The sequence below is a fragment of the Streptomyces sp. NPDC107521 genome, assembly GCF_055598485.1.
Map to the genome: position 1 here is coordinate 169808 of NZ_JBVKAT010000008.1, position 56184 is coordinate 225991.

At 70.1% G+C, this 56184-nt stretch carries 61 protein-coding genes and 3 pseudogenes (2 of these 64 only partly in view); 51 read left to right on the plus strand and 13 right to left on the minus strand.

The genetic code is table 11. From position 1 onward, the window contains the following. From ACZ7LB_RS14960 to ACZ7LB_RS15185, 46 genes and pseudogenes are all read left to right on the plus strand, one after another. Positions 1-1226, plus strand: the 3' end of a protein-coding gene (locus ACZ7LB_RS14960; protein WP_471468297.1) for a hypothetical protein. It extends 1696 nt beyond the left edge of the window; 1226 of the gene's 2922 nt are visible here — the last part of the coding sequence; its start codon lies beyond the left edge, outside the window; the stop codon is at positions 1224-1226. Continuing rightward, complete coding sequence (locus tag ACZ7LB_RS14965) at positions 1223-3304, plus strand: hypothetical protein (protein ID WP_471468299.1); 2082 nt, start codon at positions 1223-1225, stop codon at positions 3302-3304. The genes ACZ7LB_RS14960 and ACZ7LB_RS14965 overlap by 4 nt, the downstream gene beginning before the upstream one ends. Positions 3305-3918: 614 nt before the next feature. Further along, positions 3919-4653, plus strand: a complete 735-nt coding sequence (locus ACZ7LB_RS14970; RefSeq protein WP_471468301.1) for a hypothetical protein — start codon at positions 3919-3921, stop codon at positions 4651-4653. Positions 4654-4745: 92 nt separating this feature from the next. Beyond that, positions 4746-5147, plus strand: coding sequence for a hypothetical protein (locus ACZ7LB_RS14975; protein ID WP_471468303.1), 402 nt, complete (start codon positions 4746-4748; stop codon positions 5145-5147). Between the two features lie 178 nt (positions 5148-5325). Next, the gene (locus ACZ7LB_RS14980; protein ID WP_471468305.1) at positions 5326-5856 is read left to right on the plus strand and encodes a hypothetical protein; all 531 of its coding nucleotides are present in this window, start codon (positions 5326-5328) and stop codon (positions 5854-5856) included. Next, positions 5853-6518 carry an ATP-binding protein gene (locus ACZ7LB_RS14985; RefSeq protein WP_471468307.1) on the plus strand — a complete coding sequence of 222 codons (666 nt, stop codon included), beginning with the start codon at positions 5853-5855 and terminating at the stop codon, positions 6516-6518. Before ACZ7LB_RS14980 ends, ACZ7LB_RS14985 begins: the two co-directional genes overlap by 4 nt. 152 nt (positions 6519-6670) lie before the next feature. Further along, positions 6671-6976, plus strand: coding sequence for a hypothetical protein (locus tag ACZ7LB_RS14990; RefSeq protein WP_471468309.1), 306 nt, complete (start codon positions 6671-6673; stop codon positions 6974-6976). Beyond that, the gene (locus tag ACZ7LB_RS14995) at positions 6977-7264 is read left to right on the plus strand and encodes a hypothetical protein (protein ID WP_471468311.1); all 288 of its coding nucleotides are present in this window, start codon (positions 6977-6979) and stop codon (positions 7262-7264) included. Beyond that, positions 7261-7539: a hypothetical protein gene (locus tag ACZ7LB_RS15000; RefSeq protein WP_471468312.1), complete on the plus strand. Its 279-nt coding sequence runs from the start codon at positions 7261-7263 to the stop codon at positions 7537-7539. The genes ACZ7LB_RS14995 and ACZ7LB_RS15000 overlap by 4 nt, the downstream gene beginning before the upstream one ends. Beyond that, complete coding sequence (locus ACZ7LB_RS15005; RefSeq protein WP_471468313.1) at positions 7536-8765, plus strand: DnaB-like helicase C-terminal domain-containing protein; 1230 nt, start codon at positions 7536-7538, stop codon at positions 8763-8765. Before ACZ7LB_RS15000 ends, ACZ7LB_RS15005 begins: the two co-directional genes overlap by 4 nt. Continuing rightward, positions 8749-9717, plus strand: a complete 969-nt coding sequence (locus ACZ7LB_RS15010) for a toprim domain-containing protein (protein ID WP_471468314.1) — start codon at positions 8749-8751, stop codon at positions 9715-9717. Before ACZ7LB_RS15005 ends, ACZ7LB_RS15010 begins: the two co-directional genes overlap by 17 nt. Then, the gene (locus ACZ7LB_RS15015; protein WP_471468316.1) at positions 9699-11303 is read left to right on the plus strand and encodes a DEAD/DEAH box helicase; all 1605 of its coding nucleotides are present in this window, start codon (positions 9699-9701) and stop codon (positions 11301-11303) included. The genes ACZ7LB_RS15010 and ACZ7LB_RS15015 overlap by 19 nt, the downstream gene beginning before the upstream one ends. Positions 11304-11405: 102 nt before the next feature. Then, positions 11406-11876, plus strand: coding sequence for a hypothetical protein (locus ACZ7LB_RS15020; protein ID WP_471468318.1), 471 nt, complete (start codon positions 11406-11408; stop codon positions 11874-11876). Continuing rightward, positions 11873-12325 (plus strand): MerR family transcriptional regulator, encoded by a 453-nt coding sequence (locus tag ACZ7LB_RS15025; protein WP_471468320.1) that lies wholly within the window; start codon positions 11873-11875, stop codon positions 12323-12325. Before ACZ7LB_RS15020 ends, ACZ7LB_RS15025 begins: the two co-directional genes overlap by 4 nt. 3 nt (positions 12326-12328) lie before the next feature. Beyond that, positions 12329-13051, plus strand: coding sequence for a hypothetical protein (locus ACZ7LB_RS15030; RefSeq protein WP_471468322.1), 723 nt, complete (start codon positions 12329-12331; stop codon positions 13049-13051). Between the two features lie 87 nt (positions 13052-13138). Further along, positions 13139-15028: a DNA polymerase gene (locus tag ACZ7LB_RS15035; protein WP_471468324.1), complete on the plus strand. Its 1890-nt coding sequence runs from the start codon at positions 13139-13141 to the stop codon at positions 15026-15028. Positions 15029-15050: 22 nt separating this feature from the next. Next, on the plus strand, positions 15051-15416 hold the full coding sequence (locus ACZ7LB_RS15040; RefSeq protein WP_471468326.1) for a hypothetical protein: 366 nt from the start codon (positions 15051-15053) through the stop codon (positions 15414-15416). Positions 15417-15418: 2 nt separating this feature from the next. After that, a complete protein-coding gene (locus ACZ7LB_RS15045; protein WP_471468328.1) occupies positions 15419-15823 on the plus strand; it encodes a hypothetical protein in 405 nt (134 codons plus the stop codon). Positions 15824-16032: 209 nt separating this feature from the next. Then, a complete protein-coding gene (locus tag ACZ7LB_RS15050; protein WP_471468330.1) occupies positions 16033-17076 on the plus strand; it encodes a RecA family protein in 1044 nt (347 codons plus the stop codon). After that, complete coding sequence (locus ACZ7LB_RS15055) at positions 17076-17390, plus strand: hypothetical protein (RefSeq protein WP_471468332.1); 315 nt, start codon at positions 17076-17078, stop codon at positions 17388-17390. The genes ACZ7LB_RS15050 and ACZ7LB_RS15055 overlap by 1 nt, the downstream gene beginning before the upstream one ends. Beyond that, positions 17390-17755, plus strand: a complete 366-nt coding sequence (locus tag ACZ7LB_RS15060) for a WhiB family transcriptional regulator (protein ID WP_471468333.1) — start codon at positions 17390-17392, stop codon at positions 17753-17755. The genes ACZ7LB_RS15055 and ACZ7LB_RS15060 overlap by 1 nt, the downstream gene beginning before the upstream one ends. Then, on the plus strand, positions 17737-18648 hold the full coding sequence (locus ACZ7LB_RS15065) for a hypothetical protein (protein ID WP_471468335.1): 912 nt from the start codon (positions 17737-17739) through the stop codon (positions 18646-18648). The genes ACZ7LB_RS15060 and ACZ7LB_RS15065 overlap by 19 nt, the downstream gene beginning before the upstream one ends. After that, on the plus strand, positions 18645-19112 hold the full coding sequence (locus ACZ7LB_RS15070) for a hypothetical protein (protein WP_471468337.1): 468 nt from the start codon (positions 18645-18647) through the stop codon (positions 19110-19112). Before ACZ7LB_RS15065 ends, ACZ7LB_RS15070 begins: the two co-directional genes overlap by 4 nt. Beyond that, positions 19112-19690: a crossover junction endodeoxyribonuclease RuvC gene (locus tag ACZ7LB_RS15075; RefSeq protein ID WP_471468339.1), complete on the plus strand. Its 579-nt coding sequence runs from the start codon at positions 19112-19114 to the stop codon at positions 19688-19690. The genes ACZ7LB_RS15070 and ACZ7LB_RS15075 overlap by 1 nt, the downstream gene beginning before the upstream one ends. Positions 19691-19753: 63 nt before the next feature. Beyond that, positions 19754-20041 (plus strand): stage V sporulation protein S, encoded by a 288-nt coding sequence (locus ACZ7LB_RS15080; RefSeq protein ID WP_471468341.1) that lies wholly within the window; start codon positions 19754-19756, stop codon positions 20039-20041. 117 nt (positions 20042-20158) lie between these two features. Continuing rightward, positions 20159-20527 carry a hypothetical protein gene (locus ACZ7LB_RS15085; protein ID WP_471468343.1) on the plus strand — a complete coding sequence of 123 codons (369 nt, stop codon included), beginning with the start codon at positions 20159-20161 and terminating at the stop codon, positions 20525-20527. Positions 20528-20989: 462 nt separating this feature from the next. Further along, complete coding sequence (locus ACZ7LB_RS15090; protein WP_471468344.1) at positions 20990-21754, plus strand: hypothetical protein; 765 nt, start codon at positions 20990-20992, stop codon at positions 21752-21754. After that, positions 21751-22320, plus strand: a complete 570-nt coding sequence (locus ACZ7LB_RS15095) for a hypothetical protein (RefSeq protein WP_471468346.1) — start codon at positions 21751-21753, stop codon at positions 22318-22320. The genes ACZ7LB_RS15090 and ACZ7LB_RS15095 overlap by 4 nt, the downstream gene beginning before the upstream one ends. 3 nt (positions 22321-22323) lie before the next feature. Next, positions 22324-22620 (plus strand): hypothetical protein, encoded by a 297-nt coding sequence (locus ACZ7LB_RS15100; protein WP_471468347.1) that lies wholly within the window; start codon positions 22324-22326, stop codon positions 22618-22620. A gap of 1 nt (position 22621) precedes the next feature. Beyond that, a complete protein-coding gene (locus ACZ7LB_RS15105; RefSeq protein WP_471468349.1) occupies positions 22622-22873 on the plus strand; it encodes a hypothetical protein in 252 nt (83 codons plus the stop codon). 112 nt (positions 22874-22985) lie between these two features. Beyond that, on the plus strand, positions 22986-23234 hold the full coding sequence (locus ACZ7LB_RS15110) for a hypothetical protein (protein ID WP_471468350.1): 249 nt from the start codon (positions 22986-22988) through the stop codon (positions 23232-23234). Between the two features lie 127 nt (positions 23235-23361). Continuing rightward, on the plus strand, positions 23362-23640 hold the full coding sequence (locus ACZ7LB_RS15115) for a hypothetical protein (RefSeq protein ID WP_471468351.1): 279 nt from the start codon (positions 23362-23364) through the stop codon (positions 23638-23640). Positions 23641-23651: 11 nt separating this feature from the next. Continuing rightward, positions 23652-23810 carry a hypothetical protein gene (locus ACZ7LB_RS15120; RefSeq protein ID WP_471468353.1) on the plus strand — a complete coding sequence of 53 codons (159 nt, stop codon included), beginning with the start codon at positions 23652-23654 and terminating at the stop codon, positions 23808-23810. Beyond that, on the plus strand, positions 23779-24198 hold the full coding sequence (locus ACZ7LB_RS15125; protein WP_471468355.1) for a hypothetical protein: 420 nt from the start codon (positions 23779-23781) through the stop codon (positions 24196-24198). Before ACZ7LB_RS15120 ends, ACZ7LB_RS15125 begins: the two co-directional genes overlap by 32 nt. Continuing rightward, complete coding sequence (locus ACZ7LB_RS15130; RefSeq protein ID WP_471468357.1) at positions 24185-24334, plus strand: hypothetical protein; 150 nt, start codon at positions 24185-24187, stop codon at positions 24332-24334. Before ACZ7LB_RS15125 ends, ACZ7LB_RS15130 begins: the two co-directional genes overlap by 14 nt. Beyond that, entirely contained in the window at positions 24335-25558 is a 1224-nt protein-coding gene (locus ACZ7LB_RS15135) for a hypothetical protein (protein WP_471468358.1), read from the plus strand. A gap of 11 nt (positions 25559-25569) precedes the next feature. Beyond that, positions 25570-26211: pseudogene (locus ACZ7LB_RS15140) on the plus strand (N-acetylmuramoyl-L-alanine amidase); the annotation flags it as partial. Positions 26212-26309: 98 nt separating this feature from the next. Next, the gene (locus ACZ7LB_RS15145) at positions 26310-26591 is read left to right on the plus strand and encodes a hypothetical protein (RefSeq protein ID WP_471468360.1); all 282 of its coding nucleotides are present in this window, start codon (positions 26310-26312) and stop codon (positions 26589-26591) included. Positions 26592-26674: 83 nt separating this feature from the next. Further along, positions 26675-27334 (plus strand): aggregation-promoting factor C-terminal-like domain-containing protein, encoded by a 660-nt coding sequence (locus tag ACZ7LB_RS15150; RefSeq protein WP_471468362.1) that lies wholly within the window; start codon positions 26675-26677, stop codon positions 27332-27334. 174 nt (positions 27335-27508) lie between these two features. Continuing rightward, a complete protein-coding gene (locus ACZ7LB_RS15155; protein WP_471468364.1) occupies positions 27509-27859 on the plus strand; it encodes a hypothetical protein in 351 nt (116 codons plus the stop codon). Beyond that, positions 27856-28341, plus strand: coding sequence for an HNH endonuclease signature motif containing protein (locus ACZ7LB_RS15160; RefSeq protein ID WP_471468365.1), 486 nt, complete (start codon positions 27856-27858; stop codon positions 28339-28341). The genes ACZ7LB_RS15155 and ACZ7LB_RS15160 overlap by 4 nt, the downstream gene beginning before the upstream one ends. A 37-nt stretch (positions 28342-28378) precedes the next feature. After that, positions 28379-28651, plus strand: a complete 273-nt coding sequence (locus ACZ7LB_RS15165; RefSeq protein WP_471468367.1) for a hypothetical protein — start codon at positions 28379-28381, stop codon at positions 28649-28651. 7 nt (positions 28652-28658) lie between these two features. Continuing rightward, positions 28659-29129 carry a hypothetical protein gene (locus ACZ7LB_RS15170; RefSeq protein WP_471468369.1) on the plus strand — a complete coding sequence of 157 codons (471 nt, stop codon included), beginning with the start codon at positions 28659-28661 and terminating at the stop codon, positions 29127-29129. Next, positions 29126-29362: a hypothetical protein gene (locus tag ACZ7LB_RS15175; protein ID WP_471468371.1), complete on the plus strand. Its 237-nt coding sequence runs from the start codon at positions 29126-29128 to the stop codon at positions 29360-29362. Before ACZ7LB_RS15170 ends, ACZ7LB_RS15175 begins: the two co-directional genes overlap by 4 nt. A 4-nt stretch (positions 29363-29366) precedes the next feature. Further along, positions 29367-29552, plus strand: coding sequence for a hypothetical protein (locus ACZ7LB_RS15180; protein WP_471468372.1), 186 nt, complete (start codon positions 29367-29369; stop codon positions 29550-29552). Next, positions 29549-31057, plus strand: a complete 1509-nt coding sequence (locus tag ACZ7LB_RS15185; RefSeq protein WP_471468374.1) for a hypothetical protein — start codon at positions 29549-29551, stop codon at positions 31055-31057. Before ACZ7LB_RS15180 ends, ACZ7LB_RS15185 begins: the two co-directional genes overlap by 4 nt. Positions 31058-31326: 269 nt before the next feature. Here the strand turns inward: ACZ7LB_RS15185 and ACZ7LB_RS15190 are convergent, their stop codons facing one another. Beyond that, positions 31327-31719 carry a hypothetical protein gene (locus tag ACZ7LB_RS15190; RefSeq protein ID WP_471468375.1) on the minus strand — a complete coding sequence of 131 codons (393 nt, stop codon included), beginning with the start codon at positions 31717-31719 and terminating at the stop codon, positions 31327-31329. Positions 31720-31870: 151 nt separating this feature from the next. Beyond that, on the minus strand, positions 31871-32569 hold the full coding sequence (locus tag ACZ7LB_RS15195) for a hypothetical protein (protein WP_471468377.1): 699 nt from the start codon (positions 32567-32569) through the stop codon (positions 31871-31873). 489 nt (positions 32570-33058) lie between these two features. Here ACZ7LB_RS15195 and ACZ7LB_RS15200 point away from each other — a divergent pair. Next, positions 33059-34501: pseudogene (locus ACZ7LB_RS15200) on the plus strand (MFS transporter); the annotation flags it as partial. A gap of 368 nt (positions 34502-34869) precedes the next feature. On the opposite strand, the gene ACZ7LB_RS15205 reads toward ACZ7LB_RS15200, so the two are convergent. The 3 genes from ACZ7LB_RS15205 to ACZ7LB_RS15215 form a co-directional block, all read right to left on the minus strand. Further along, positions 34870-35796 carry an ADP-ribosylglycohydrolase family protein gene (locus ACZ7LB_RS15205; RefSeq protein ID WP_471468379.1) on the minus strand — a complete coding sequence of 309 codons (927 nt, stop codon included), beginning with the start codon at positions 35794-35796 and terminating at the stop codon, positions 34870-34872. A gap of 10 nt (positions 35797-35806) precedes the next feature. Next, positions 35807-36466, minus strand: coding sequence for a histidine phosphatase family protein (locus ACZ7LB_RS15210; protein ID WP_471468381.1), 660 nt, complete (start codon positions 36464-36466; stop codon positions 35807-35809). Positions 36467-36567: 101 nt separating this feature from the next. Next, positions 36568-37173, minus strand: coding sequence for a YdbC family protein (locus ACZ7LB_RS15215; RefSeq protein WP_471468383.1), 606 nt, complete (start codon positions 37171-37173; stop codon positions 36568-36570). A 155-nt stretch (positions 37174-37328) separates the two neighbouring features. On the opposite strand from ACZ7LB_RS15215, the gene ACZ7LB_RS15220 reads away from it, so the two are divergent. Together ACZ7LB_RS15220 and ACZ7LB_RS15225 are read left to right on the plus strand one after the other, a co-directional pair. Beyond that, positions 37329-37862, plus strand: a complete 534-nt coding sequence (locus ACZ7LB_RS15220; protein ID WP_471468385.1) for a TerD family protein — start codon at positions 37329-37331, stop codon at positions 37860-37862. Between the two features lie 231 nt (positions 37863-38093). Beyond that, positions 38094-39104 (plus strand): questin oxidase family protein, encoded by a 1011-nt coding sequence (locus tag ACZ7LB_RS15225; protein WP_471468387.1) that lies wholly within the window; start codon positions 38094-38096, stop codon positions 39102-39104. 169 nt (positions 39105-39273) lie between these two features. Here ACZ7LB_RS15225 and ACZ7LB_RS15230 read toward each other — a convergent pair whose 3' ends face one another. Beyond that, on the minus strand, positions 39274-42174 hold the full coding sequence (locus ACZ7LB_RS15230) for a vitamin B12-dependent ribonucleotide reductase (protein WP_471468389.1): 2901 nt from the start codon (positions 42172-42174) through the stop codon (positions 39274-39276). Between the two features lie 166 nt (positions 42175-42340). Then, complete coding sequence (gene nrdR / locus ACZ7LB_RS15235; protein WP_471468390.1) at positions 42341-42892, minus strand: transcriptional regulator NrdR; 552 nt, start codon at positions 42890-42892, stop codon at positions 42341-42343. A 742-nt stretch (positions 42893-43634) separates the two neighbouring features. On the opposite strand from nrdR, the gene lexA reads away from it, so the two are divergent. Further along, on the plus strand, positions 43635-44414 hold the full coding sequence (lexA, locus tag ACZ7LB_RS15240; RefSeq protein ID WP_161228624.1) for a transcriptional repressor LexA: 780 nt from the start codon (positions 43635-43637) through the stop codon (positions 44412-44414). A gap of 378 nt (positions 44415-44792) precedes the next feature. Here lexA and ACZ7LB_RS15245 read toward each other — a convergent pair whose 3' ends face one another. The 5 genes and pseudogenes from ACZ7LB_RS15245 to ACZ7LB_RS15265 all read right to left on the minus strand — a co-directional run bounded on the left by ACZ7LB_RS15245 (position 44793) and on the right by ACZ7LB_RS15265 (position 52856). After that, on the minus strand, positions 44793-46769 hold the full coding sequence (locus ACZ7LB_RS15245; protein WP_471468392.1) for an ATP-dependent DNA helicase: 1977 nt from the start codon (positions 46767-46769) through the stop codon (positions 44793-44795). Positions 46770-47766: 997 nt separating this feature from the next. Further along, a pseudogene (locus ACZ7LB_RS15250) lies at positions 47767-47877 on the minus strand (DUF1707 domain-containing protein); the annotation flags it as partial. Positions 47878-48000: 123 nt separating this feature from the next. After that, positions 48001-48762, minus strand: a complete 762-nt coding sequence (locus tag ACZ7LB_RS15255) for a GNAT family N-acetyltransferase (RefSeq protein ID WP_471468394.1) — start codon at positions 48760-48762, stop codon at positions 48001-48003. Positions 48763-48792: 30 nt separating this feature from the next. Continuing rightward, entirely contained in the window at positions 48793-50697 is a 1905-nt protein-coding gene (locus ACZ7LB_RS15260) for an IucA/IucC family protein (protein ID WP_471468483.1), read from the minus strand. Between the two features lie 779 nt (positions 50698-51476). Further along, positions 51477-52856, minus strand: a complete 1380-nt coding sequence (locus ACZ7LB_RS15265; RefSeq protein ID WP_471468396.1) for an aminotransferase class III-fold pyridoxal phosphate-dependent enzyme — start codon at positions 52854-52856, stop codon at positions 51477-51479. Positions 52857-54171: 1315 nt separating this feature from the next. Between ACZ7LB_RS15265 and ACZ7LB_RS15270 the strand changes: the two genes are divergently transcribed. After that, positions 54172-55404: a trypsin-like serine peptidase gene (locus ACZ7LB_RS15270; RefSeq protein ID WP_471468398.1), complete on the plus strand. Its 1233-nt coding sequence runs from the start codon at positions 54172-54174 to the stop codon at positions 55402-55404. 410 nt (positions 55405-55814) lie between these two features. Here the strand turns inward: ACZ7LB_RS15270 and hflX are convergent, their stop codons facing one another. After that, a protein-coding gene (gene hflX / locus ACZ7LB_RS15275) for a GTPase HflX (protein ID WP_471468400.1) crosses the window boundary here: on the minus strand, positions 55815-56184 show its 3' portion. The gene runs 1124 nt beyond the window's last position; 370 of the gene's 1494 nt are visible here — the last part of the coding sequence; its start codon lies off the right edge, out of view; the stop codon is at positions 55815-55817.

Below are 56184 nucleotides of genomic sequence, written 5' to 3' on the forward strand. Positions count from 1 at the left end.
TTTCCCCCCAGGGCGCCGCCGTGGGCACAGGCAGCCCCGGCACCGGCAACAGCCTGAACTACACCGCCTTGGGCGCCGCCGGCACCCGGGAAATCTTCCTCTCCGGCCCTGTCCGCACCAGCGCCTGGAGTCCGACGGAGACGTACTACCCGGGCCAGGCAGTGACCTGGAACCCCCTCGGCTGGGCCACGGCACCGGTGTACGTCGCCACCGCGCAGAGCATCGGCCGGCAACCCGACCTCAACCCCGACAAGTGGCGGTTCACTTCCTACAAGTCGAACACCTCGCCCGAGCCCAGCCGCATTCTGGCCGACTCCATCTTCACGCCGAGAGTCGCCTCCTGGTCCCCCACCCGCTCCTATAAAAAGGGCGACCGCATCTCCTGGCGCGGCCAGCTCTACGAAGCGGCCAGGCTTTCCCTGGGCATCTATCCGACGGGCTACAACACGGACAATCTCTGGTGGCGCTGGTGTGGCCGGAATATCCAGCGCTATACCTACTCGCTGTACCACAACCGCACGTCGACAGCGACGGGCGAGGACGTCCGCCTGTTCGTTCACTGGTATAACTCCAGCGGAAGTTACGGCGGCCTGGGGTACATTCAGTCCGACGCCCAGATGCTTTTCGACCGGTTCGAGACCACCCCCACCTACCCGCAGTCCACCGGCGGCGCCCCGACCGGCTGGACGGTACCGGCCGCCGGCACTCACGGCGTGCCTGTTCCCTGGGTCACGTCCTGGGGCACCTGGGCGAACGCCCGCGGCGTCGTGCGGCCCACGGCCTGGAACACGACCTCCACCCTTGAGCGGCAGGCTGGCCGGGTCCTGTTCTTCCAGCGCGACTGGGTCTACACCACACCCCCCACCGGGCAGCAGGGCGAGCAGGCATACGTCACCTTCATGTCGGCCCCGGACAACTCCCTGGCCACGATGGAGCATGGCCTGGTCTTCCGCTACAGCGCCTCCGCCTACTGGCTCGCCTCCCGCGACCGGCTGACCTACACCACCGTGACGGTCTCCGGCGGGACCGTCACCGCGGTCACCGTCGCCGTCGTCGCAACCTGGACCCCCGTCAGCTACGGCGAGCGCATGCGCGTACGCAATCGGGCCGGAGACATCCTCGTCGAGGCCCGCGCGTGGTCCGGCTGGCGAACCCTCGCCAACGTCTCCGACACCCGCAACAACGTGGCGCTGGGCTACGGCATGCTCGAAAGGGTCCGCACATGACCGTCGCCATCCCCGTCACCCTGGCCGGCACCTCGTCGAGCATGGGCGTCTTCAACCCCGCCTTGCGACTCATCACTCAGGTGGCCTTTGACGCTGGCCGGAGCGTCGGAAACGGAACCATCGCCCTGACCTACTCCGACGTGCCCGGCGGCCTCACCGATTTCGCCGTGGTGCCGTACGGGCCGTCCATCTACGTCGACCCGGCCTTCAGCTACCCCACCTCAGCCGTCATCCGCCTGGGGGGCACCGACCCGACGAACGCATGGCGCCGCCTCTCGCTCACGCTGGAAGCGCCGAACAAGACCTACTCCCCGGGCCCAGCAGGCGCGATCTACGGCGTCTACGACTACGCCCGCCTCGGCGTCACCTCCTCCGCCATGGCTGTCGGGGAGACGCAGCAGGTCGCCTACGTGCAGTTCGAGCGCACCCCGGCGGGGATCGACCCCGACACTAATCAGTTCGGCTCCAACCTCTTCGATCTGGAGCAGGCCAGCTATGAGGGCCCGTTGATGTTCTCGCCCGTCGGAGGCAGCGGCGAAGCGGACTACATGACTTACACCCGCACCGCCGAGTACACGTCGTGCGGGGCATTCTCCGGCAAACTCGTCTACCAAAGCCCGCCGCCCACCAACTCCTACCAGGCAGTGCATCAGTTCGGTACCCATGGGAATCTCATGGCCAAGCGGCAGACGTACGCAGACGTCAAGTACCGCACCTTCCTGCCGGGCGAGGGGACACCCGACAGTCCGAACGGAACCGGCGTCGTGGGGGGAACTCCGATCCCGGCCCCCGCCTCCCTGACCCTGCAACCCCTGCAAGCCGCGTTGGTCCGCGTCGAGCCAGGCGTCACCTACCAGGCTCAGGTCTCCGTCGCGTGCGAGGTCGCCGGCATGCAGTTCCGCTGCGCCGTCCTGCGCTACGACGCGAACTTCAACCTGATCGGCACCTTCGCGGCAGGCGACCCGGTCACCGCAAGCGGCGGGCACAAGTGGCAGCAGGCGAGCGCGACGCACACCATGGACGCCAACGCCGCGTGGGCTGCCGTCGTCCCACGCGTCACCTCGGGCGGCGCCGCGCGCGTGCAGTTCTACGTGGACGAGCACCGGCTGTGGGTGCCCAGTGCGCTCGCCAGCAGGAGCGCCGGCGCCTCCCCGGCGAGGGCATGGCAGACGCCGCGCCAGCTCATCGTCAAGCTCCGGGCGACGCGCGTGAACCTCGCCAAGAACCCGTCATTTCAGGCTTCGCTTTGGGGCTGGAATCAGGAGAAGGACGCCAGCGTGACGAGCGCACTGACTCTGGCCACCAATGGCGGCGTCGTGGGCAACGCGGCGCAGTACAGCATTACCAGCGTGCCGACGACCACGCTGATCAACGGCACGTCGCCTCGTACCGGGGTCATCTCCCAGACAGCGCAGCCGGCACTCGTCGACCGCCTCAAGCCGGACACCGTCTACACGGCCTCCGTCTACGTGCTGCCGATGGCCGGCGAAGTCCCGGTCACTTTGTGGGCCAACGACGGCACCAACATCATCCGCGGAACGAGCACGCCCATTCTCGATCCCACGGGGAACACCACCTGGACCCGGCTGGCGGTGACGTTCAAGACGTCCAGCACCTACGGCGGCTCCCTGCGGCTCTACCTTGGCTACGCGGCCGACGACGTGGCGAGTGTCTACGCCGCCGTTCAGCCGGGGACTAGCGACGCGGTCTGGTCGCTCCAGGACGACATGCCGGACTTCGAGCCGACTTGGTCCCAGACTCTGCCGTACACCGTTGGTGCCGTCGTGCAGTGGGACGGATTCCTGTGGCAGTCGCTGGTGAAAAACGGGCCCTACTCGAATATCGGTCCGCTGACGTTCCGCTACGACCACCTTCTGGTCGAGCAGGCAGACAAGCTCGCCCCCTACTTCGACGGCAACGAACCGAGCGCCGACTACATGTGGGAGGGCACTCCCGGGGGCTCCCGCTCGCATTATTACCGCGGAAAAAGGGTCAGTCAGTACCGTCTCGATCAGCTCATTCGACGGCAGATCGGCGTGGGCGCTTCCTACCGGATTGTGTACGCCAGCGCCCCGTGACCCGGGAATTGCCATGCTCTACTTGCTCGTTCTCGCACTTGCGACATTCTTCGTCTGGGAGTGCCTCGTACGGCCTCTCCTCGGCGCGCTGTGCTCGGCACTCCCCGTTCCGGACCCGGTCGCCGCGTACATCAAGGCACTCGCAGCGCTCGGCGTCGCGGTGGCTCTGGACCGCTGGGTGGACCGAGATCTTTTGACGGTAGTCGCGGCGGCCGGAGCCGCTGGCACCCTCCACATGCTGAGCCGTTCGAGTGAGCCCTCTCAGATCGCCACCGTAATGCGCGGCAGGTCCGGACGGGGGATGCCAATGCCCGGTCCGTGAGGTCAGACGGGCTGTCTCACCCTTGCGGAGCACTTTCCGCCAGGCGAGTGGCGCTTAAACAAAGTGCCCTGTCGCATCTATTTCCGATGGGTCAACCGAGGCACTATCGCTGACGCCCCACCAGATGAACTCATGTGAGGAAGATATGGCTTTGCGTACCGTCACGCTGGGGGTTCTGGGTGACGCCGAGGTCGCCGAAAACCTCGTCGTCGACACACTCAACACACACTTCTCTCTGGGCCCGGAGGACACCGAGGGCTACTTCGCACCATCCGACCGCTACAAGCTGCACGTGTTCATCCCGGCCGGCGAGAAGGCCACTTCCCAGGCAGTGCACGCCTTCTGGGAATGGGCTGTCCGGTGCGAGCTGGCGTACCAGGTGCTCTGGGACGAGACGGGCAACTTGCGCACGGACGACCTCTTGGGAAACGTCGTGAACCCCGAGGAGGACATCTTCATCAGCTCCGCCGCGGACCACGACATGGTGGAGCGGCTCGCCAAGGCAGAGAACCCGATGCTGCTCGTCCTCTCCCGCGAGGGCGAGTTCGACGAGACGACGGCCGCCGCGGCTGCTGCGGCGCTGCGCGAGGGCATCCCTGTCCACGATCTGTCCCGCATGCTGCTGGAGATCACCTGGCAGCACCTGCCCGGACACACACCGCCCGAGGAGCTGGCCCTGGAGGTCGAGGCTGATGGGCAGGTGGCACTCACCGCCGTCTCCGACGCTCCGGATCTCACGCTCACTGCCACCGAGGCCGCCGCTGTGAGCCAGGCCCTGGCGAACGCGGAGGGGTTCATCGACACCATCTTCGGATCGATGGTCAACTCCGCCGCTGAACTGCGGCAGAGCCTCGTCCGCGGCCGATCACTGCTGGCGCCGAGGCCGGAAGTCCCGGCGGACGCCGAGACGGGCGAGATCCCCAAGCGGACCCGCCTGGAGATTTTCGACGACCAGTCGGGCCAGTGGAAGCCGGCCGGCCGAGGCCGCCCCCCGAAGAACGCGCAGACCCGACGCGTTCCCGCCTAAACAGCAGGACCCCCGGCGGACATTGACCGGATTCCGCCGGGGGCCGTCGCTCTGGCTGCCACGCCAATCAACTAACTCCCCGGGAGATTAGCATGAGTCTCGAAATTCCGGCGGATGAGATTCTCGCAAGAGTTCCTGAGAGGGCTCGGCAGGCGTACACGAATCTCGTCACGCACAAGAGCAGCCGATACGACGAGGAAACCGGCTGGTCGTGCGCCTATCTCACGCAGCAGGACCTTGCGGATGAGATGAAGGTGTGCCTTCGGACCGCGACCCGTGCGGTAAGTGACCTGCGCGGGATTGGACTTGTGCGCGTACTCGCGTGGCCCGGAGCAAAGACGGAGACACAGATCCGCGTGGGCGACATTCCGGTGGCCAGCGTGTTCGGCCCCGTGCGTGTTGCGCAGGAGCGCATGCCGCACCACCAGCTCGTCGACTGCGCAATCCGGCTGCTCGTGAAGGAAAACCGACTCATGGAGGGGGACCTGACGTAGAGCGAGTAACTCCGCTGACGCAGTAGCTGACGCATCGAGCGTGCACATACACGCTCAAGCAGAAGCTCTAGCCCAAGCCATTGCTTGGTGAATAGAAACCTTCGGTTTCTATTAACTGCTCACGAACATCCGTTCGCGTGCAGTTTCTGGCCCGCCACACCGCCAGGGGAAACACGACATGGCTCGACACCGCATTGACCCAGACACCGAATTCGACGCCACGGCCTGCGCCCGGAAGCTTCTCCGGGGCACCTCAGAGCCTGCTCCGGCCCCTCAGACCGCATGGACCCCGCCCGAGCCTGCTCCGCGCCGCACCAGGCGTCCCCAGGGCCGCACGCACGGCCCCGACTCCATCCGCGGCCTGGTCGACTACTTCACCTCCGCCTGCCCGCCCCTGAGCTGGGCCGGACCGTTGGAGATCGGCAATCGGCAGGCCCTGATGGCGACCTTCAGCGAGTTGCGGCGCGCTGTCGGCCTGACCCCCGATGACTGCCGCTCCATGGTCGACCTGTACTTCAGGCAGCTCGACGGCAAAGCCCCCGAAAAGCCGTACGTCTGGGACTTCCGGTGGCGCCGCTACGGCCTCCTGAAAGACCTCCGTAAGACAGGCGCAGCGGTCGCGGAAACCGAATACGCGACCTGGAGCGAGAGCAGCGTCGCCGGCCGAGACGACGACCAAGCCTTCGCCGCCTCCTGGGAGAACTCGTGATCACCACTCGCATGGACCCCGAGCGTGCCCGCTGGGTCGGCACCGGCATTCCGCCCCGGCTTCGGGGGCTCACCCTGAACGACGTCGAGGAGATGGGCACCAGTCAGGCCCAGGCGCTGGCGAAGTCACGCTCCTACGTCGAGCAGTTCCGCGGTCAGCAGGACAAGAACTGGCGCGGTGTGCCGACCAACCCCAACATCTTCGGTCGCGGCCTGCTCTTCGCCGGTCCCCCGGGCACCGGCAAGACCACCATGGCCGCCGCGGTTCTGTGTGAGCTGCGCCGGCGTTGGGGGACCTCCGTCTACCACGCCCGCTTCCCCGCGCACGTCGACAGGAAAATCAAGGCGCTCAAGGCCAGCGGCGACGTCGGCCTTGAGGAGCTGTCCCGCTGGCAGTACGCAATCGAGCGCACCGAGTGGGCGGAAGCGGTCCTGCTGGACGACGTCGGCCAGGAGCACACCACCAGTTCCCAGTACGCCGAAGACCTGCTCAACGAGTTGCTACGGCAGCGGTTCGACCTGGGCCTGCCCACGCTCATCACCACCAACCTGCCCGGCGACGCCTGGGCGCAGCGTTACTCCAAGCCGCTGCGGTCCTTCGTGGATCAGTGCACCCGCCGGGCGATCCTTCTCGGCGAGTCCCTGCGGAAGGCCGACGCGTGATCGGGTACGCCGATCTGGACGCGGACGAGCCGATCCCCACCCGCGTGTACGTGGTGTGGGAGCACCTCATCGGAATCGCTGGCCCCCGCTATACGGAGAAACGTTTCAACCAGCGCGTTCGCCGTCGCTGGCGATCCGCTTCCGCGCTGGACTTGTTCGAGGAGACCAACGCGCAGGCGGTGGCCGAGCTGTGGCAACTGTGGTCGCGCGACACAGACATGGCTCTGGTCACCTACCTGCCCGAAGCGGTCGCTGGGGATCTCGCCCAACGCATCGAGGCCGAGGACATCCCCACTAGCCGCCTGGTGGTCACCGCCCCCAACCAGATGGCACGGCTGCTGGCCACGCTCAGCGGCGCCCGCCTCTTCCACGCCCTGCCGGGACACACCCTGCGCTACGGGCCCCGCGGCATCTACGTCCACCCCCACCACCCCGAGCTGATCAGCAAGGCGGCCTGAATGAACAAGCACGACTACCGCCCCGGAAAGGGCGAGGACCGGCGTCGGGAGGTCGTCCAGCTCATCCCCGACGCCACCAGCAAGACCGCGCGCCTGCGCTCGGAGATCGGAATTATCGGCTGCGATGAACTGCCCTTGGTCGGCTGGGCCGTCGTCGTCACGTTCCTCGCCGGCGAGCTGCCCCACATCACGGTCGAGCCGGTCGTGGAGGACGACTGCATGGGGCCCGTGCCGCTCGGTGACCTCGAAGCGGAACTCGGTCCTCTGACCCTGGTGGAAGTTCTGTGATCGACTACCGCATCCCGCCAGAGGACAACGGCCGCATCGTCGCGCAGTACATGCCCGACACCACCGGAAAGACTTGCCACGTCACCGCCGCAGCGGGCGAGTTGGAGACCGAGTATCTCCCTCTCGTCGGGTGGGCGACCGTCGTCCGTGTCCGTGAGGACGAGCCGCACCGGGTGACCTTCGAGCCGGTCGTGTACGACGTGCACCTCGGCGCCATCCCGCTCGGAGACCTGGAGCAAGAGGTCGGGCCGCTGACGCTGGTGGACATTTCGTGAGCAGCATCGAGGAGGAGGTGATCAGCTACATCGCGCTCACCGGGGACCTGGAGACGGTCACCACCGCACGGATCACGGCCGACCACTTTCTCGACCCCACCACACGCAGGGTCTTCACGGAAGTCCTGGCCTTCAAAGCCGACTTCGGGGAGCCGCCCACACCGGAGGTAATCCAGCGCGACCACCCCAACTTCGCCTTCCGCGAAGAGGGGTCCGGGCCGATCGACTACCTCATCCGGGAGCTGCACGAGGCCCGCCGGCGCACGATTTTGGACCTCGGTCTGGGCGCGGTCGCCGAGGCGTTGGACAGCAAGGGCAGCGAAGCCGCGCTTTCCTTGCTGCGGATGATGCTCGCGCACGCAACCACGGTGACCGCCACCTCCCGCGAGATCGACTACGCCTCCACGGGCGCCCAGCGTCTGGAGGTCTACCGGCAGGCCCGCGACAACCCCAACCAGATGCTCGGCATCCCGACCGGTTTCAGGTTCCTGGACAGGCTCACCTCGGGTGTCCAGCCGCAACAGATGGTGGTCCTCACCGGTCTGGCGAAATCGTGCAAGACCACGGTCATGCTCGGGATGACGCGGGCGGCGTACGACTACGGTGCCCGGCCGCTCCTGATCTCCTTCGAGATGCCGTACCAGGAGATCGCCCGGCGTCTGGACGGCTTCCTGGCCCGGGTCAACCCCCGCAAGCTCCAGACGGGCGAGTTGAGCGTGAAGGAGTGGAGGGCACTCGATAAGGCCCTTTCGGGGCCGCTCGGCGACCACCCGTACGTCGTGACGGAGGACCGGGCTGGCGCAATGACGCTGACCGGTATCCAGTCGAAAATCGACCAGCTTTCACCGAGCGTGCTGTTCGTCGATGGCGCATATTTCCTCTTCGACGAGATCTCCCGTGAGTCGCAGACGCCGATCGCGCTGACGAACATCTCCCGAGGACTGAAAAAACTCGCACTGAACAACGACTTGCCCGTCGTCGTCACCACGCAGTCCCTGAGTCACAAGGTCGGCGCCAAAGGGCTGACCGCGAACAGTCTCGGGTATACGAGCGCTTGGGTCCAGGACGCGGACCTGGTCGTCGGTATGGAAGCGACCGACGAAGACACCTACTACCGGATGAAAGTCCTTGCTTCCCGCAACGCTCCCCCGCAGGAAAACCTCATCTCTATTTCCTGGGACCCGCCGGTGTTCGAGGAGGAGGTCTCCGATGACCTCCCCTACTGACGTCTGGTCCCAGCTCTCCGCATTCTCGAACCCGGTGCCGACTGATGTGGCCGGCGCCATGCAGCATCTGGGAATCGAGGTTCTGCGGGAGTTGAGCGGCGAGGACTCAACGGAGTTTCTTGCTCGTTGTCCCGCTCACGCCGCCCTTACAGGGAAAGCGGATCGCCGGCCCTCGTTCTCGGTCAACTCGCGGAGCGGGCTCTTTCACTGCTTTTCGTGCGGGTACGCCGGAGCGTTTATCAACCTGGTCGAGGACGGGCTGGGGCTGGGGCGCATGGAGGCGTTCCAGTGGATTGCACGCCACGGCGTATACCGCACACGGGACGACGATGAGCAGCCAGAGCGTAAGACGCCGGAGGAGCGGATCACGGAGGCTTCGCTTGCGCTTTTCGAGCCGCCTCCCGCCGAGGCCCTCGATTCGCGAGGGCTGACCGCTGCGGCGTGCGAAGCGTTTGGTGTTCTGTGGCACTCGGAAAACCGGCACTGGATTCTTCCAATCCGCGACCCTGTCACAGGAGAACTGTGGGGGTGGCAGGAGAAGGGTAAAAGGTACTTCCGAAACTATCCGCAGGGAATCACCAAGTCGCGCACCCTTTTCGGTGACCTCACCTGGAAAGGGGAGAAAGCCCTCCTACTGGAATCCCCTCTGGACGCCACCCGCGCCCACGCCCTGGGCATAGAGGGCGCTTTCGCGGCATTCGGCGCCCACGTGTCCGAGGCGCAAATACGGCTTCTGAAGGCGCGTTGCGTGACTCTCGTGCTCGGCCTGGACAACGACACCGCCGGCCGCACCTCCCGCGATCGGCTGTACGCGCGCTGGCGCCCACGGGGGCTGGCGATGAAGTTCCTCGACTACCGCGGAATCACGGCCAAAGACCTGGGCGAAATGGACGACGCAGCGGCCCTGTCCGCCTATGCCGGTGCCCATTACCCATGGCGCAGGAGGCGCTGATGTTCACCGGAAAGCTGCACCCGTACCAGCATGACGGGGTCGACCGCATTCTGTCCGACCGCCGGCTCTTGGTCGCGTACTCCATGGGCACCGGGAAAACCGTCATGACCATCGCTGCGATCGAAGAGATGCTCGGCCGCGGGGACATCCGCCGTTGCGTCATCCTCGTGCCGTCGTCGCTGAAGTGGCAGTGGGCCCAGGCCATCGCCGCGTTCACGGACGCTCCCCGGCGCACCATCAAGGTCCGCAGCGCCCAGCTCACGGTGCCCGCCGAGAACGTGTGCGTCGTGGTCAACGGCACGCCGGCCAAGCGTCGGCAGCAGTGGGAGGCCGCCCAGCAGGCGGACTACGTCATCGCCTCCTACGGCGCCGTCCTGCACGACTGGAGGAGCTTGTGCGCGGTGTGGGCCGACGCGTTGATCCTGGATGAAGCGACGGCCATCAAGAATTTCGCCGCGCAGACCACCAAGCGCATCAAGAAGCTCATGCCGCCCGTGCGTATCGCGCTCACCGGAACGCCGGTGGAGAACCGGGCCGAGGAAGTCTTCTCCATCATGGAGTGGGTGAACGAAGAGGTTCTCGGACGCTGGGACTTGTTCGACAAGAGCTATATCAACCGGAACTTTTTCGGGGGCGTCACCTCCTACAGGAATCTCGATCTGCTGCACCGGAGCCTTTCCAGGGCGATGATCCGCAAATCACGGCTGGACCCGGAGGTCGCCAAGTACCTGCCGGCCGTATCGGAGACCACCCGCCTGGTCCAGCTCGACAAGACGACCCGGACCATCTACCGGGCGATCCTGGCCGACTTGCAGCAGGCGATGGACGAGCTTGCACAGGTCGGCCAGGAGCTGGACGTCGCCGCCTACTACGCCGGTGACCGTCCCGACATGGCCTCCGGCGCGCAGGGCAGGGTCATGGCCCGCGTCCAGGCCGCCCGGCTGCTGCTGGACCACCCGCAGCTCCTGATGGACTCCGCGGTGGCCTACTACGAGGGCTCGGGCGGTTCGCAGTACGCCGCGGATTTCGTGGCGACCCGCTACGACCTGCCCGAGCTGCACTTCAGCGCGAAGCTGGCTGTGCTGGAAGAGGTGGTGAGTGCCATGCTCGGCGAGCCCGGTACGAAAGCCGTCGTCTTCACCGACTACCGCAGAATGCTGCCCTACCTCGTCGACCGGCTGGAAGGTTACGGAGACCTGGTTGTCTTCCATGGGCAGCTCAACTCGGACGCCAAGGCCGCTGCTCTCGCGCGCTTCAAGACAGACCCCGCCTGCCGGCTGTTCATCTCCACCAATGCCGGCGGGTACGGGCTGGACTTGCCGGAGGCCCAGTACCTGGTTAATTACGACCTGCCTTACTCAAACGGGGTTCTGTCGCAGCGCAACACCCGTCATGTGCGCGCCAGCTCACGGTTCGACTGGGTTCATGTCGTGAATCTGGTCGTAGAGAGCACCATCGAGGAGCGTGTGCAGGCCACCTTGAGGATGCGTCAGAGCTTGTCTCAGGCCGTGGTCGACGGGCGGGGAGCCGGGTACCTGGACATCGACGTGGAGTCCTTGTCGGACCACATCGGAAATAACCTCTGAGAGCACTCGCCTGGCCGATTGGCGGTCCTATTTTCGTTTCGTAGGGTCGGCTGCACGGAGCTTTGGAGTAGCTCCTTCGCACCACCTCTACGGGAGCACTGCGTGCCTAAAGAAATCAATCCCACGGCTGCCCAGGAACCCCGGCGCATCCCTTTCGACCCCGTCATCCCCCTGTTCAGGGAGTGGGCCGTCCTCAAAGCCCAGGTGACCGAGGAGACGTCCCGGCTCAACAAGCTCCGGGACAAGGTGGTCGCCGCAGTCGAAGAGCGCGGCTACACCGATCACAAGGGTTCTCAGTTCCTCGACCTGCCTTTCCCTATCCCGGCTGGCGACCACGAGTACATCCGCATCAAGCGCGAACGGCGGGTGTCCGTGGTGGCGGACGAGGAAGCCGCCACGCTCATCCTCACAGCCAAGGGTGATGCGCTGTACCGCCGGGCTTTTCCTCCGGTGCCGACGCTGGACGCGGACGAACTGTACGTGCTCCTCCAGGAAGGGCACCTCACCGAGGAGGAGATGGACCGGATCTTCGTCCAGCGGGAATCGTTTGCGTTCCGGGGGATGACGTCGTGATTCACCCCCCGCGCCAGCCGCTCGACGTCTACCCCGGAACCGCCCGCCCCCTTGGGGCGCCGCATCCGGTGGTCAATCCCGGCCTCGGTGAGGCGGCCCGCTGGGACGAGAACCCGGTCTACAAGAAAATCCATGGCTACTACCGCGAATTTTTCGCGATCAGCCACCTGGCCGGAGCCCTGGGGCGGTCCACCAAAACCCTCTACAAGTGGGAGACCAACGGCCTTTTTCCTGCCGCCACTTGGATCTACAACAGCGAGAGCAGAAACGGCCGGCGCCGCCTCTACACGCGCAGGCAGATCGAAGGCGTGGTTCACATCGCCTTCGAAGAGGGCGTGCTGGCAGGCACAAGCCGCTTCATCTCGCACACGCAGTTCCCGGCCCGCTGTCAGGAGCTTTTCCGGCAGACGCGCGCCGTCATCCCCGAGCCCGTTCACGACTGGAGCTGACGCATGCCTGAGACCCGCACCTACGGCCGCCGCCGGGCCCTGCCCAACAAGGCCGAGGAATCCCCCGCCCACACGCCCGCCCGGCGCGAGCCGGTTTCCGGCCGCATCGTGAAGACCGGCGCCGGACCGGTCGGCCAAGCCGGCTGGGACGACGTCGACCGGGTCGCGTCCTCCACCGGCGGCGGTGACCTGTACCTCAAGGTGACCGAGAACCGCATGGTCATCAAGATCCTCGGGGAGGGCCCTTTCGACGTTTTCAGCAGTCATTGGATCGACGAGATCGAGGACGGTTCGAAGTCGATCCGCTGCTGGGGTACCCCGGCCTGCCCGCTCTGCTCTATCGGAGACAAGGCGAAGCGTTTCTCCGCCTGTTTCGATGTCGTCTCACTGGAGGACCCGGAGTACCCCACCCTCAAGGTCTGGGACGTCGGGATCAAGATCGCACGCCAGCTCAAGGACATCGCGACCGACGAAAAGAGGGGCCCCCTGAATCGCCCCGATCTGTACTTCACCATCCGCAAGGAGACCAAGAAGAAGAGCGTGGAGTACACGTTGGAGCGGGTCAAGGAAAGGGACCTGGACGAGGAGTACGGCGTCGCCCCGCTGTCCGACGACGCCCTGCACCAGTTCCAGGATGAATGCCACGAGTACGGGGACAAGGTCAAGGAACCTCTCGATGAGGAAGCCATGGAGGAAATCGTCCGACTGCTGATGGACGACGCCTGACAGCCGCACACCCCCGCAATCTGCCCGCGCCGGCGAGCCTCGTGGCCCACGCCGGCGCGGGCTTTCTCTTCTCCTCACCGGCTCGGGGTGCTCGTGCAGCTCATCACCGATATCCGCCATCTCGAAGAAGCCGTCGCCTACTTCCGGACTCAGGACGGCTTCGCGTTCGACGTCGAAACCACCGGCCAATACCGCGGAGTTCCCGCGGTCAACGAGGTCACCTGGATCTCGCTCGCCACCACCGGCAGCACCGTCGTCATCCCGATGGGACATCCGGTCGGGCACCGGCTGCTGCAAAAGGCGACCCGGCGAAAGAACAAACGCACCGGCGAGTGGGATCACACCCCAGCCCGGTGGGAGGACCCGCCCAAGCAACTGCGGCCCGGTGTCGTGTTCGACGCCCTGGAAGAGCTGCTGTTCTCCGAGCGGCTGAAGGTCGCCCACAACGCCCCGTTCGACTTGCTGAGCGTTGCGAAGTACTACAAGGGCAAGTACCCGCCACCGCCCTACGGGGACACCATCGTCGGCGCCTGGATGCTCAACGAGAACCGGGCTATCGGCCTGAAGTCGCTCGACAAGGAACGCTGGAATCTCGTCTACGACCTCGAAGAGGTCGGGAAATGCGTCGAGAAACACGGCTTCGGTACCGTCGCGGACTACTCCTACATGGACGCGGCCAGCACCTGGCTCCAATGGTTGGCCATCCGCCCCGGCATCACCGCGGAGGGCCTGGAGGACATGTGGGCCCTGGAGATGGATGTCCTGGCCTGCGTCCTGCACATGGGTGCGGGCGGGGTGCCCATCGACCTGGGCGCGCTGGAGCGGCTCCGCGCCGCGCTGCGTGCCCGGATGACCGAGTGCGAAGCAAACGTCTACCGCGCGGCCGGGCGCGTCTTCAACATCGGCAGTGCCCCGCAGAAGCGGGTCATCCTCTACGAGGAGCAGGGCCTGCGCCCCCGGAAGCGGACCCCCAAGGGCGCCCCGTCCACCGACGCCGAATCCCTGGAGCCCTACAAGGGACGCAACGCCGTGGTCGACTCGATCCTCGCCTACCAGGACGTCTCCAAGATCCTGTCGACCTACGTGGAGGGGTACCTCGGCGACCCGGACGAGGGAAAGCCGACCCAGATTTTCGGCGGCAGGATTTTTCCGATCCTGAAGCAATACGGCACCGTCACCGGGAGATTCAGCTCATCCAAGCCGAACGTCCAGAACTGGCCGCGCCCCGACACCGAGTGGGGCAAGGCCATCCGGGACCTGGTCGACCCGCTCGCAGGCTTCGTCCTCCTGGTCGCGGACTACGCCCAGATCGAGCAACGCATTCTCGCACATTTCGCGGGCAAAGGCGCGCTCTGGCAAGGCTTCTGGGACGGCGTGGACGCTCACACGGCCACTGCCGCAGCAGTATTCGGCGTGGCGCCCGAGGACGTCACCAAGCAGATGCGGCAGATCGCCAAAGCCATCGCGTTCGCTATCAATTACGGCGCAGGGCCGCAGAAAGTGGCCGACATGTCCCACACCACGCTGCGCCGCGCGAAGCAGATCCTGACCGAGCACGAGAAGCAGTTCCCCGAGGTCTACGCCTACAAGCGCACCCTGCTGCGCACCGTCCGCTCGCGTCGGCCGGAGCCGTACCTGCGCACCCTGCTGGGCCGAAAGCGCCGTCTTCCCGACCTGCTCTCGCGCGACAACGGCCGCCGCGGCAAGGCCGAACGCCAGGTGGTCAACTCTCACATTCAAGGCAGCAACGCTGACATGACCAAACTGGCCCTCACCCGGCTGCACAAGAACCTGCTGCCGGACATGCAGATCCTGCTCACAGTGCACGACGAGATCGCCGCGATGTGCCCCTTCGACCTGGCTGAGGAAGGGGCTGCAATCCTTCACGACGCGATGGCCGGCCCGGAGATGCAACTGCTTTCCGTCCCGGTGACCACGGACGTGAAAATCTGCAAGCGCTGGAGTGAAGCTAAATAATCATTCGCACTACTCTGGCTCTATGCCCACCCAGATCCCCGAAGCACCGGCCATTCTACGCGGAATGCTGCGCGACATTGTCGCCTGCCACGACTACGACAATGTGTGCCGAATGCTCGGCATGGTGCCGGCCAGTCCAGAGGTGGACCGCCAGGAACACATCCAATCGCACTTGCGGATCGAAGAACTCAACCGGGTGGCGGACGAGGTGTTCGGCCACGCGGACATCGCGGCCGACCTGCTCTACCAACTCATGCGCCTCAATCGCGAATGCGACCACGAGGAGGACGAGGCCGAAGCCGCGATGTTCACCGTCGTCAGCCGCACCGCCGCCGCCACCGTCATCACGCACCTACTCGAAAACGGCACTCTGGAAGTGAAGGGTTAGCGATGAGTTCCGACTTCTGGCTGAACAAGCTCCAGCAGTCCGGCGCAGCACCCGCACCGGGCACGCCGCAGGCAGGCTTCACCCCGCAGGGCGCGCCCTGGTGGTCGCACCCCACCTACCGCACCCCGGCCGCGCCCGCGCAGCCGCAGCAGCCCGCGCAGAGCCCCTACACCACGACCAAGGCTCAGTCGGCCAAGTCAACCGCGGTGTGCCCCTCGTGCGCCAGCGACAACTACTGGCGGCCGAGCCCGAACGTGCGGGAGATGTGCGCCGACTGCCAGTACCCGGTGCAGAACTCCACGCAGGGCGCGGCCATCGCCAACAACTCCAGCGCTCCGAGCCGCCAGAGCCTGTGCCAGCCGAAGGGCGCCGGGTACCAGCCCAATGTCATCGTCGGCCGACTGTGAGCCGCTTCCTCGGGGCGTGCGCGGTCATGGCCGCCTCCGCGGTTCTCGTGTTCCTGGCCATGTCCCACGGCCCGAATCCGGTGCAAGAGCCCGCGAGAAAGCCTGTCTGCCTCGGAACGGTCGATGAACCACCGGGCTGCCCGTAAATAGGAAAATGCCTCACTCTAATGGCGCTGTGCGGTAATTTTTGACTTTCATACGGTCTTCGTATGCCGCTCAGCAATGAGGCCCGCGCCGTCATGGCGCAGATCAATAAGAAGCATCCCGGCTCGGTCATCGTCGCCTCGACGATGCCGACGACTTCACGCTTCACGACCGGCTCTCTGTCCCTCGACGTCATGCTCGGGGGAGGCTGGCCCGCCAATCAGTGGAACGAAATCGTGGGCTCGGAAAGCTCGGGCAAGAGCACGATCGTCCACAAGACGATTGCGTCAAACCAGCGGCGCGACCCCGAATTCGCTACCTTCTGGGTCGCCGCAGAGCACTACGACACCGAGTGGGCAACCACTCTCGGCGTGGACGTCGACCGAGTAGCGGTCTATTCGACGAACGCGATGGAAGACGCCTACACCGCCCTGCTGCGCGCCGCAGAATCCCGCGCATTCGACGCCGTAGTCCTCGACTCGTACCCGGCCCTGGTCGCCGATGACGAGGCGGAGCGGGACATGGACCAGGCCACCATCTCGGCCGGCGCCCGCGTCACCGGCCGGTTCTTCCGAAAGGTGGGATCGGCCACCCGCCGCAGCCTCGTCGAGACCGAACGCCCCCTCCTGGCACTGATCATCAACCAGTGGCGCGATCAGATCGGCGCCTGGTCACCGTCCGGGATGACCCCCAAGACATCGCCCGGGGGCCGGGCCAAGAACTACGCCTACTACACGCGCTTGGAAGCGGCCCGCACGGAATGGATTGACGAGAAGCGCCCCGGCGGCGGCTCTGTCCGGGTGGGCCAGGTCATCAAGATGAAGACAATCAAGTCCAAGTCCGCGGCACCCCAGCAGGTGGCGAGTATCCGCTTCTTTTTCGCCGACTCCAACGGCGGTGCTCTCAAGGGGGATTACGACACCGCCGCGGAAATGGTCACCATGGGCGTCCTGTACGGCCTGATCACCCTCGAAGGCTCCTGGTACAAGTACGGCGGCCAGCAATGGCACGGTGAAAAAAAGCTCAACGCCGCCTTTCGTGAGGACGCCGACCTCCAGGAGCAGCTCACCGCTGACGTCATGGCAATCGTGCAGCCCGGTGCCGCCTGATGGACCGGCGTATCAAAGCCTCCCGGTCCCAGGAAAAGCGGCTCGCCCGGAAGATCGGTGGCAGCACGGTGGCAGGCTCCGGCAACGGATGGGCCGTGAAAAACGACGTCCGCAACGACAGATGGTCCCTCGAATGCAAAACCACTGCCAGCAGCAGGTTCACCGTTGCGCATGCTGCTTTGACCGCAGCCGAGAAGAACGCACTCCTGGACATGCGGCAAATGGCATTCGTCGTCGAAATGCACGGCCGGAACTGGGTCGTCATCTCGGAAGAGAACTTCCTGCGGTTCCTGGAACTGGAGGCAGAGGGCTGATGGGAATCCGTGCCGTCGTCACCGCCCCCGACTGGTCCCTCAAGCACCACCACGGCGAGGCGAAATGCCGCACCGCCGCCCTCGCCCCCACACGTAAAATGGATGTTTTCTTCTCCGCCGAGAACCTGGCCCTCAGCGTCTGCAACGGGACACAGGACGGGGTGATTTGCCCCCGCCGGGCCGAATGCCTGCACGTGGCCATGATGAACCGGGAGAACTACGGAGTTTGGGGCGGGATGACGCCCGAAGACCGTCTCGCCCTACGCATGCGCTACCCGGCAATGCCGGAGCGCTGGATATGGCTTCCGCCCACTGACAAAGTCACCCTCGAATCACAGGAGAAACAGTGGCCCCACGCGTCGTAAAGGGCGGCCCCGGACTCACCGAGTACCTCAACGCCACCAAGCTGAATGAGCCGCTTTTCGGCGACATCCAAAAGCACGTCCTGGAAAAGGCTGCCAAGCCCTCCGACCGCCGCCAGGACGTGCTCCACCCCAGCGAGATGGTGAAATCCGACTGGTGCCACCTCGCGGCTTTCCATCGGCTCCGCCGCGAAGTCGAGCCGGCCGAGAAGCGAAACACGACCTTCACCCGGGAGAACATCTTCGAGGAAGGCCACCGCACGCACTCGAAGTGGCAGCGCTGGCTCACCGAGATGGGCCGGCTCGCCGGTGACTGGAAGTGCTGGTACTGCGGCGCTTGCTTCTGGAATTTCACCACGCCGGCCGAGTGCCACCGGTGCAGCGCACCCCCTTCCTGCTTGGAGTACGCCGAAGTCCCCCTGCACGCAGACCCGGTGCGCATCGGCGGGAAGGCGGACGGCTACAGCCCCGAGGACACCTCGCTCATCGAGATCAAGACCCTCGGGCTCGGCAGCCTGCGCTACGAGCGCCCCGAATTCCTGGAGCGCTACATCGTCGACACTCCGCACGGCCGGCTGCCCGACATGACCCGGCTGTGGCGCGACTTCCGCCGGCCGCTGCCGACCGCAGTCCGCCAGGTGCAGCTCTACATGTACCTCGCCAACCACTTCGAGGATCTCCCGACCGAAAGGGCCATCTGCTTCTACGACTTCAAGGCCACGCAGGAAACGAAGTCCTTCACGGTCACCTACGACGAGAGTTTCTCCGAACCACTGATCGACGCAGCGAGCGCCATCACCGACTGTCTCCAGGCGGACACGCCTCCCTTCTGCAACATCAACGGCCGTTCCGGCTGCCGTTCCTGTCTCGAATTCACGGAGGACACCAAGAAATGAGCGCCGCCGACGACCTCTGGGGCAGGTTGGAAACCCTCGGCTTCGAGCGCGAGGACCGGCCCGACGGCTACCTGCCGCAGCTCCCCGCGGACATCACCTCCCTCGACGACCGCCAGCTCATGACCCTGTATGGCGGGTACGTGTCCTGGACCGCGTACACCGCGATGCGCCTGGTCGAGGCCCGGACCGACGTACGGGCGGCCAAGCAAAACCTCGACCACTCCACCGCCCGCGCAGCCCTCGCCGCGTCCACGGAGAAGACCGTGGCCGGCCGCAAGGCGGCAGCCGGCGCCGACCCCCAGGTACAGGAAGACGAGAAGCGCCACCTCGACGCCCTCGCCCTGGCCGAGGGCCTGGAGATGGTCCACAAGAACGCCGAGTCACGCGCCCAGTTCTGCTCCCGCGATCTCTCCCGCCGCCAGAGCGGCCAGGCCGACACGCGATACAGCAAGTGGGGGGCCTGATGCCCCGCATCTCTCTCGGCGTCGACCAGTCCTACAGCGGCTGCGCGGTCGTCAGCTACACCCCCTCCACCGGCACCGCCACTGAGAAGGTCTTCGACTTCAGCCCGAAGCTCGCCGGAGCCGGCATCAACCGGCTGTTCTTCGTCTACTACACCCTCCGCGACCACTTCTCAGGTCTCGCCCAGCTCGGCCAGGTCACCCACATCTGCTACGAGGGCTACGCCTACGGCGCGAAGTACAGGCGAGAGGAATTGGGCGAGTTGGGCGGCATGATGAAGCTCGCCCTCGTCGCCGCCTTCCCCCAGCACATCGAGCGCCGCGTGCACTCCGTCGCGCCGACCAGTGTGAAGAAGTTCGTCACCGGCAGCGGCCAGGCCACCAAGGACAAGATCATGATGGCGGTCTACATGCGCTGGCAGCACGAGTCGTCCAGCAACGACTCCGCCGACGCCTACGTTCTGGCCCGTATCGCGGACGCCCTCGCGACGCCCGAGCCGCCGGAGCTGAAGTTTCAGCAGGAAGTCCTCGCCACGATCCGCAATCCCCCGAAGCGAAGCCGATCCAGGGACGTCGCATAACAGACGGTAATTCCACCGACCTACGCTCCCTGCATCAGTACAAACGCAGGGAGCGTAATTTTCGTGCAGACTCAGAACACGCCAGTGCAGGAGAAGGAGTTCCGCGTCAAGTCCGTGACCCCGCCTCCGGAACTCGGCTCCGCCATTGCCCACGCCGTCAAGTCGGGCAGCCAGGTCGTCCTCAAGGCTGTCGGCGCTGGCGCTATCAACCAGGCGGTCAAGGCAATCCCCATCGCTCAGAGTTTCGTCTCCAGTTTCGGAACCAAGCTCACCGAGGAGATCACCTTCTTCCGCAGCAAGACACCGGAAGGTGAGATCCTCGGCATCGCGATCCGCGTCATGGGCACATGAAATACCGGCTTAAAATCCCGGAGACCTAAACTCCCCCCATCAGGCCAACCCAGTACTGACTCACACATCGCTCACGTTCTGACTTCCTGGGCCACGCACGCCGCGCGGAGGAAGAACATGTCCCACTGGACGCCCCCGAAGGGCAAGACGAACACCCGCCGCGGCCCGCTGTCCACGGGCCAGTTCCCCACCATGGGCGACGAGCTGCACCAGGCACGCTGGATTCGCCCCGAGGCCGGCCAGACCGCCAGCCGCCAGAGCCTGTCCAAGTCCGGCGACGGCGCCCCCGGCCGCAACACCCACCGCTCCCACCGCACCACGTCGGCCGCCGAGACCTTCGGCCCGACCGGTGTAGTCCAGGTCAAGCGCTCCCTGCACGGCCCCGGCTGCGCGTGCTGCGCCTCCACCGACCGTTACCGCGTGCCCAGTGCGTTCGGCAGCCAAGAGCAGTTCCGCACTGGCCAAGCGACCGGGAAGAAGGGCTGAGCCATGTGGCCCCTCCTCGCCGGAGTCGCCGCCCGCACGGGGCTGACAACGATCGCCCGGGGTGCTGCCACGAGCGCCACCCGCTCGGCAGTCACCTCCGCGGCATCGAGCGGCTCCATCAGCGCGGGCAGCGCCTCCGCCAGCTCGGGCAGCCGGCTGCTGTCCGCCGCCCAGTTCGCCACCAGCGGCATGCACGCAGCCTCACGCGACAAGCCCAGCCAGCCCGCCGCACCGTCGCCGGCGCCCGACCAGACGGGGTGGTTGCGCTCTTGAGCACGGCCGTCACCTCACCAAGCCTGCCCGCGCCCAGCTCACTGCGGACCACCGGGTCCTCCGACCGCGGGTCGCTGGCCCCGGCCCCGCCCACCACCACCCCCGGCTCCGATTCTTCCGTCGGCGTCAGCGTCCCCCGCCTCGCCGCCCTCTCCGAATTCCAGCACGGCATGACCTCTGGGAGGTGACATGGACCTCAACGGGCCGCAGTTCAGGCAGAACTCGTTCGACAGATTCGGTGACCGGCCCATGCGCGCCTACCGCGTCAGCCGACCCGCCACCCCCCGCAACGCAAGCTCCGCCCAGCCGGCCGTCTCCAGCGGCTGGACCCAGCCGGCGCTTCCCGACCCGCCCGCTGCCCCGTCCCAGCCGGCTGGTCCCGCCCGGCTGACGCCAGCCGCCCAGGCACGCGCGGACATCGCCGAGGCCCGCGCCCAGACCCGCACAGCGCGCGTGGCCACCGCCCGCGCCAACGCCACCGCGGCAACCCACCGTCAGAGCCTGGCCGAGGCTCGCGCAGCCCAGATGCAGCAGCGCCTTGCCCAGACCACCGCGCCACCCCGCGCCACCCCGTCCGGCCCCGTGCCCGACAACACCCCGCCCCCGCCGCCGGCAACCTCCTCCCGGCCCGTCCGGCAGGTGCGGATCAACCAGCTCAACTTCCGTGCCCAGGGACAGCGCTTCGGCCCACCCCCGGAGGCCGACGACACGCCCGCCCCGTCGGCTGTGCCGCCACGCCCCACCACACCTCCCAGGCCGACTGCACCGCCCTCCTCGACCGCAACCGGCCGCGGCTCGCGCATCACCCCCGGCACGGCCCGTGCCGGCCGGTACGCCGCCGTCGGCTCCTTCGTCGCCGCCAAGGCCCTCCAGTCCATGCAGCGGCCGGCCACCGATCCCAAGCGGTCCGGCACCCCCCTCTACAGGACGAACCAGGGGTGGATGAAGTCATGAGCTACCCCAACCGTGCCGGCGCCAACAGCAACCTGATGTACAACCCGCCCTACGCCCAGGCGCAGGCGGGATCGATGACGTACACCGGAGGCTCCGGTGGCTTCCTGATGAGCGGCGCCAGAGACATCCTTGACGCCCGCCGCATGATGGACACCGGCCACGTGCCCAGTGCCGAGTACCCCGACGGCTACCTGGGCACGATCGGCGCCGGTACGCGTCGGCAGGACAGGTTGCTGAACAACATCGGCAACCGCTCCACACAGAAGTCCTACGAGCGCGGCGTGCACAAGGGCGAGCGCATCGACCCCGCCGACTACTACTGGACCGAGGACGTTCACCCGGCCGCCGCCCTCCAGGCACAGGCCCGCGGCGTGCGCTGGACCCAGCGTGGCTCGATGATCGGCAGCCCTTTGGTCAACGACGGCCGCAGCGAGACGCTCGTCGCCACTCAGGCCCGCTTCGCCACCGCGCAGCGCGTGTACACCCAGGAGATCAACCCCTCCTTCACGGCCGTCAACGAGATGCGACGCGCACAGCTCATGCGCTTCAAGCCGACGTGGAGGTGATTAGTGGTGATGCAGCAGGACTCCATCTACGCCCGCCGTCCCTGGGCCTCCGCCCGAGAGCAGGAGGTCACCAACTACTTGCGTGAGTGGACGGACATCCCCCCGGATGCCGCCCGCCGCATAAAGCCGCCGGTCCCCAACATCGGCGCCACGCAACCACGGTTCGGCTACACCCAACACATACCCGGCATCAAGGACATCGCGCGCCTCGATGACCTCTACCCCGGCAGCCGGGTCGACTTCTCACAACGGCAGTCCGGCTACTCCGCGACGTCGTTTCCAGCGCTGGGAGTGATCTGAAATGCCCAAAGCCACCCGCACGACCGACCGCCGGCGCACCGGCCGCGGCGACAACATCACGAGCATCACGCACAGCAAGGCCAACCTCCAGGACCAGCGCACCGCAGGCAGGTACTCGCCCAAGCCGCCAACCACCACCTCCGAGTTCCAGACAGGCATCTCGGTCGGCAAGTCCATGAGCAAGGGCGTGCCCGCCGGCGGCTCGAAGAATCGGGCCGCGCCGGCAGTGCACAAGCTCGGGGAGCAGAAGTGAGCATGCGCGCCCTCTCCGAAACGGCGGCAGCCTTCGCCTACCGCCTCAAGGCCGTATTCGCCCGGCTGCACACCCGCCACCGCGCGAAGAACAACAAGGAGGTCCCCCCGGCATGAGCTACGCGCCCAACCGGCAGCTCGCCGGCGAACTCAACGAGGGCCTGACCGACGGCACCTACAAGAAGATCAACACCGATCGTGGGGGCGTCGTCGAGCCGACCACCTATGCCGTACGCCAGGATCTCAACGACCTCTGGTACGGGCTGCACGAAGCCCCGGTCAAGCGGCGCCCCGACGCGATGGCCGCGCGCACCCCCGGGTATGTGCCGAACCCTCCGGCGCATCTCTACTTCGGGATGTGAAGTGGGCCGCTACTACGCAGAGCTGTGCTACCCGCCGGCGTTCACGGAGAAGGGGCTCGGGCTGGGCCTGTCCACGTTCACGGCCGCCGCAGCCCTGCAAAAGGCGCTGGGCTCCACCCCGTTCTCGGTGGTCAGCGCCCAGACCTATACCGCCACCTACTGGATCGCCTTCGTGTACACCACGCTCGGGATCGTGTTGGGGGTGTTCTCGGCCGCCTACTCGCTGACGACGTCCAGCCTGCGCCTGATGGGCTACCTGTCCGCCTATCTCCTCGCGTTCGCCGCCGTCTCCCTGTTCAACTCTCCGGCGACCGTGTGGATGCAGCTCGCCAACGTCGTCTCCTTCATCGGCGTGTCCATCGCCGCCTTCTCCGCCTGGCTCCAACACCTGCGGGAGGGCCCATGACGATGTCTGACGTGGCTGCGCAGATCGTCTCCATACTCGTCAGCGCACTGGGCCTCGTCATTTTCCGACTGATTGCCAAATACCTGCCCGAGGACCCCGACCCGGTTCCTAGGCCGCGCAGAAAGCCAGCACCCCGTCATGACGATGAAAGCGATTCCGGCGCGAGCTGACGCCAAGCGCCTGACCCCCGTGCACCTGCTGGGCATCGCCCTGTCCGTCTACACGATCTCCCTCGCCCTGTACCGAGGTCTGAGCCCCGACAGCCCGATGTCCGTGGCCGCCACCGACGGCATCGCCCAGATCATCGCCATCGGCTTCGCCGTGGTCGGCGTCGTCGTCGGGCTGACCGCCATGGCCTACGTCATCCTGCACGACAGTCTCAAACCGATGGTCCATCTCGCGGCCTACATCCTCGCCTTTGCCACCCTCGCCCTCTTCCGCCCCGAGAGCACCGTGGTCGCCAACATCTGCGGCTGCGCACGCTACCTGGCCATTTCCGCGGTCGCCGCGAGCGCGTGGATGTACCAGCACCGGGAGACCTGCCGTGCACACCAGTGACCTCACCGCTCAGGTCGCCTCCATCGTCGTCGCCAGCGTCGGCATGGTCACCGCATGGCTCCTCACCCGCCGCTGCCCCAACCCCGCCCCGACCCTCCCGCCGGAGCCCGGCACCGACGCAGAAAGGCCGCGTTAAATGGCTGACGAGAAGTGGAACCTGAACACGACCAGTGCGCTCACCGCCGAGCCCGGCACCGCGGCCGGCCTGATGAACTCGCCGCGCACCGCCGACCAGCGGGTGACCGACCGGCCCGCCGACTACGGCAAGCAGCCCATCCCGCCCAAGCCCCTGTGGTTCACCGACTCCGCGGGCCACCCGCGCTCCAGCGCGATCGAGCCGTACAAGGTGCTGCTCTTCTGGCACTCCAACGTCGGCCAGCGCGACGCGGGCGGCACCGGCGACGTCTACACGGGGGTGCGCGGCCTTCAGTCGATCGGCGTCACCGGCCACAAGATCACTGTGGTGGGCAAGGGCGACTTCCACCACCCCGGCGGCGAGACTTCTGCCACGGTCACCGGCTACTGGGACCGCACAGATGCCGCCACCCCCGTCTGGAAGCCGCTCCAGGCCGGCATCACTTACACCTTCACGATCGCCGCCCACAACCAGAGCTACGACTACGGGCCGGACTCGGATTCGCTCACGCTGACCACCCCGCCCGTCGGCTGGGACCAGCAGCGCCTCACCACGCCGCCCCGCCCGCCTAACGACGTCGACTTCGCAGCCCCGCTCCCGGTCATCACCTCGGCACTCGGCGGCGGCATCCAGCTCCGCTGGACGAAGATCCCCTACGTCACCAAGTACGAGATCTTCGATAACACCAGCCAGGACACCACCGACGGCATGGACGCCGGCCGTATCGGGCTGGCCGAGTCCGACGTCAAGCTCGGCGAGGTAGCCCAGCCCGCCCAGGGCACCGCCCAGGTCACCTTCACCACCCCCAACTACTCGGTGCCCCGACGCCACTTCGCCCTCAAGGTCCGCGCCGTACGCACCGACACCAACGGCACCGCGGTCTCGGAGTTCTCCGTCCCGCTGCGCGGCATGATCCCGAGCGCCACCGCTGCCCCCGGCAAGCCCGGCACCCCGACCTTCACCACTGCCCCCACCAACACCGGCCAGCTCAAGATCACCATCGTGCCGCCGGCCATCAGCTCCGTGAACGGCCCTCCGGAGTGGTACGCGCTCTACGACGGCCCCCGCAAGGTCGCCACCCTCGACGCGCCGCTGGGCACTGCACCCCACGCAACGCTCCAGTACGCGGCTGGCCAGTCCTATAGCTTCACCGTCCTCGCGGGCTCCAGCGCGGGCGTCTCCGCGCCTTCCACCGCGCTCACCGGCACCGTCCCGACCACCTGAGAGGGCTGCTCATGGCCACTCCGCTCACCGCGAGCGCCTTCCTTAACGCTTTGCGCGCCGAGGGAATCGCCGTCGTCGAGGTCGATTCCTGGCGTACCCACAACCGGGCCGGTCACGGCGCGTGGGGCCCCACAAACGGCGTCATCATCCACCACACGGTCAGCTCCGGCACGACGAAGACCGTCGCCATGTGCCGCGACGGCTACTCGGGGCTTCCCGGCCCGCTGTGCCACGGTGTCATCGGCAAGGACGGCGTCGTGTACCTGGTCGGTTACGGCCGCTCCAATCACGCCGGCGGCGGCGACCCGCAGGTGCTGGACCAGGTCATCGCCGAAAGCTACACCAGCGCCCCGACCAAGCCGACCAAGGGCAACGCCGATGGTGTGGACGGGAATTCGCGGTTCTACGGCTTCGAATGCGAAAACCTTGGCGACGGAAAGGACCCCTGGCCCGGCCCGCAAGTCGAGGCAATCGTCCGCGCCGCCACCGCCGTGTGCCGCGCCCACACCTGGGGCGCCAAATCCGTCATCGGCCACTTGGAGTGGTCCGACGACAAGTCCGACCCCCGCGGCTTCACCATGGCCTCCATCCGTGACCGCGTCGCCGAGCGTCTCAAGCACCCGGCGAACTGGAACCCCACGCCGACCCCGCCCCCGGTGTCCACCATCGAGACGAGGGTGAGTGCCCTTGAAAAGCTCGTCGCGGCCCAGGAAAAGCGCCTCGCAGTTTTGGAAAGGAAAGCGGCCTAAGCATGACTGTCTACGACGTACTCGCGTCCCTATGGCGCACCGCGGTCCCGGTCATCGTCGGCTGTGTCGGCGCGATCCTCGCCCACGTCTACATCGACACCGACGACCAGGCCCTCGCGCAGTGGCTGGTCGCCGCCTTCGCCATCGTCTACCACGGTCTGTTCCGGCTGCTGGAGTCCAAGGTCAGCCCCGCGTTCGGCTGGTTCCTCGGCCTCGCCAAGCCTCCGGCCTACGCCAAGGACGCCCCCGCGGCCAATGCCGGGAATCAGCCTCCGACTACCTGAGCAATTTCCGGGCCCTCTAGGGTGACCGACGCCGGACTGCCTGCGGGAGAGCCGGGGTCCTGCCCCCGCTGAAAGGACACACGGTGTCCCGCCCGAACACCCCGCTCACCTGGCGCCAGACACGTATCGCCGCCGCCGCGGCCATCGCCACCCTCGTCATCACCGCCTGCTTCACCCCGCCGGCCGACGCTGGCCCCGAGCTGCCCGCCGCCCTGCCGGCCACCCCCAGCCCAGCCAGACTCCCGGCACACCATCAAAACCTCGCCGCCGCCCTGCGGACCCAGTCCGCAGCCCAGGCTGCCGCCCACCGCGAAGCCGTCGAGAAGACGCAGAAGGCCAAGCGCGAACGCCAGGCCAGAGAACGGGCCCGCGCCGAAGAGGCCGCCCGGCAGGCACAGCCGCGCGTCACCCGCCAGCAGCAGCGCCCGAAGGTCACCACCTTGAACTCCGGCACCCTCTCCGGAGCCCGCGGCTACGCCCGCGCCCGGCTCTCCTCCGCCCAGTACCAGTGCCTGAGCAGCGTGGTCACCCGGGAATCCGGCTGGAACCCCCAAGCCACCAACCCCTCATCCGGTGCGTACGGCCTCTTCCAGGCCCTCCCCGCCTCGAAGATGGCATCCGCCGGCAGTGACTGGCGCACCAACCCGCTCACCCAGATGCGGTGGGGGCTTTCCTATATGGAATCCAGGTACGGAAGCCCGTGCGGAGCCTGGAATTTCTGGCAGAAAAATGGGTGGTACTAGCGTCCCCACATGACGCGAATCCGCCTCCTTCTCTGCAAGGACTGCCGCACCACCGAAGTGCTTCCCGCCTATGAGGGCGACCCTCGCGGAGACACGGTCCTCGAATACGCCGCAGCCAAGCACCAGTACCCGAACGGGGAACGGCATTTCGGTCGTCTCTATCCACTCGACGGCGTGGACGAGGGCCGTTGGCATTCTGATTCCGCGGCCCGCGACGAAATCCTCAAGCGGGTCTGGCAGGAAGAGGGCGCCACCGGAATGGAGCCCTGGGTCTACCAGGCTGTCGACACCCTCAAGGCCGACGCCATGCAGTGCTGGCGCTCCCGGCACCGGCCCGAGACCTGCTCCGACTTCCATTCCCCGAAGAAGCTCATCACCCCGCCCACTGCGGGCGAGCGCAAGTCCGAGGGCCTGCCCAAGTGGGACAAGTCCAACCCTGGCGCCCAGCGCTACCTCTGCGACTACTGCCCCATCCGCAGCGTAAATGAGCAGAAGGTCCGGGCCGCCCGGGGGCAGTACGAGTGAGCCCCAACCGCCGGGCCACCGACCGCGACTGGAACCACCGGTTCTTTGACAAGGTCGACACGGGCACGGAATTCGACGACTGCCACCTGTGGACGGGTGCAAAGGACCAGTACGGGTACGGAAAATTTCGCCTGCCCAACGGCCGCACCAAGGGCACCCACGTCATCGCGTGGGAACTCGCCAACGAAAAAACTGTTCCCCCCGGCTGGCACGTCGACCACCTGTGCCGCATTCGCGCCTGCTGCAATCCGGACCATCTCGAACCCGTCCCCGGAACCGAAAACGTCGCCCGCGGCGAATCCTTCTCCGCCCGCAACGCACGCAAGACGCACTGCCCCAAGGGTCACGAATACAGCGAGGAAAACACCCGCTGGCACTCCGGCCGACGCGAGTGCATTACCTGCATCCGCGCCCGCGACAAGGAACGCCGCCGTGCCAAACGCGCCGCACAAGCCGACCAGCGCGACGGCGAGTTCGACTAAACGACCTACCACCACAAGCCTTGACTAGGAGCCGTTCATGCCCGCCGAAGACGCCCTGACTGTGCGCACCGCCTTTCTCGTCGTCCAGCACGACAACGGCGAGTGGGAGGCCGTTGCCGACATCGACAAGCCCGTCACCCCCGAACACCCCGCCAGCGTCCTGGAGATGAAGTTCGGCGCCTCCGAAGTCGTCTCCGACATCGAAGCCTCCAAGCAGGCCGCCATCACCGCCCACCAGCTCATGGCCATGACCGCGCAGATGCAGCAGGCCGTCCAGAACCAGTCCATCGCCGACCGGCTCAAGATCTGAGGCACCCGTGCTCAGCGCTGTGATGGTCGTCGAAGGCGTCCTGCGCACCCCCGGCACCGAGGCCCACCTGGACACCGGCTGGGGCCTATACCAGGCCCTCGCGAAGAACAGCCGGCTCTACCTTCTCTCCCACGCCTGGACCGAGGAGCAAAGCTCCCTCTGGCTCGCCAAGCGCCATCTGAACAGCCACCTGGACTTCCTCCACCAGACCGTCCCCGGACCCGCCGGCCGCCTCGAAGTCCTCAACCGCATCCGCTCCTGGCGCATCGGCCTCGTCCTCGAACCGGACCCCACCTGCGCCGCCGCCGAACTCGGCGACGGATGGAACACCGCGCTCATCACCCACGCGGCCTACACCCAGCCCCAATGGCGCCCCGACTACACCGGCACCCCACGCCCCTGGGACGACCTCACCCAGGCCGTCGAGCGCCAGACCGAACTCCGCCTCACCCCGCGCCCCGAGGAGCACCCCCAATGATTGTCCCCCCGGACGAGGGCCCCCGCCGCTTCAAGCTCATCCGCCGCGACGACGTCACCGGCGTCTCCGGCCAGGGCCAGGTCGCCGACGGCGTCCAGTGGCCCGACGGCACCTGTGCCCTTCGCTGGCGCACCGAGATCGCCAGCACCGCCGTGTACGACTCCGTCCTGCACGTCGAGCAGATCCACGGCCACGAAGGCGCCACCGTCATCGAATTCACCGACCCGCTCTAGCACCATGACCATGTCCCGCAAGCACTACCGCGCCTTCGCCCAACTCCTGCGCCAGGCCCGCGAGTACTACCCCGACGACGCCGACGGCATCGACTACGTCATGCGGAAACTGGCCAGCATCTGGGCCGAAGACAACCGCTCCTTCCGGCGCCAGCAGTTCTACGACGCAGCCACCCCGGAGAACACGTGATCTTCTACTTCGCCGGCACCGAGATCCCCTCGCACCGCACCCTGTGCGCCGCCGAGAACGTGCCGCACGTCGGCATGTCCTACATGGGCCTGCGTCGGCGGGTGAAGTTCGCCAAGCCCTGGACGATCGCCGAGCACTACACCCCCGACCAGTCCGTGTTCCTGGACAGTGGCTGCCACACCCTCAACCGCGAAGGCGTCGAAGTCACCCACGAAGAGACCCAGGGCATCGCCACCCACTACGACGAGTTCGTGGAACAAAACCTTGACCGCGTCCAGGCATACACCGAGTTCGACGCCCTGCCCATGGGCCGCGACTGGATCGAACAGCGCCGCCAACACCTCGACCCCGAAAAATCCATTGTCGTGTGGCACGAGGAATGGGGCATCGACGTCCTCAAGCAGATGGCCGACCAGTACCCCTACATCGCCGTCGGCCAGGCCACCTGCAACGACCGCGACATCATCCCCCTGCTGCGCTCCATCTCCCGCACCATCAAGCTCCACGGCATGGGCTTCTCCAGCCCGCCGCTCATGCTCTCCGCGGACTGGTACTCCGTCTCTTCCACCACCTGGCTCTCCGCCGCGCAGCACGGCGAGACCTTCGTGTGGACAGGCCACGAGATGAAGCGCTACCCCACCCGCTACAAGACCCAGGCCCGCAAACGCCACCGCACCCTCATCACCGGCGCCGGCTTCGACATCGACAAGATCGAGGCCGACGACGCCACCGAGAACCTGCGCCTGTCCTTGTGGTCCTGGCAGCAGCAAATCGCGCATATCACGCAGCGCCACGGAATCGGAGTAACTCCCATCCACGAAAAGGCCACACCCCGGAACGGGGAAAAACACTTGGCCTCAGTTACGGCGATCCACCCCGAAACACAGATCGAGGGGGCAACTCAGCCCGCCTCCGAACGAGTGAAGAAGCTCCTCCCCGGCATCGCCACCGAGGAGTTCACGCATTACTACACCGATCCCGAATCCGGGGACCGCAAGACCCGCACCGAACACCGCATCAACGCCGTCGACCCCAACGTCCGGGTCTGCGACGGCTGCTTCCTTGCCAAGAAATGCCCCGAGTACCAGCCCGGGGAGTCGTGCGTCTACGAGATGCCAATCAAGGTCAAAACCAAAGAGCAGTACATCGCGCTGCTCGACTCAATGATCACCATGCAGGCCATGAGAGTCTTCTCAATGCGCATGTCAGAGGAGGTAGAGGGCGGTTACGCGGACCCCAACCTCTCGGGCGAGATGGATCGACTCGCCAAGTACGTCAAGCTGAAGGCGGACATCGAGGAGGCCGGCTTCACGTTCTCAATGAAGGTGGCCAGCCGCGGCGAAGGGCGGGGGAACGAGGTCGGCATCATCAGCCGCCTCTTCGGATCACACTCCGATGGGCCCCCCGCCCTCTCACCGGCCGGGACAGTGTCAGCCGAGAGCGCGCTGTCCCAGATGGGCATCATGGACGCCGAGATCGTTGAGGAGCCTACGCCGAAGGAGTAACCCCCTCCCAGCACCCCACGCAGGAAGACACGTTGTCTCAGCCCCGCCGGTGCATCCCCCGCCGGCGCTTCCCCCGCCGACGTCGCTCGTCCATCCCGATCAGCCAGTGACACCCGAATAACACGAACAGATCGACCGCCACCAATGTGACGATCGTCGACGTGTCGCTGCCGAACAGCCACCCCAAGATCTCAACCACAACGTCTCTCCAGACATGACGAAGCCCCCGCTTCCCGAGTGGAGCGGGGGCAGACGATGGCCAGCAGTCCTTACCGGTCCCTATTCCTGGGGCATCCCTCGTGCTCCCAGAAGCAGGCATGGAATGCGAAGAATGTGGCCCCTGTGTCCGGGGTGGCCAGTGCCAGCACCGCGTAGGCCGTGACTAGTTCGCTCAGCACGCCACTCGGCTTCCACCCCTTCTTCCGCTGGCCAGCTTGGTACTGGAAGACGTCCCCCTTCGCCGCGATCGTCTTCCCGGCCTTCTCCGCGAGCGAGACCAGCTCCGCCGCACCCGTGCCGCTCAGTTCCGAGAACCTCAGCGGCACCAAACCGACCAGGGCGTGGCCCAGGCTCTCCACGAACTCGTTGTCGTCCCACCGCGGGTCAGGCAGGCACGTCGCGTACCCGAACCTTCCGTGCGGCTTCCTCTTTGCGTCGGTCATGCCGACTCCTCTCCTGCTTCCGGGCATGAAAATGGGCCCGGCTCACCAAGAGCGGGCCCAACTACGTGCGGGTTGATGGCCTATCTCAGACCACCGACAAACCCCTTAAAATACGAAAGCCCCGCCGAAGCGGGGCCGATGGCGTTGGCACTCAGTCGCGGTTCGTGGACGCAAACCAGTGTTCGGGTGTCAGAGTCCTATTCTTCTCTCCCCACGAGGGCGACCAGTCGGAGACCGTGATGCCGTAATCGGTCTTCATCACGTCGGCCGCCCACCTCTTGGCTTCCATGCCATCCGCCCAGCCGATTTCCGAGTTGTAGGCGAGAAGCTGGGTGTTGGGTCCCTCCCCGTTCCGCAGAAGCCAGACGTTGTCCTCATACGTGATGACCGAGCGGCACTCGGCTGACATGCTCTCCAGGAACGGCTTCCGACATGACGAACAGAGAATGCCCGCGCTATGGTGCGAGCGCTCGCACTTAGGGCACTCCTCGGCCAACTCGGCGAAGAAATGGCCAGCCTCGTCGAGCAATGTCGATGCGGCCTGCACACAGCTCCGTTCGCCGTAGAGGTCACCTCGGTTGGCGTAGTGAACAGCCCTCCGCATCGTCAGTTCGGCAGCCACAAGTAGCTGTTCCGCCTCCAGGCCCAGAGGCTTGCGGCACGTCTCAACCTCGATCTCGTAGACGACGCCATTTACCTCGTTCAGCGCATGCTCCAGGCTCGCACTGTCGACTGCGCCCGGGGCCGGCACCACCGCCGTGTTGCTCTGCACCCAGCTCATCAGGTGGGCCAGAATGGCACGGCGATACCCCTGCTCCATGGCTACGGCGACGCCGCTCTCCTCACTCACGGGTAGCGTCCCCCGTTACGGCATCTGCACATGAAGTCCCACTCACACCCACGCTCCTTTTCGTTCGGTGGCGCACATCCTAGGCGCCACCACGGACAAGGCCCCCGCTTCCGATGAAGCAGGGGCCACGGATCTTCCAGCGACTCGAACGTGCTGAGGGCAGGGTTCCTTCTCCGACATAGTCGACGCATCCAGTCACCCACTTCAACCCGGTCAATTCACCGGACGAGAAGGCGCCTCAGTGTTCCTGGCGACGGGCCTCGACCGCCGCCCGGTCCTCGTCGCACGGGGGCGACAGCCGCGAAGGGCTGCACTCGCTCGATGGGGTCGCTCGATTGGCAGCGTAGGCCCTCTCGTTGCCCCCACCTTGCTGTTCAGGCAGCGGGACGGCCTGTAGCTGAGGCCACCGAGACCGGTCCCCAGGGAGACCGTTTTGGCTGGTCAGAGCCGTTGTACTGAATTCGGAACCTGATGATTCGTGATCTTGGAGTACCTGACGCGACGATTGTGAACATCGCTCTCCCGCACATTCAAGACGCGCTGGCGTTCAGCACCACCGACCTCACCTGGGTGGTCAGCGCCTACACCCTCACCTTCGGCGGTCTGCTGCTGCTCGGCGGCCGGGCAGGGGACATCCTCGGGCGGCGCCGGGTCTTCATGACCGGCATCCTGCTCTTCACCGCCGCCTCGCTGCTCGGCGGCTTCGCCCAGGAGCCCTGGCAGCTGCTCGCGGCCCGCGTGCTCCAGGGCGCCGGCGGCGCGATAGCCTCGCCCACCTCACTGGCGCTGATCACCACCACCTTCGCCGAGGGACCCGAGCGCAACCGGGCCTTCGGCGTCTTCGCGGCCGTCTCGGCGGGCGGCGGCGCGATCGGCCTGCTGGCGGGCGGCATGCTCACCGAGTGGCTCGACTGGCGGTGGGTGCTCTTCGTCAACGTGCCGATCGGCCTGCTGATCGCCGCGCTCGCGCCGCTCTACATCAGCGAGTCCCCGCGCCACTCCGGGCGCTTCGACATCGCCGGTGCCGTGACCTCGACGGGCGGGATGGCGCTGCTCGTCTACGGGTTCATCCGGGCCGCCGACGAGGGCTGGCGGGACTCCCTGACCATCGGGTCGTTCGCCGCCGCCCTGGTCCTGCTGGCCGCCTTCGTGTTCATCGAGTCGCGGGCCAGGGAACCGATCACGCCGCTGCGCATGTTCGCCGACCGCAACCGCTCCGGCACCTACGTGATCATGCTGAGCCTGGCCGCGGCGATGTTCGGGATGTTCTTCTACATCGTGCTGTTCGTCCAGAACGTGCTCGGTTACACGCCCATCCAGGCCGGTCTGGCCTTCCTGCCGGTCACCGTGGTGATCGCGCTGGGGGCGGGGCTGTCGCAGCGGTTCCTGCCGGTGTTCGGCCCCAAGCCGTTCATGGTGGCCGGCTCGGCGCTCGCGGCGGTGGGCCTCGGCTGGCAGACCCTCCTCGACTCCGACAGCTCCTACGTCGGCGGGGTGCTCGGGCCGATGCTGGTCTTCGGCTTCGGCATGGGCCTGAACTTCGTGACGCTGACGCTCACGGCGGTCTCCGGGGTCGCCCCGCACGAGGCGGGCGCGGCGTCCGGCCTGCTCAACGCGATGCAGCAGGTGGGCGGCTCGATCGGGCTGGCCATCCTGACCACCGTGTTCGGCACGGCGAGCAAGGACGAGGCGAAGAAGCAGCTCCCTGACCTCCTGGCGAACGGTTCGGCGGAGCAGAAGGCCGAGCTGGCGCGGACCCACCAACTGCCCGCGCCGTGGGGGCACGAGGTGCTGGCCCACGGCATCTCGGCGGCCTTCGTCCCGGCGGCGGCCATGGCCGTGCTCGCCCTCGCCACCGCCGCGCTGGTGATCCGGGTCCGCAGGAGCGACCTGGAGGCCCTGTCCGGCTCGGCCGGCCCGGGGATGGGCTGACGGCACCGCCGTACGGGGGTCGGAGGTGCCGTCGGGAGACCGGCCGGGCGCCGACGGGGGCGACCGCGCCCGTCGGCGCCCGGCCGTGCGGGGCCCAGGGGCACGGGTGCCCAGGCGCCCGCCCAGGGTCATGGGGGCACGGGTGCACGGGGGCGGGGCCCTGTGCACGGGGCGCGGGCCGGGCGTGCGGGCGGGGCCGGGCGTGCGGGCACGGGCCCGGGTGTGCGGGCACGGGTGCGCCAGGATGCGGGTGCGCGGTGCGCGGCACGGGTGTGCGGGCCACGGGGGCCGGTGCGGGGGCGCGGTTCGCGGAGCACGCGGCCCGGGGTACCCGCCGGGGACCGGGCCTCCGTGCCGGACCCGGGCGGTCAGTCCGTCCGGGCCGAGGCCGCCGGCCAGTCCGGCAGCGCCTCCGTCCGCTCCGTCCACAGGTCCGGCGGCGCGCCCGCCCGGCCCGCCGCGAGCACCCCGCCCACGATGGCGCAGGTCGTGTCCACATCACCGCCGACCGCGGCGGTGGTCCAGAACGCCTCCTCGTAGTCACCGAGGGAGCGCGCCGCGGACCAGAGGGCGAACGGCACCGTGTCGTGCGCCGTCGTACGCCGCCCGCAGCCCAGGACGGCCGCGACGGTGACCGCGTCGCCGTAGTCGAGCATGTCCCGGGCCCGCCGCAGCCCCGCGCCGACCGCGCTGCGCCCGGGCACCAGGGCGATCACCCCGTCCAGCAGGGCGTGCGCCCCGGGCGGGCCCGCGGGGTCCGCGGCCAGCGCCGCCGCGGCGGCCACCGCCATGGCGCCGACCACCGCCTCCCGGTGCTGGTGCGTGGGGTACGCCGAGATCTCGGCCTGGTGGGTCGCCTGCTCCGGATCGTCCGCGTACCAGGCGCCCAGGGGCGCGATGCGCATCGCCGCGCCGTTGCCCCAGGAGCCCTGCCCGTTGAAGAGACCGGCGGCCAGCGCGCTCCAGTCACCGCCCTCCCGGACCCGGCCCAGCAGCCGGTCCACGGCGGGGCCGTAGCCGCGCGCGGAGTCGTGGCGCCGGGCGAAGGAGCGGGCCAGCGCGTCCTGGTCGACCCGGTGATGGGCGGCCAGCACGGCGACCACGGAGCACGCCATCTCGGTGTCGTCGGTCCACCGCCAGGGGCCGGGCGGCAGCTCGCGGCGCTCCAGCAGCGGGTAGTTCGCGGGCAGGGCGAACCGCGCCCCCAGCGCGTCTCCCACCGACAGCCCGCGCAGACTGCCCAGGGCGCGGACCAGGCGCCCGCCGGAAGAAGAATCAGACGCGTCGGATGTCATCGCCCCGCCTCTATCCAGTGATCCCGTACGGCTCCGGCTCCCGCCAGCGCTCGAAGGGCCGGTCCAGCGTGTACTTGCCGTTCTCCCCGAGAACGAGCATCCGCGTCTCGCCGTTCCCCGGGTTGACCAGCGACTCGAACTCCGCGACCGTCCAGTGGAACCAGCGCATGCAGAACAGCCGCATGGCCAGGCCGTGGGTGACGAGCAGCACGTTCGGCGGGTGGTCGGGCGCCTCGAAGCTGCGGAAGAGGCTCTCCAGGAAGTTGCCGACCCGGTCGTAGACGTCCGCGCCGGACTCGCCCTGGGCGAAGCGGTAGTAGAAGTGGCCGTAGGTGTCGCGGAAGGTCTTCTGGCTGCGCACGTCGTCGCGCTCCTGCCAGTTGCCCCAGTCCTGCTCGCGCAGCCGGGGCTCCTCCCGGACGCGTATCAGCGCCGGGTCGAGCCCGAACGCCTGGAGCGTCTGGTGGGTGCGGCGGTACGGGGAGACGTAGACGCTGACGCGCTCGCCGCCGAAGACCTCCCTGAGCCGCTTCCCCGTCTGCTCCGCCTGGGCCCGGCCCTGCTCGGTGAGGGCCAGCGCGTGGTCGGGTACGCGCTCGTACACGCTGTCATCGACATTGCCCGTCGACTCGCCGTGCCGGACAAGAACGATGCGTCGTGGTCGTGCCATGCCAGAACCCTAGATCGTGCGCGGCGGAACCGGGCATTCGCGGGGCCCCCTACGGCACAGGTCACACCACCGGACCGGACCGGGCGCGGCCGCGGCGCCGGTCAGACCGTCCAGGACGGTTCGAGTTCCACGACGTCCCCGGTCAGGGCGGCGAGGTCGGAGTGGGTCTGGGCGCGCAGGGCCAGCCGCTCCACCCGCTCGATGCGGTACTTCCCGTGCTCCGCGGCCGACCGCCACATCGACAGCACCAGGTACTCGCTGCCGGGGCCCTCGCCGAACATGCCCCGGAGCATGCCGGGAGATCCGGCCATGGCCGGGTTCCAGACCTTCTCCTGCATCAGCGCGAAGTGCTCGGCCCGGTCCTCGTGGACCCGGCAGAGCGCCACCCTGACGAGGTCGGCGTCGGTGAACCGGGGCTCGAAACCGGTCTTCACGTCGAAGCGGTGGTCGAAGAGGCGGACCTGGGCGTCCTTGAAGGTGCCCGACTGGGCCGCGGCCAGCCGGTCGTGGGAACGGGCCATGAAGGAGTCGTAGAAGGCACGGCTCTCCCAGAACGCGAAGACGTGCGCCACGTCCGGCCGCAGCCGGCTCCAGCCGCCGCCCTGCCCCCGGAAACCCGGCTCCCCCGGAAGCCCCGCCCACTTCCGCTGCCCCCGCTCGAAACCGCGGCGGTCCACCACGGTGCAGCGAATCCACTTGACCAGCACCGCGCCATGGTAAGGCCAGGGGGCGCGACACCGGCCACGTCCGGCGCGGCCGCTCTCCCCCGATCCCTCGCACCCACGTGGCAGGATGGACAAATTGCCGTCGCCGTCCGGCAGTTGGGCCGCAGGCGGGACGGGATACCGGGAAGGGGAAGCCTGTGAACGGCCTCAGCAAGGGGAACGGCACGATCGAGGTCGCGCTGCGGTGGAATCCGAGTCCGGCGGGGGAGCCGCCGACCGATCTGGACCTGATCGCCGGGACGTACACGGCGGACGCCCCCCGCGGCGACGCCGCCTACGTGGTGCACTTCGACAGCCGCTCCCCCGACGGGACGATCTTCCTCAACCGCGACAGCACCGACGGCCGGGGCTTCGGCTTCGACGAGGTGATGACGCTGGACCTGGAGCGGCTGGACCCCCGGTACACGCGCGTGGTGGTCGGCGTGGTCATCCAGCAGTCGGCGGGGCGGCGGACCTTCTCCGGGGTCTCCGGCCCCGGGCTGCGCATCCGCGAGCGGTACACCGACCTGGCCACGGAGGACTTCGCCGGGGTGCCGGAGGCGACGGCGGCGGTGGTCGGGGAGTTCGTCCGGGACGGCGCGGGCGCCTGGCAGTTCCGCGCGGGCGTGCACGGCTCCGCCGACGACCCGGCCGGCTTCACCCGCGCCATGGGCGGCCTCGGCCGCCCCTGACCCGGGGCCGGGGCCGGAGTCCCGCGCACGCGGCGGAGTCCCCGCACAGGGGTAAGGGGCGCTCTCCTGGTGGGCGCCCCTTACCCCTGCGGCTTACCCCTGCGGCGGACCGGGCGCGCCCGGTCCCGGGCCGAGGACCCGGCCCGCACCCGCACCGGTCCGGAGACCTAGGCCCCGCCTACGTCCGCAGCCCGTTACGCCGACGCGGCCGTGCTGCCTACTGTCACATCCATGGATACGACAGGGACTCTGGACGAGGCACTCGAGCGACTGCACACCTCCGGACCCGAGCGGCTCGGGCGGCTCACCAACCACGCGCCGATGGCCGTCGAGGCCCTCGCCGCCCGCGGACGGGCACGCTCGGTGCACCGCTGGCTCGACCTGTACGCGGACCGGCTGGAGGACTTCCCGTCCCGCCTGGTCCCGGTCACCGAGGACGACTGGCGGTCCGCGCTCGGCGATCCGCGCCGCGCGGCCGACTGGATCGACCACTTCACGCGCGAGATCGCCGAGCGCCCCTGGAACGACGTGCTCGCCCAGTGGTGGCCCCGGCTGCTGCCCGGCATCTACGGCGGCTCGGCGCATCCGGTGATCCGGGTGGGGCACGCCGTGCGCACCCTGCGGTCCGGCGGGACGACCGCGCCCCGCCTGGCGGAACTCGCCCACGGCCTCGGCTACTGGGCCGCGCGCCACCGGCCCGTCGCCCCTCCCGTCCCGCTGCCCGGCGCCGACGGCGCGGCCGGGGCCCTTGACGCGGTGCCGCCGATCGGCCTGCGGGAGGGCGGCTTCCCCGACCGGCTCGACCGCGTCACGGCCCTGCCGGTGTGGGCGGCCTCGGTGACGGACCCGGACGACGCGTACGGCCGCCTCACCGAACTGGTGCGGGCCGCCACCCACCGCTACGTCACCCACGGCCACGGCGACGCGACGATGCTGGTCCACGCCGCCACCGCGCCCAACGCCGTCCTGCGCACCCTGCCCGCGCTCCCCCGCGCCCTGTGGGTGCCGAGCCTGCGGGCGGCCTGGACGGCGTCCGCCGCGGTGACCGCGATGTACGCGCCGGACGCCCCGGCCGAGTACGTCCCGCCGGGCACCCTCACCCCCGACGAGGTGGTCGACCTGGCGCTGGCCCACGGGGACGAGCACGTCATCAAGCTGACGGACACCGCCCTCGACGTCGGCGACGGGACGGCCCTGGCGGCGGCCCTGCGCTGCATCGAGATGAGCGTCCCCCTGGAGTGACCCCCGCCCACGCCCGCACCGCGTGACGCGGTCGCGGCGCACGGGCCGCTGCGGAAGGAAAAAAGGGGGAGGGGCGCCGGCCCACGGCCGGCGCCCCTCCCCTCTCCCGTCGCACCCCTCGGCCCCGCCCGCCCGACGTGTGCCGTCGGACGGGCGGGGCCGACCGGTGTCAGCTGCAGCCGCTGGTGGAGCCGCAGCCCTCGCAGATGTAGCAGGAACCGGCGCGCTGCATCTTGGTGCCGCAGGAGAAGCAGAGCGGGGCGTCCGCCTGGATGCCGAGCTGCATCTCCACCAGTTCGGCGCTGGTGTGCGCCTGCTGCGGGACGGGGACCGCCGCCGCGGCCTCGGCCCTCGGCGTCACGACGGCCTTCAGCTCCTGGGTGCGCGGCGCGGACTGGGCGAGGCCCTCCACGTCGACGTCCTCGTCCTCCAGGGACTGCTCGTAGGAGCCCGTCTCCAGGTGGCGCTGGCGCTCCTCGGCGGAGTGGATGCCGAGGGCGGAGCGGGTCTCGAAGGGCAGGAAGTCCAGCGCCAGGCGGCGGAAGATGTAGTCGACGATCGACTGCGCCATCCGCACGTCCGGGTCGTCCGTCATGCCGGCCGGCTCGAAGCGCATGTTGGTGAACTTGGAGACGTACGTCTCCAGCGGCACCCCGTACTGGAGGCCCACGGAGACGGCGATGGAGAAGGCGTCCATCATGCCCGCGAGGGTGGAGCCCTGCTTGGACATCTTCAGGAAGACCTCGCCGAGACCGTCGTCCGGGTAGGTGTTGGCGGTCATGTAGCCCTCGGCGCCACCGACGGTGAAGGAGGTGGTGATGCCGGGGCGGCCCTTGGGCAGGCGCTTGCGGACGGGGCGGTACTCGACGACCTTCTCGACCGCGGACCGGATCGTGCCCTCGGCCTTCTCGGTGATCTCGGCCTTCTCCTTCTCCTTGGTCTTCGCGGAGAGGGGCTGGCCGACCTTGCAGTTGTCGCGGTAGATCGCGAGGGCCTTGACGCCGAGCTTCCAGGCCTCGTAGTAGATCTCCTCGACCTCCTCGACGGTCGCCGACTCCGGCATGTTGACCGTCTTGGAGATGGCGCCGGAGATCCACGGCTGGATCGCGGCCATCATGCGGACGTGGCCCATCGGGGAGATGGTCCGCTCGCCCATGGCGCAGTCGAAGACCTCGTAGTGCTCCTGCTTGAGGCCGGGGGCGTCGATCACGTTGCCGTGCTCGGCGATGTGGGCGACGACCGCCTCGATCTGCTCCTCCTGGTAGCCCAGGCGGCGCAGGGCCTGCGGAACGGTGCCGTTGACGATCTGCATCGAACCGCCGCCGACCAGCTTCTTGAACTTGACCAGGGCGAGGTCGGGCTCGACGCCGGTGGTGTCGCAGGACATCGCCAGGCCGATGGTGCCGGTCGGGGCGAGCACGGACGCCTGGGAGTTGCGGAAGCCGTTCTTCTCACCGACGCGCTGCACGTCCTGCCAGGCCTCGGTGGCGGCGGCCCACACCGGGGTGTCCAGGTCGTCCATGCGCACGGCGGTGGCGTTGGCGTCGGCGTGCTGCTTCATGACGCGCTTGTGGGCGTCGGCGTTGCGGGCGTAGCCGTCGTACGGGCCGACGACGGCGGCCAGCTCGGCGGAGCGGCGGTAGGCGGTGCCGGTCATCAGGGAGGTGATGGCACCGGCGAGGGAGCGGCCGCCGTCCGAGTCGTAGGCGTGGCCGGTGGCCATCAGCAGGGCGCCGAGGTTGGCGTAGCCGATGCCGAGCTGGCGGAAGGCGCGGGTGTTCTCGCCGATCTTCTCGGTGGGGAAGTCGGCGAAGCAGATCGAGATGTCCATCGCGGTGATGACCAGCTCGACGACCTTCTGGAAGCGCTCGGTCTCGAAGGACTGCTTGCCCTGGCCGTCGTCCTTGAGGAACTTCATCAGGTTCAGCGAGGCCAGGTTGCAGGACGTGTTGTCCAGGTGCATGTACTCGCTGCACGGGTTGGAGCCGTTGATCCGGCCGGACTCCGGGCAGGTGTGCCAGTGGTTGATCGTGTCGTCGTACTGGATGCCCGGGTCGGCGCAGGCCCAGGCGGCCTCGGCCATCTTGCGGAAGAGGGACTTGGCGCGGATCTTCTCGATGACCTCGCCGGTCATCCGGGCGCGCAGCCCGAACTCGCCGTCCTCCTCGACGGCCTTCATGAACTCGCCGTTCACCCGGACCGAGTTGTTGGCGTTCTGGTACTGGACGGACGTGATGTCGTCGCCGCCCAGGTCCATGTCGAAGCCCGCGTCGCGCAGGGCGCGGATCTTCTCCTCCTCCTTGACCTTGGTCTCGATGAAGCCCTCCACGTCGGGGTGGTCGACGTCGAGGATGACCATCTTGGCGGCGCGGCGGGTCGCTCCGCCGGACTTGATGGTGCCGGCCGAGGCGTCGGCGCCGCGCATGAAGGAGACCGGGCCGGAGGCGTTGCCGCCGGAGGAGAGCAGTTCCTTGGAGGAGCGGATGCGGGAGAGGTTCAGGCCGGCGCCGGAGCCGCCCTTGAAGATCATCCCCTCTTCCTTGTACCACTCCAGGATCGACTCCATGGAGTCGTCCACGGAGAGGATGAAGCAGGCGGAGACCTGCTGCGGCTGGGGCGTGCCGACGTTGAACCAGACCGGGCTGTTGAAGCTGAAGATCTGGTGCAGGAGGGCGTAGGCCAGCTCGTGCTCGAAGATCTCGGCGTCGGCCGGGGAGGCGAAGTAGCGGTGCTCCTCGCCCGCCCTCCGGTACGTCTTCACGATGCGGTCGATGAGCTGCCGCAGGCTCACCTCGCGCTGCGGGGTCCCGACGGCACCCCGGAAGTACTTGCTGGTGACGATGTTGACCGCGTTCACCGACCAGAAGTCGGGGAACTCGACGCCGCGCTGCTCGAAGTTGACCGAACCGTCGCGCCAGTTGGTCATGACGACGTCACGACGCTCCCAGGCCACCTCGTCGTAGGGGTGGACACCGGGAGTGGTGTGGACGCGTTCGACGCGGAGCCCCTTGCCCGCCTTGGTGCCCTTGGCGCGGGAACTCCGTGCCGGACCGCTCGCCGTCTCTGTCATGCCGCCTCCCTGTACGGGCGAAAACGCCCTGAAGTGCCGCGATTGTTCCGTGGCACGGTGTTTCTGTCTCTTGTCGCGGGCGTCTCTGCCTCCGCCCGCGACAGGTCCTGCTCGCCGCCGCCGTCCGTCCGGCCCCCGGGACACGCGTCCCGGTCCGGTCCGACGGTCAGTCCGCGGCGCCCGCGGGCCCGGGGAGCGCTGCCGTCCCCGTCCCCCCGCGGTCGTCGTCCCGGTCCTCCGCCGCGGCTCCGCCGCCGGCCCCGCCCGGGTGTCCCGTCGCCTCCCGCAGCTCCGTGACCGCGGCCTCGAAGTCGTCCAGCGACTCGAAGGCCCGGTAGACGGAGGCGAAGCGCAGATAGGCCACGAGGTCCAGCTCCTGGAGCGGGCCCAGTATGGCCAGGCCCACGTCGTGCGTGGTCAGCTCGGCACTGCCGGTGGCCCGCACGGCCTCCTCGACCCGCTGGCCGAGCTGCGCGAGCGCGTCCTCGGTGACGGGCCGCCCCTGGCACGCCTTGCGGACGCCGTTGATGACCTTGGTCCGACTGAACGGCTCGGTGACCCCGGACCGCTTGACCACCATGAGCGAGCACGTCTCCACGGTCGTGAAACGACGGGAGCAGTCGGGGCACTGGCGGCGCCTGCGGATCGACATGCCGTCGTCGGTCGTACGACTGTCGACGACGCGGCTGTCGGGATGCCTGCAGAAGGGGCAGTACATGGATTCCCAACCCTCCTCACAGCAGACTCAACGGCCCCGCGGGACCCTCCGGCCCCTCGAAGCAGCCCCCAGCATAGGCGATCGAAACGGAGCCGGAGACCGCGGCCACCACAACCTATGGGCTGCTGGTGCCATCCAACCACTACATGTGGGGATTGGCTCCTCCACCCACGCCCCGCACGCGTGTCGTCGCCGCGCGTGGCCGCCGGATCCGGCACGGGAGCCGCGCACCGCGCTCCCGCCCCGCGGCGCCGGGCCCGCACAGGGTCGCACAGGGCCGCGGACGACACGCCGCGCGCACCCCGCCACCCCCGCCGGGAGGCCCGCGCGCCGCTAGCGTGGGCCGCGCACGACCGGGCCGGCACGGGGCCCGACGGGCGGCGCGAGGACGAACGCGAGGGGCCGCGGGGAGCGCCCGGGGCAGTGCGCGCCGGACACCTCCGGACCGCCTCCGGACCGCCCGCGTCCCGCCGGGTGCGCCGCCCGGTTCCCCGGGAGGGCACCCGCCCTCCGTCGAACGGGAGGGCGAATGGCAGACTGGGGCGACCGCCCGCGTGGGCGCGTCCCGGCGGTGAACAGTACCGCAATGGGGCCTTTTGCCCGTCAGGCAAAGTGACAGCCATACACCCGGACGTGCACTTCAGGCGGCTGATCCGCGAATTTTCACTCGAACGTGTGTTTGGCGCAACCTTTCGAAAGCAACTACCGTTGTGCTGCAGGGAGACCATCGAGAGGGGCCGACGTGACCACCACCGCCGACAGTGCCACCATCACTGCCCAGGACCGCCCCCAGGGCCGACCTGAGCCGGTGCACGCGAGGAACGAGAGCGCGCATCCGGACGGGCACAAGCGCTCCCTGCCCGGGCGACCTCCCGGCATCCGGGCGGACAGCACCGGTCTCACCGACCGCCAGCGCCGGGTGATCGAGGTCATCCGGGACTCCGTGCAGCGGCGCGGCTACCCGCCGTCGATGCGGGAGATCGGCCAGGCCGTCGGCCTGTCGAGCACCTCGTCCGTCGCCCACCAGCTCATGGCCCTGGAGCGCAAGGGCTTCCTGCGCCGCGACCCGCACCGGCCGCGCGCCTACGAGGTTCGGGGCTCCGACCAGGCCGCGTCCGTGCAGCCCACCGACACCGCCGGCAAGCCCGCCGCCTCCTACGTCCCCCTGGTCGGGCGCATCGCCGCCGGTGGCCCCATCCTCGCCGAGGAGTCGGTCGAGGACGTCTTCCCCCTCCCCCGGCAGCTCGTGGGTGACGGCGAGCTGTTCGTGCTCAAGGTCGTCGGCGACTCGATGATCGAGGCCGCCATCTGCGACGGCGACTGGGTCACGGTCCGCCGCCAGCCCGTCGCGGAGAACGGCGACATCGTGGCCGCCATGCTCGACGGCGAGGCCACGGTCAAGCGCTTCAAGCGCGAGGACGGCCATGTCTGGCTCCTCCCCCACAACGCGGCCTACGAGCCCATCCCCGGTGACGACGCGACCATCCTCGGCAAGGTGGTGGCCGTACTGCGCCGCGTCTGACCCCCAGCGGGCGGGTCCGTACGCCAGGCCCGCCGCCCGACCGGGCCCCGGAACCTCTGCGCCGGTTCCGGGGTCCCGTGCTGTCCGGGGAGGAAGGCGGGCCCGTCCGGGACACGGTGGGTCCCCAGGGGATCGGCCGCTCCCGCCCGCACGCGGAGGGTCCCCGCGGGCGACCGGGTGCGTCCGGGCGCGCCACACCGGGCGACCTCACCACGGCCCGTGGCCCGCCGAGCCCGTCGCGCGGATGCCGCCGACGACCCGAGGGCACTCCGCCGCCGCCCGACCGCGCTCCGGCGGGCCCGGCGGCGCTCCGGCGGGCTCGGCCGGCTCCTCACCCGGCCCGGCCGCCCCTCCGTGCGGTGCGTCGTCTTCGTGTGGTCAGTCGTCCTCCGCCCGGCGGGCGACGGCGTCGATCGCGGTCAGCGACCTGCGGACCTGCTGCGGGTCCGTGGTGTACCAGAAGTCCGGCAGCGACGCCTTGAGGAAGCTCCCGTACCGGGCCGTGGCGAGCCTCTGGTCGAGCACGGCGACGACGCCCCGGTCGTCCGAGGCGCGCACCAGGCGGCCGGCGCCCTGCGCCATCAGCAGGGCGGCGTGCGTGGCGGCGACCGCCATGAACCCGTTGCCCCCGGCCTCCTCGACGGCCTTTTGGCGGGCGCTCATCACCGGGTCGTCGGGGCGCGGGAACGGGATCTTGTCCATCACGACGAGCTGGCAGCTCGGGCCGGGCACATCGACGCCCTGCCACAGCGACAGCGTCCCGAAGAGGCAGGTCCGGGGGTCGGCCGCGAAGTTCTTGATCAGCTCGCCCAGGGTCTCCTCGCCCTGGAGCAGGATCGGGAAGTCGGGCATCCGCGTGCGCAGCTCCTCGGCGGCCGACTGGGCCGCCCGCATCGAGGAGAACAGCCCCAGGGTCCGCCCGCCCGCCGCCTGGATCAGCTCCGTCAGCTCGTCGAGCATGTCGGTCCGGTCGCCGTCCCGCGCGGGGCGCGCGAGGTGCCGGGCCACGTAGAGGATGCCCTGCTTGGGGTAGTCGAAGGGGGAGCCCACGTCGACACCCTTCCACTGCGGGACGTCGTCGCCCCGGGTGCCCTCGGGGGCGAGGCCCAGGGAGGCGCCCACCCCGTTGAAGTCGCCGCCCAGCTTCAGCGTCGCGGAGGTGAGGACGACCGACCGGTCGGCGAACAGCTTCTCCCGCAGCAGGCCCGCGACGGACATCGGCGCCACCCTCAGCGAGGCGCCGAACCGGTCGTGCCGCTCGTACCAGACGACGTCCCACTCGGAGCCGTTGGTGATCCGCTCCGCCACCTCGTGGACGGACTCGACGGAGGCGAGCGCCTGCTTGCGGACCGCGTCCTCGTCCTGCACGGACTTGTCGCGGGTGGCGCCGATGGCGGAGACGACCGTGCGGCAGGCGTCGCGCAGCGCCATCAGGGCGTAGCCCAAGTCCTCCGGGACCTCCTCCAGGCGCCCGGGCAGGGCCAGCTCCATCAGCCGCTCGAAGCCCTCGGCGGCCGTCTGGAGCTGGTCGGCGGCCTTCTCGTTGACCAGCTTGGCGGCCCGGCGCACCGCCCGGTTGACCTGGCCGGGGGTCAGCTCGCCGGTGGCCACCCCGGTGACCCGGGAGACGAGTTCATGGGCCTCGTCGACGATCAGCACCTCGTGCTGCGGCAGCACCGGGGCGCCCTCGATGGCGTCGATGGCGAGCAGCGCGTGGTTGGTGACGACGACCTCGGAGAGCTTGGCCCGCTCCCGGGCGTTCTCGGCGAAGCACTCGGCCCCGTAGGCGCACTTCGAGGCGCCCAGGCATTCCCTGGAGGAGACCGACACCTGCGCCCAGGCCCGGTCGGAGACGCCGGGGGTGAGGTCGTCGCGGTCGCCGTTCTCGGTCTCGTCGGCCCAGTCGCGCATGCGCAGCAGGTCCTGGCCCAGCCTGCTGGTGGGGGCCGCCGCCTCGAACTGGTCGAAGAGGCCCTCCTCCTCGTCCTGCGGCATGCCCTCGTGGAGGCGGTGCAGGCACAGGTAGTTCGACCGGCCCTTGAGCGTCGCGAACTCGGGGCGGCGGCGCAGTTGCGGGTGCAGGGCGTCGACCGTGCGCGGCAGGTCCCGCTCGACGAGCTGGCGCTGGAGGGCGAGAGTCGCGGTGGCCACCACGACCCGCTCCCCGTGGGCCAGCGCGGGCACCAGATAGCCCAGGGACTTTCCGGTGCCGGTGCCGGCCTGGACCAGCAGATGGGTGCCGTCGTCGATCGCCTCGGCGACGGCTTCGGCCATGGCCACCTGGCCGGGACGCTCCGTACCGCCGACGGAGGCGACGGCGGCGTGCAGGAGTTCGGGGAGTGAGGGCTTCGTCATAGCCCGACCACCCTACGGCCCGGCACCGACAAGCGGGCGGCCACGGCGGAGATGGACCCGGTGGGGTGAGGGGGGCGTGCGGAGGGCGCGCGGCGACCGCCGGTCGAGGGACGGTGTGCGGGGGCGCCCGGAGCCCGGCCGTCGCGGGGACGACGTACGGGGGCGCGGCTCGCCCGGCCGTCGGCCATCGGCCATCGTGAGGACGGCCCACAGGGGCGCGGGTGGACGCTCCGGCACGTGGAGTACGGCGTGGGCGTGGCGGAGTACGGCGTCGGCGCGGCCGGGGGTCGTGGGAGGTGACGGGAGGGTCGAGGGGTGGGTGCGGCGGCAGGGGCGGGGGGACCTTCCGGCCGGGCCGGAGGCGGGGGCCGCAGGCCGGACGGAAGCGGCGATCGGGGCGGGAAGAGGGGGCAGGCTGCCGTTTCGCAGGTCAGAGGGGCTGATGGCCGTGCGTGGTGGGAAGCGGGCGAGAGTGGGAGGGAGTCGGGCGCCGAGTGATGCAGGAGAGGGAACACGGGGCGGGGGCTCTCCTCCCCGGCCGGGTAGCGAGGGGTCAGGCGAACCGGGGGTGAGGAGCGAAGCGGCTCGGGCCGGGCGGACCGGGCCGGGCGGACCGGGCCGGGCGGACCGGGGCCGGGCGGACCGGGCCGGGGCCGGGGTCGGGGTCGGGACGAACCGTGTCCGGGCGAACCGGGCGCCGGGGCTCAGGAGTCCGGGCGAACAGGCGCCGAGGCGACCATGGGTCCGCGAGCGGGAGGTGGGTGGGCGGGGGCGGGGGCCGGGGCGGCCAACCGGGGGTCAGTGGGCCCGGGGTCGGCAAATCGGTGGCCCGTGGGCCGGCTGGACCGGTGGCCAGGGAGCCGGGCAAATCGGCGGCCGGTGGGCCGGGCGAACCGGTCCACCACGCCCCGCCGCACCGGGAGCCGCCCCTCGCGGTCCCGCTCGCGCCCCGCAGAGCCCGCCCCCTCGGACCGCCGGATCACCGGGCCGCCGGGCCGCCAGGTCCCCGGGCCGCCAGGTCGCGGCGCTCGCCGACGGTCTTGGCGGCGAGCACGCCCTCGACGCGCTCGGCGTGCTCCTCGGCGGTCAGTCGCCCCTCGGCGAGCGCCGCGACCTCGCGCCCCGCAGAGCCCGCCCCCTCGGACCGCCGAATCACCGGACCGCCGGATCACCGGACCGTCAGGTCCCCGAGCCACCAGGTCCCCGGGCCACCGGACCGTCCCCGGGCCTCTCAGGGGCGCCGGACGCGGTCGTGGACCATGAGGGCGGCCCGCTTGCCCGGCAGGTCGACCTCGGCGTCGGCCCGGAACCCGGCGGCCCGGAAGGCGGCGACGGACGCCGCGTTGCGGAGGTCGGGTTCGGCCAGGACCCGTGTGCAGTCGGGGAGCCGGTCGAGGACGAGCGCGGTGACGGCGGCGATCAGGGCGGTGCCGAGGCCCCGGCCCCGGTCGGCGGCGGCGCCGATGAGGAGGTGGAGGCCGATGTCGTACGGGCGGACGGGGCAGTACCGGGCCAGCGGGTCGAGGTCGGCGCGGTAGACCTCCCAGTAGCTCATCGGCGCCCCGTCCAGCACGCCGAGGCACGGGACGCTGCGCCCGTCCCCGTCGAGCTGGGCCCGCAGGTGCGCCCCGGTCACCCCCGGCGGCCCGGCCAGTTCCCAGAACGCGGCGACGGCCGGATCGTTCATCCACCGGGCGAGCAGGGGCAGGTCCCGCCCGGTCCGGACGGGTTCCAGCCGGAGGAGGCCCACGGAGGTGGGGACGGGGCCCCAGCGGGTGATCCCGGGGACCGGGGCGGCGGCGCGCCCCGGGCCGGGGTCCCGGGCCCTTCCGGTGCCTCCGGCACGGCCGGGGTCCCGTAGGGCCCCGGTGTCCAGGGCCGTGGCCCCGGCGAGCCCGGTGCCCCGGGCAGGGGCGTTCCTCCGGGCAGGGGCGGCGGCCCGGGCAGGGGCGCTGGGCAGGCCGCTCGGCGTGTCGGCCGTCTCGGGGGGCATGGGGCCGCTCCTCTCGGCACGGGCGCCGGGTCAGCCGGCGTGCAGCGGGTTGGCGATGGTGACGTAGACGGACTGGGTGTCGACGGGACCGACGAGTTCGTCGAGCCCGTGCAGCCGGGTCATCAGGTTGGCCTTGCAGCGCAGCCGGGGGGAGTCGAGGAGGCGGGCGGGCAGCGGGGTGCGCAGCCGGGCCGGGCCGGTGGCGAGCGTGCCGAGGAAGCGCCGGAAGGCGGCGAGGAGGAGCCGCTCGTCCGCGAGCCCCTGCGAGCCGAAGGCGCCGATCAGCCCGAAGACGTTGTTGATGGCCAGGTAGTAGGCGAACCGCTCGTCGGCGACCTCGTCGGAGACGAAGGTGTCGCTGTGCTCGCCGATCCCCGGCAGACGGGCGTCGAGTTCCGCGCGCCGGGAGGCACGGAAGTAGTACCCCTGATTGTCCCGGTAGCGCCCGCCGGTGGGCCAGCCCTCGGCCCCGAGCACGACGAGCGTGTTCTGCTGGTGCGCCTCCAGGGCGACCCCGGCCTCCGCGTCGAGCCAGAGCACCGGCCGGACGACGTGTTCGAGGTAGCGCAGGAACCACTCGGCGGCGACCGCCCCGCGCGGGCGGCGGGTGCGGAGGGCGAGGCAGGCGACGATCTCGGCCAGCCGGGAGGACGGCCGGGACCCGGCGGGGGCGCCGTCGGCCGGGGCGCCGTCGGACGGGGTGGCCGGGCCGCCGGGGCCGCCGGCGGGCGGGGGGACGCGCGGCGCCACCAGCCCGGCGACGCAGGCGACGTCGTCCCAGGGGCCGAAGGGGTTGTGCCGGACGACCACGTCGAGCCCGCGCACGGGGCTGCCGTCCGGGCCGTCCACCGCGAGCCAGGCGGGGTCGCGGACGATGTCGAACCCGGGGTGGGCGGCCTGCCAGCGCCGGGACAGGCCGGTGCGGAGCAGGCGGTGCACCTCCACGCCCCGGTGGAGCTCCTTGCGGAGGTTCTCCCGCCGGGAGTTGGTGATCTGGAGGGCCAGCGACAGCTTGAGCATGGCGGGGGCGCCGGTGCGGTGCACAGTGCGCAGGGAGGAGGTGGGGTGCCAGGGGTCGCCCCGGACCCCGAGGTCGCGCAGCAGCCCGGCGTCCAGCAGGGCCGCGGTCTCCGGGCGCCGCCGGACCTCGCGGAACTGCCAGGGGTGCAGCGGGAGGGCCGCGTGTCCCTCGGGCAGCGGGACGCCGGGGCCCATGAGGCGGGCGGTGAGCCGGTCGGCGGTCACGGTGCGTCCGCGCTCGGTCCAGGCCGAGTCGGCGGCGAGCAGGGAGGGGTCGACGGCGATCCAGCGCAGCGCGAAGGAACCGCGCAGTTCGGGCGAGTAGGCGCGGGCCTCGGCGTCGGTGAGCCCCTCGCGGCTCTTGGGGGTCGGGTGCAGCGGGTGGCCGAGGACGAGGGCCTGTTCGGCGGCGAGGAAGAGGTCGGGGTGGTCGGCGGGGTCCGCCCGGCGGTCGCGGACGAACGCGGCGGTGCGGCGGACGGAGTCCGCGACGCGGGTGACGAGATCGCCGCCGCCCCCCGTCTCCCTGGCCAGCAGGGCGGCGAGGGTGACCGGGTCCACGGGCGGCGCCGACTCGGGAGCGCCTTCCGGCCGGGCCGGGCCGAAGCGGTGCCGGCCGGTCGGCGACCGGTAGCGGACGGGCACCACCAGGGCCGTGCCGCTGGCCGGCAGCGGTACGCGCAGCACCCCTCCGTCGGGCACCGCGAGCCCGGCCTCGCGCACCCAGCAGCGCAGCAGGTTGCCGACCCCGACGGCCTGGGCGACGGCGGACGGCTCGGGGGCGGCGAGGGCGTCGGCGGCGGGAGCGGCGGCGCGGCCGGCACCCGGGGCACCGGGGGTACGGGAGGCGCCCGCGCGCCGGATTCCGGGAGCGGCCAACCGCCCGGCGCCGGTGGGGCGCGCCTGCTGGGGGATGCCCTCGGAGAGGGAGACCGTGCCGGGGGCGGGGGCGCCCTGCGCCGCGGTGCATTGGGCGGGGGTGCTCCGGGGCGGGGCCCCGGCCGGAGGGGTCCGCCCCGGAGCGTGCTCCTGGGGAACGCGGTCCTCGGGCACGGGTCCGTGCCCGGGGGCGGCGCCGCCCCCGGCCAGGGGTACCGAACCGGGTGCCGTTCCGGGCACCGGGCCGGGCGCGGTGCCGTTGGCGTCGGAGCCCGGGCCGGGCGCGGCGCCGTGCACCGGGCCGTCGGTGTCGGGGACCCGGTCGGGCGCGGCACGACGGCTCACGGCGGAGGCGCGGTCGGTGCCGTCGACGGCGGTGCCGGTGGGAACCGGGGCGGGCACCGGGGACGGGACGTGCTCCGGGGCGGAGGCGCCCGGCACCGGGGCTCCCCCGGGAGCGCGGTCCTCGGGTAGGGGTCCATGGCCGGAGACGGCACCGCCTCCGGCCACGGGTACCCGGCCGGGCACGGTGCCGGACGCCGGGCCGTCGGCTGCGGGGGCCCGGCCGGGCGCGGCGGGACGGCTCTGGGTGGGGACGCGGTCGGTGCCGTTCACGGCGGTGCCGGTGGGAACCGGGGCGGGGGCCGGGGCCGGGGCGTGCTCCGGGGAGTGGTCCGGGGTGGGGGTGTTCACGGTGGTCCTCGTGGGTCTGGTGGGGGCCGCGCGGTCGCGCGGGAGGTGTGTCCCGTCCGCCGCGCCCGGGGCCGGACGGCGGTGCCGCGCGGTCGCGCGGCGGGCCCCCTCCCCGGCGGCGGTCACTCCGGGACGGGCGGCCCGGCGGAGGGGCGGGCGTGGGCCACGGCGCGTATCGCCTCGGTCAGCCGGTCCAGGACGGCGGCGGCCTGCTCCTCGGTGAGCGTCAGCGGCGGTGTGAGCGCGATGACGGTGCCGGACGGTCCCACGAGGTCCACGATCAGGCCGCGCCGCAGGCACTCCCTCCGTACGGCGGCGGCCGCCCGTGCCCCCGGGACGTCGGTGGCCCCCGGACGGCCCGGAGCGGCGACGCGGCCGGAAGCGGGGGGACGACCCGGAACGACAGGGCGGCCGGGAACGAAGGGGCGCCCCGGAAGGGAGGGGCGCCCGGGAAGGGAGGGAACGGAGGGACCAGCGGCGCGGCGGCCGGGCGCGGCGCCGGGTCCTCCCACATCGGCCACCAGCTCCACGCCGATCACCAGACCCCGCCCCCGCACCTCGCCCACGCACGGGAACTCCCCGGCCCAGGAGCGCAGCCGGTCGAGCATCCGGGCGCCGAGGGCGGCGGCGTGGGCGGCGAGTCCCCGCTCGCGGACGTGCGCGAGGATCGCGGTGCCGGCGGCGAGGGCGAGGCGGTTGCCCCGCCGGGTGTCCCGTGCGGGGCCGCCGGGGTCGAGGTCCTGATGATGGACCAGGGCGGTCAGCGGCAGCCCGCCGCCGATCGCCGGGGGCAGGACCAGGACGTCGGGGACGACTCCGCTGTGCTCGACCGCCCAGAGGGTTCCGGTCCGCCCGAGCCCGGTCTCGGTCTCGTCGACCACGAGCGGCACGGCCCGCCCGGCGGTGAGCCGCCGTATGCGCCGTATCCGGGCGTCCGGGACGGGGAGCACTCCGTCGCGGACCCGGAGCGGGGCGAGGACCAGGCCGGCGGGCGGCTCTCCCCCGGCGGGGCGGGCGGCGGGCGCGGTGCCGGGCCCGTCATCGGGATACTCCTCCGCGCGCGGCACCATGAACCGGCCGGTGGCCTCGCGGACGAGCGTCCTGGCCGCGGCGAGCGCGTCGCCACCGGCGGGGCCGAGGACCCGGACGCGGGCGTGGCGGGCGAAGCCGGGCGGCAGGGTGGCGAGCAGTTCGGCGGCGAAGGCGTCCTCGACCGGCGCCGCGAGGCCCCTGGTCCGGGACGGGGCACCGGTGTCGAGCGCCCTGCGGACCGCTTCCACGACGACGGGGTGGTGGTGCCCGAGCACGGGCGCCCCGGCGGCGGTGGAGCAGTCCAGATAGCGGCGGCCGTCGGCGCCCTCGACGACGAGCCCCCGGGCCCGGACGGGGACGACCGGCAGGGCGCGGGCGCCCGCGCGGGCCCGGCCGGAGGGATCGCGCGGGTCCTGCGCCCCGCGCACCGCCCGCCGCCGCGCCCCGCCCGCGCGCTCCGGCGCGGACACCCGGCGCGCGGCCCCGCCGGGCGCACCGGGACCACCGGGACCACCGGACACGGAGCGGGGCCCACCGGACACGGGGCGGGCACCGCCGGGTACGGACCCGGGGGGCACGGCACCCGACGGGGCGTCCCCGGACGTCCCGGCGCCCCGAGGCACCCCGCCGGACGCTCCGGTTCCCCGGGACACCTCCATGGGCCCGGTCTCCGTCCCAGGCCCGGGAGCCCCCGGCGGCCCCGGCGCTCCCGGCGGCCCGTCCGGCCCTCTTGCCGCTGACGACGCGGACCCGGACACCCCGACGACCGCCCCGGACGCTCCGACTCCTCCGGGTACCTCCCTGGACGCGGCTCCCGCACCGGGGCCGGACGACCCGAGCGGCCCGCGCGTCCTTCCCGGCACGGGCCAGGACCCTCCGCGGCTCCCGGACGCCCTCATCCCTCCGGACACCTCCGCGAGCCCGGCCTCCGCACCCGCACCCGGTGATCCGGGCGCCCCTTCCGCCCCGCTCACCCCTGCCGACACCGGCCCGGACACCCCCGTCCCTCCGGACATTCCCGCGAGCACGGCCTCCGCACCCGGGCCGGACGACCCGGACGACCCGCGTACCCCGGCCGACAAGGGCCCGGACACCCCGGAGACCACCCCGGACACTCCCCCGAGCCCGGCCTCCGCGCCCGGGCCGGTCGCACCCGTCGCTCCGGCCGAGCCCGGCGGTCCGTCCCGCCCGATCGCCACCGCCGGTGCGAGCCGTGCGCCCGGTCCGCAGCCGTCCGGGGGGCCAACGGGCGCGGCGGCGCCTTGGACTCCGGGCCCGGCGAGCCCGGGACCGCCCATGGCAGACGCACCCCGCGAACGCTCCGTACGCCCCGTACTCCGGCCGGCTCCGGTGGTCCGGCCGGTGCGGTGGGCCGGGCCCGGCCCGGCGGACCCCGCCGCCCCGGCGGGACCGGCCACCGGTCCCCCCGGGACCGGCGCCCCGCGCAGCCCCTCGCCGCCCCGCCCGCCCACGGCTCCCCGCCCTTCCCGTGTCCAGGGGCGCGTGGCGTACCGTGTCGCTCCCGGCCCCGGGGCCGCGTCCGGACGGCGGGCCCCTCGCCGCTATCAACCGGCCCGGGCGCACCGGGTTACGGCCCCCGCCAAGATCCTTTCCGTGACGGAACCGTTGCCGTTCCGTCGGGAGTCCCCCACAGCGACCGCATAGTGTGTGGTGCCGTTCCTGGGTGCCGCCGAAGTGCCGCGATCCCGTCCGGACCCGAGAGAGGCACGGCGTGCGGCGCGCGGTCCGGCACCGTCTTCGTCACAGCAGGGGGAGTGCAGCACCATGCGATCCATACGGCCTTCGTCCACCACACGCGGGCACCGGAACGGGCGGCGCCGGGCCTCCTCCGTACCCGCCGCCCTGGCCCTGGTCTCGGCGCTCGCGCTCACCGTCACCGCCTGCGAGGGCGACGACCCCGAGGCGGGCGGCGGGGCCACCGCCTCCGCGACGGCGGCGGACGGCGACGCCAACGGCGGCGGCGTCAAGATCCCGGACCAGCTCAAGGAGAAGCTGAAGAAGCACGGGATCGACCTGGACGAGTGGAAGAACGGCGCCTGGAAGAACTGGGACCGGAGCGACTGGCTGCGCGAGGCGCAGGACTTCGTCAACCCGATCATCGAGGACCTCTGGGACCCGGACCGCATGCGCGACGCCGAGGAGCCCGACCAGGGCGTCGACGAGGGCGACCTCTCCGACGACCAGGGCGTCACCGACCCGGAGCCGCGCCCGGTCGACGCGCGGGCGGTGCCGCCGTCGTACCACGAGAACGCGGCCACGGCGGGCAAGGTGTTCTTCGACTCCCCCGGGGGCACCATGGTGTGCTCGGCGACGGTCGTGCAGGACCCCGCGCACCCCGGCAAGTCCAACATGGTGTGGACGGCGGGCCACTGCGTGCACGCCGGTGAGAAGGGCGGCTGGTACCGCAACATCGCCTTCGTCCCCTCGTACAACGACGCCGGGAAGGCGACGGCGGAGCTGGAGAACGCCACCAAGGAGGAGGTCGCTCCCTACGGCGTGTGGTGGGGCGACTGGGCGCAGACCTCCGACCAGTGGATCGAGCAGGGCGGCGCGACGGGCGGCCGGGGCGCCTCGTACGACTTCGCGGTGATCCACGTGACGCCGGAGAAGGGCAGCTCCAAGTCGCTCGAGGAGACGGTCGGCGCGGCGCTGCCGGTGGACTTCGCGGCGCCCGCGGCGCCGGACGTCAGGACCGTCACGGCGACCGGCTACCCGGCGGCGGCGCCGTACGACGGCCAGAAGCTGTACCAGTGCGCGGACCGGCCCGGCCGGCTCTCCCTCGACGCGAAGCAGCCGACGATGTACCGCATCGGCTGCTCGATGACCGGCGGCTCCTCCGGCGGCGGCTGGGTCGCCGCCGGGTCCGACGGCAAGCCCGCGCTGATCTCCAACACCTCGATCGGCCCGGTCACGGCGGGCTGGCTGGCCGGGCCCCGGCTGGGCGAGGAGGCCAAGGGCGTGTACGACGCGGTCAGCGGCAAGTTCGCCGGACGGTGACCGCCCCCGCCCGTCGGGCCGCGCCCGGCCGCCGCCCGATGAGCGGCGCCCGGCCCCGGTGACCGGCGGGCGGGACGGCGGGTCCGCTTCGGCGCCCCGCCGCCCCTCACCCGCACGCCGCCCCGCCACCGGCCGGGCCGCCTCCTGTACCGCATCCTCCGCTCGATGACCGGCGGCTCCTCCGGCGGCCGGTTCCGCTCGGTCGACGGCGAGAGCCGGCCGGTCTCCCGCACCCGGGTCGGCCCGCCGGACGGCACCTGGCCCGCGGGACCGCGGCCGGGCGCGCCGGCCGGGGCGATGTACCGGACCACGAGCCGGACGCACGGCGGCGGGTGACCGGGTGACCGGGAACGTGACAGGGGTCCGCCCCCGCGCCCGACGGCGCGGGGGCGGACCCCTGTCACAGTGGGTCAGGCGAGCGGTGCCGGGGCGTACGGCGAGAGCTCCGCCGCCAGTTCCTCGTGCACGCGCACCTTGATCAGCGTGCCCTCCGGGGTGTGCTCCTCGGAGAGGACCTCGCCCTCGTCATGGGCGCGGGCCACCAGCTTGCCGCGGGTGTACGGCACCAGCGCCTCGATCTCGACCGACGGCCGGGGCAGTTCGCTGTCGATCAGCGCGAGCAGCTCCTCGATGCCCTGACCGGTGCGGGCCGACACGGCGATGGAGTGCCGCTCCAGCCGCAGCAGCCGCTGGAGGACCAGCGGATCGGCCATGTCGGCCTTGTTGACCACGACGATCTCGGGCACGTCGGTGGCGCCGACGTCCCTGATCACCTCGCGC

Bases quoted from the DNA above. Each gene is read 5' to 3' on its own strand.
- ACZ7LB_RS15230 (WP_471468389.1), bottom strand. From the start codon at position 42,174: ATGACAGAGACGGCGAGCGGTCCGGCACGGAGTTCCCGCGCCAAGGGC.
- ACZ7LB_RS15040 (WP_471468326.1), top strand. From the start codon at position 15,051: ATGCCCACCCAGATCCCCGAAGCACCGGCCATTCTACGCGGAATGCTG.
- ACZ7LB_RS15110 (WP_471468350.1), top strand. From the start codon at position 22,986: ATGAGCTACGCGCCCAACCGGCAGCTCGCCGGCGAACTCAACGAGGGC.
- ACZ7LB_RS15270 (WP_471468398.1), top strand. From the start codon at position 54,172: ATGCGATCCATACGGCCTTCGTCCACCACACGCGGGCACCGGAACGGG.
- ACZ7LB_RS15225 (WP_471468387.1), top strand. From the start codon at position 38,094: ATGGATACGACAGGGACTCTGGACGAGGCACTCGAGCGACTGCACACC.
- ACZ7LB_RS15210 (WP_471468381.1), bottom strand. From the start codon at position 36,466: ATGGCACGACCACGACGCATCGTTCTTGTCCGGCACGGCGAGTCGACG.
- ACZ7LB_RS15085 (WP_471468343.1), top strand. From the start codon at position 20,159: ATGTCCCACTGGACGCCCCCGAAGGGCAAGACGAACACCCGCCGCGGC.
- ACZ7LB_RS15145 (WP_471468360.1), top strand. From the start codon at position 26,310: ATGACTGTCTACGACGTACTCGCGTCCCTATGGCGCACCGCGGTCCCG.
- ACZ7LB_RS15030 (WP_471468322.1), top strand. From the start codon at position 12,329: ATGCCTGAGACCCGCACCTACGGCCGCCGCCGGGCCCTGCCCAACAAG.
- ACZ7LB_RS14995 (WP_471468311.1), top strand. From the start codon at position 6,977: ATGAACAAGCACGACTACCGCCCCGGAAAGGGCGAGGACCGGCGTCGG.
- ACZ7LB_RS15090 (WP_471468344.1), top strand. From the start codon at position 20,990: ATGGACCTCAACGGGCCGCAGTTCAGGCAGAACTCGTTCGACAGATTC.
- ACZ7LB_RS15045 (WP_471468328.1), top strand. From the start codon at position 15,419: ATGAGTTCCGACTTCTGGCTGAACAAGCTCCAGCAGTCCGGCGCAGCA.
- ACZ7LB_RS15050 (WP_471468330.1), top strand. From the start codon at position 16,033: ATGCCGCTCAGCAATGAGGCCCGCGCCGTCATGGCGCAGATCAATAAG.
- ACZ7LB_RS15190 (WP_471468375.1), bottom strand. From the start codon at position 31,719: ATGACCGACGCAAAGAGGAAGCCGCACGGAAGGTTCGGGTACGCGACG.
- ACZ7LB_RS15095 (WP_471468346.1), top strand. From the start codon at position 21,751: ATGAGCTACCCCAACCGTGCCGGCGCCAACAGCAACCTGATGTACAAC.
- ACZ7LB_RS15180 (WP_471468372.1), top strand. From the start codon at position 29,367: ATGACCATGTCCCGCAAGCACTACCGCGCCTTCGCCCAACTCCTGCGC.
- ACZ7LB_RS14975 (WP_471468303.1), top strand. From the start codon at position 4,746: ATGAGTCTCGAAATTCCGGCGGATGAGATTCTCGCAAGAGTTCCTGAG.
- nrdR (WP_471468390.1), bottom strand. From the start codon at position 42,892: ATGTACTGCCCCTTCTGCAGGCATCCCGACAGCCGCGTCGTCGACAGT.
- ACZ7LB_RS14980 (WP_471468305.1), top strand. From the start codon at position 5,326: ATGGCTCGACACCGCATTGACCCAGACACCGAATTCGACGCCACGGCC.
- ACZ7LB_RS14965 (WP_471468299.1), top strand. From the start codon at position 1,223: ATGACCGTCGCCATCCCCGTCACCCTGGCCGGCACCTCGTCGAGCATG.
- ACZ7LB_RS15205 (WP_471468379.1), bottom strand. From the start codon at position 35,796: ATGACATCCGACGCGTCTGATTCTTCTTCCGGCGGGCGCCTGGTCCGC.
- ACZ7LB_RS15060 (WP_471468333.1), top strand. From the start codon at position 17,390: ATGGGAATCCGTGCCGTCGTCACCGCCCCCGACTGGTCCCTCAAGCAC.
- ACZ7LB_RS15015 (WP_471468316.1), top strand. From the start codon at position 9,699: ATGGCGCAGGAGGCGCTGATGTTCACCGGAAAGCTGCACCCGTACCAG.
- ACZ7LB_RS15105 (WP_471468349.1), top strand. From the start codon at position 22,622: ATGCCCAAAGCCACCCGCACGACCGACCGCCGGCGCACCGGCCGCGGC.
- ACZ7LB_RS15245 (WP_471468392.1), bottom strand. From the start codon at position 46,769: ATGACGAAGCCCTCACTCCCCGAACTCCTGCACGCCGCCGTCGCCTCC.
- ACZ7LB_RS15070 (WP_471468337.1), top strand. From the start codon at position 18,645: ATGAGCGCCGCCGACGACCTCTGGGGCAGGTTGGAAACCCTCGGCTTC.
- ACZ7LB_RS15010 (WP_471468314.1), top strand. From the start codon at position 8,749: ATGACCTCCCCTACTGACGTCTGGTCCCAGCTCTCCGCATTCTCGAAC.
- ACZ7LB_RS15255 (WP_471468394.1), bottom strand. From the start codon at position 48,762: ATGCCCCCCGAGACGGCCGACACGCCGAGCGGCCTGCCCAGCGCCCCT.
- ACZ7LB_RS15125 (WP_471468355.1), top strand. From the start codon at position 23,779: ATGACGATGAAAGCGATTCCGGCGCGAGCTGACGCCAAGCGCCTGACC.
- ACZ7LB_RS15055 (WP_471468332.1), top strand. From the start codon at position 17,076: ATGGACCGGCGTATCAAAGCCTCCCGGTCCCAGGAAAAGCGGCTCGCC.
- ACZ7LB_RS15135 (WP_471468358.1), top strand. From the start codon at position 24,335: ATGGCTGACGAGAAGTGGAACCTGAACACGACCAGTGCGCTCACCGCC.
- ACZ7LB_RS15165 (WP_471468367.1), top strand. From the start codon at position 28,379: ATGCCCGCCGAAGACGCCCTGACTGTGCGCACCGCCTTTCTCGTCGTC.
- ACZ7LB_RS15175 (WP_471468371.1), top strand. From the start codon at position 29,126: ATGATTGTCCCCCCGGACGAGGGCCCCCGCCGCTTCAAGCTCATCCGC.
- ACZ7LB_RS15075 (WP_471468339.1), top strand. From the start codon at position 19,112: ATGCCCCGCATCTCTCTCGGCGTCGACCAGTCCTACAGCGGCTGCGCG.